The sequence below is a fragment of the Streptomyces sp. NBC_00080 genome (assembly GCF_045041255.1).
GTDB classification, from domain to species: Bacteria; Actinomycetota; Actinomycetes; order Streptomycetales; family Streptomycetaceae; genus Streptomyces; species Streptomyces coriariae.
The window spans coordinates 5,138,924-5,194,547 of the sequence record NZ_CP108235.1 but is presented as its reverse complement, the minus strand read 5'-3'; the positions used below and the strand labels follow the sequence as shown (position 1 = coordinate 5,194,547).

Here is a 55,624-nt window from a genome sequence, read left to right as displayed (position 1 = left end):
CGGTCTGCTGCTCAACACCGGGTGGCTGCCCGGTCTCAGCCCCGCCCTGGCCGCCGTCGCCTCCGGCTTCATGGCGCTGATCGCCGTCTTCGTCGGCCACAACACGGCGAAGGAGTTCGGCGGCACCCCGATCCTGGGCGGTGCGGTCGCGGCGATCGTCGTCCACCCGGGGGTCGCGAAGGTGACGGCGTTCGGGGTGACCCTGGCCCCCGGACAGGGCGGGGTCCTCGGCGCGCTGGCGGCCGCGCTCCTCGCGACGCGCGTCGAGAAGTGGTGCCGTGGCCGGGTCCCGGAGGCGCTGGACGTGCTGCTCACCCCGACCCTGACGGTCCTGGTCGCCGGGCTCGGCACGCTGTACGGACTGATGTACGCGGCCGGAGTGGTGTCCTCGGCCATCGGCACCGGGGCGAACTGGCTGCTGGCGACGACGGGCGCCTTCGCGGGGCTGGTGCTCGGCGGCCTCTTCCTGCCGCTGGTGATGCTCGGCCTGCACCAGGCCCTCATCCCCATCCACACCACCCTCATCGACCAGCAGGGCTACACGGTTCTGCTGCCCGTCCTGGCGATGGCGGGCGCGGGCCAGGTCGGCGCGGCGATGGCGGTGTACGTACGGCTGCGCCACGACACCTCCCTCCGGACGACGATCAGGTCGGCGCTGCCGGCCGGGCTGCTGGGCGTCGGGGAGCCCCTGATCTACGGGGTGTCGCTGCCGCTGGGCCGTCCTTTCCTCACCGCCTGCGCGGGCGGGGCGGCCGGCGGCGCCTTCGTCGGCTTCTTCGCGATGCTCGGCGACAAGGTGGGGGCGACGGCGATCGGCCCGTCCGGCTGGGCCCTGTTCCCGCTGCTGGCGGGCAACCGGGGACTGGGCCTGACGGCGGCGGTCTACGCCGGCGGGCTGCTGACGGGGTACGCGGTCGGCTTCGCGGCGACCTACGCCTTCGGCGTCACCGACCGCGTGATGGCCGGCGCTACTTCCCGCGGGAGCCGGAGCGGGAGCGGAAGCCCTGGTGGCCCGACACCTCGCCGATCCAGCTGACGAAGTCGCCGGGATCCAGGTCGGCGCCGTGGCCGGCGTCCCAGTAGTAGGCCGTGTCGACATCGTCGCCGAGCGCGGTCAGGCGCGTCGCGAGATTGGCGGCCACCGACAGCGAGGTGTCGCTGTCCTTCGTGCCGAGCCGTATCCACCAGTGCTTCGCGCGGTGCGGGTTGACCTTGTCGACGAGGTGGTACATCGGGTTCATCAGGTGCAGCTTGGCGGGGAGGTCGGCGTCCAGGCGGGCGCTGTCGCCGGCCTCGTGGCGGAGGCTGTAGAGCGTGAAGTGGCGGGCCTTGGTGGTGCCGGTGCCGAAGAGGTTGCATTCGGGCGTGGACAGGTCGAAGCCGTCGAAGGAGGGGGCGTTCTTCTTGCGGGCTCCGACGTGGGTGAGGAAGTCCGCCCAGGTGAAGGTGGCCTTGCCCACGGACCAGGTGATGAAGGGGTTCGCGGCGAGGTAGGTGTCGCGAGCGGTGTCCGTCAGGGCCGCCAGGTACTTCGTGGCCGAGGGCTGGATGAAGGTCTCCAGCAGATAGGTGTCCAGGTTGCGGGCGGTGAGGGTGCCGTAGCCCTTGGCGCGCAGTTTCAGGGCCGCCAGGTAGGCCGTGAACTGTGCCTTCAGGTCGGCCGAGATCGGCGCGTCGACCGTGGCGCCGGAGGCGAGCGGGTTGGCTCCCCAGCACCACTCGTAGGCGGCGTCGGCGTGCTCCAGGTCGGTGATGGGGCACCAGTCGCCGCTGGCGAAGATGGCGTCGGAGGTGTCCGCCGCCCCGATCTCCGCGAGGTAGGGGTCGTACAGCGGGCTGTCGCCGGAGGCACCGAGCAGCGCGGAGAGGGCACCACCGGCACTGACGCCGCTGGAGACGATCCGCTCGACGTCGCCGGGGACACGGCCCTTGTTGAACTTCAGGTACCGCACCGCCGCCTTGAGATCGACGATCGCGGCGGGAGCCGTGCCGTAGTACGTGCCGTTCGCGTCGACGAGGCTACGGCCGCGGGCGCCGGGCTCCACGACGACGTACCCGGCGGCCAGCGCCAGCCCCTGCCGGCTGGTGCCGCCGCCCATCCCGGACGCGCTGATCCCGGTGGCGTTCGCGACGGAGGACGGCATGTAGCCGCCGACGGCGTTGGCGAACAGGATGGGCGCGTCGGAGGCGTCGACCGCGGTGCCGTCGATGGACACGGGGACGCTGACGTTCAAGGACTGGTAGGCCGCGTTCACCGGCGCGGCCACGTAACTGGCGACCTTGAAGAAGCGGTAGGTCACGCTGTGCGCGGTGCCGGTGGTGTCCTTGATGCTGATGGTCTGCTCGGTATAGGCGGTGGGGTCGAAGACCAGGGAGGCGTCGGCCGCCGCCCCGGAGCCGACGGTAGCCCCGCCCTTCCCGACCGTCCCGCCGTTCCCGACCGTCCCGTCCTTCCCGGCCGCGGCGGCCTCCGGGGCGAACCCGAGGGCGGGCACGGCTCCTGCCGCGGTGAGCCCCATGACCACAGTCCTGCGCTTCACTCGCTTCACATCCGTCTCTTGAGTAGGCAGCTCTTGCCGTCGCCCCCTTGCTACCACCCGCCCGCACTAATCGTCACCGAAATTGTCAACAATCACAGCTGCGTCGCGCAGATTGGCCGAGAGCCGTCACCCGCCGCGCCCGCCCTACCCTGGAGCCATGAACCACGCCCAGCTCACCGCGCTCGGCCGTGCCCTCCGACTCCTCGGCGAGCACGGCGAAGCGCTCAACGCCGACACCCCGGACACCCGGCTGCACGAGGTCAAGGCCGATCTGCGGCGTGCCCTGGACCTGCTGGACGACAGCGTCGTCGGCGCCACCCCCACCACCCGCTGCGCCGAGCACCCGCACGGCCCGGTCGACGAGGCGGCCCCCGACCTGTGCCTGCTCTGCGAGACCCGCCGCCGGGCGGCCCGCCGCGCCGAGTTCAACGGCCCCGCCCCGCAGGCCCCCTACAGCGCCCCCACCCCCTCCACCTCCCGTTACGGCACCCGCGCCGACCGCCCGCAGCCCCAGCAGCGCTGGCTGGCGGAGCTGTGGACCGGCCAGGAGTGGCAGCTCTGCGGGACACCGCGCAGGGACCGCCGCGAGGCCGAGCTCTACATCGCCGCCCTGCGCCGCGGATCCCGGCCCGCGATGGCCTACCGTCTGGTGCACGAGTTCACCGACTACGAAGTACTGCGCATCTGGGGCACCCCGGTGAAGGTCGACATCGAGCCCCTCGGCAACCTCTAGGCCCTCCACCGCCGTACAGCTCTCAGGCCCCGTCGCGTACACCCCCGGCCGGCAGCGGCAGCGGCGGGAAGCCGTGGCCCTCCCACAGCCGCCGGGACGTCTCCTCCGGGTACGGGCGCACCTCCGGCTCCGCGTCCAGCACCTGTACCAGCCGCCGCTCCGGGTCGTAGGCCGGCCAGCCCGGGTCTCCCGTCCGCGCGAAGGACGTCCACGACCGCTGGAACTGCGCCGTCAGGGCCCGGGCCTCGTCCGTCACCTCCGCCCCCGCGAACAGCAGGTTGCCGAGGTCCGCCGCGTAGGTGCCGAACAGCAGCGGGATGTCCAGGCCGTGGCACGCGCCCAGGGTGCCGCCGGCTCCCGGGGCCGGCCAGGTCAACTCGTAGACATGAGCCCGGCCACCGCCCGCCACCTGCGCCTCGGCCAGCCGCAGGGAGGGTATGTGGAACAGCCAGTCCGACTGCACCCTCTCGTACAGCTCGCCCGCGTCCGCGTCGGGGAAGGCCGACCGGTAGGCCTGTTCGCCTTCCGCTCCCCCGCCCGGGGCGAACAGCCGCAGCACGGCCGTCGCCTGTTCCTCGGTCACCTTGCCCAGCAGGCCGCCCAGGACGAGGAACAGCCGGAACTCCTGCGCGTTGTGACCGACGATCAGCTCGACGTCCCGAGCGGCGCCCGCCGCCAGCGCCTGCCAGGGGGTCGTCGGCAGGATCTCGCCGTCGACCACGGGAGAGAACGGGGTGACCGTGGGCGCTACCCGCCCCCACCGGTCCACCCGCTGTGCCATCTTCGCGCCCAGCGCCGCACCGGCCTCGGTCAGCGTGCGCGGGTCCACCGCGCCCAGGTCGGCGGCGGTCGGACGCAGGCCGGCCTCCGCGGCGATCGCGCTCGCGAGGTCGCGGGCCAGTTCGTCGGAGAAGTACGTGCCGGGCACGCTCTGCGCGATGGCCCGCCCGAACAGGCCCCGGGCGCTCGGCATGGCCAGCAGCGAGGCCACCGAACCGGCGCCCGCCGACTCGCCGAAGACGGTCACCCGGCCCGGGTCGCCCCCGAACGCCGTGATGTTGTCCCGCACCCACTCCAGCGCGGCGACCTGATCCAGCAGCCCCCGGTTGGCGGGCGCGCCCTCGATCCGCGCGAACCCCTCTATGCCGACCCGGTAGTTGAAGGTGACGACGACCAGATCACCGGCGCGAGCGAGGTGCTGCGCGTCGTAGCCGGGGCTGCCGGAGTGACCGAGCTTGTAGGCGCCGCCGTAGATCCACACCATCACCGGCCGGGCGGCCGACGGGTCCGGCTCCGAGTCCGGGGTCCAGACGTTGACCGTCAGCCAGTCGTCGCCGGTCGGGGCGTCCGGGATCCCCGCCCGGCCCTGGATGCCGGCCTCCTGCGGGGGCGGCGGGCCGAAGGCGTACGCCTCCCGTATCCCGTCCCACGGACGGGGCGGGCGCGGGGCCTGGAAGCGGGCCTCGCCGACCGGCGGCGCGGCGAAGGGGATACCGCGGAAGACCGTCAGGTCCTCCTCGCGGCGACCTCGTACGGCGCCGACGGTGGTGCGGGCGACGAGCCGGTCGGTGGTGTCGGTGGCGTCGGGTGTCGTCATTGATCACTCCTGAAATGGCGGCTGATCGTGGAACGGACGGTGATCGGCGAAAGTGCCGAAGGCGGCTGTCACCCCTCGTGTGGGTGACAGCCGCCTCCGGCACGTCAGTTGGCGCTCACGCCTTGACCGGGGCGGCCTCCTCGGCGCCCTCCGTGCCTGCCGCGTCTTCCACCACCGGGAGCCCGGCCGCGGCCCTGCGCTTCGGGATGAAGAGGGCGAGGAGGAAGGCGGCCAGGGCCGCGCCGGCTCCGATGGCCATGACGACCTTGAAGCCGTTCTCCGAGGGAAGGGCGTAGCCGCCGAAGTCGGTGGTCATCTGAGCGAGGATCACACCGGCGATGGCACTGGCGAAGCTGGTGCCCAGGGACCGCATCAGGGTGTTGAGGCTGTTGGCCGCACCCGTCTGGGAGGGATCCACGGCGCCCATGATCAGCGCCGGGAGCGCGCCGTAGGTGAAGCCGATACCGGCGCCGATGATGCAGGACACCAGGATCAGGTGCCAGACCTCGGACATGAGCAGGATGTTCAGGCCGTAGCCGGAGGCGACGATCAGCGCGCCGATCATCAGGGTGACCTTGGGGCCCTCGGCCTTGGTGATCTTGGCGGACACGGCGGACATGACCATCATGACCAGGCCCTGCGGGGCCAGCACCAGACCGACGGTCAGCATCGACCTGCCCAGGCCGTAGCCGGTCTGCTCGGGCAGCTGGAGCAGCTGGGGCAGGACCAGGGACATCGCGAACATCGAGAAGCCGAGGGCGATCGAGGCGAGGTTGGTGAAGAGCACCTGCGGCTTGGCAGTGGTGCGCAGGTCGACCAGCGGCTGCTTCGCCTTGAGCTCCCACCGGCCCCAGGCGGCCAGGATCAGGACGGCGGCGGCACCCAGGCCCAGTGTCGTACCGGAGGTCCAGCCCCAGTCGGCGCCCTTGGACACGGCCAGCAGCAGCGAGACCAGACCGGCGGACAGACCGAGCGAGCCGACGAGGTCGAAGCGGCCGCCGACCCGGTTCTGCGAGGCAGGGACGAACAGCAGCACGAGCAGGAAGGAGACGACGCCGAGGGCGGCTGAGGTCCAGAAGAGGATGTGCCAGTCCCAGTTGTCCGCGATGAACGCGGCGGTGGGCAGACCGAGCGCGCCGCCGACGCCCAGGGAGGCGCTCATCACCGCGGTCGAACCGGCGAGCTTCTCGGCGGACACCGTGTCCCGCAGGATGCTGATGCCCAGCGGCACCACGGCGGCCGACAGACCTTGGAGCGCACGGCCGACGATCATCGGGACGAGCGAGTCGGCGAGGGCGCAGACCACCGAGCCGGACACCAGCAGCACGATGCTGGTGAGCAGCATCCGTCGCTTGCCGACCATGTCCCCGAGCCGCCCCACGACCGGGGTGGCGACGGCGGCGGCGAGCAGCGTGGCGGTGACCGCCCAGGCGGTGTCGGAGGCGGGCGCGTCCAGCAGCTTGGGCAGCTCGGGAACGATCGGGATGACCAGCGTCTGCATCAGCGAGACGACGATCCCGGCCAGGGCCAGCACCGCCACCACGGCGTTCGACCTCGATGGGGCGGATGTTCCCGCCGCAGCGGGTCGGGCAAGGGCGTCGGACATGACAGGGCCTCCGTCGGATGCACGAGGGGTGAACTGCTTGACTCAAGCAAGCTTATGTAGATTGATTGAGTTAAGCAAGCTAAATCTCCCGTGCCCGCGCCCCCCGAGGAGAAACGGGAGGCCAGACGGAGGGCAGACGGAGGGTAGACGGAGGGCAGTCGAGGTCAAGCGGAGGGCGGACGATGGGCGGACGAAGGCCGGCCGGAGGCCCCCGGGCTCGGCCGTGGGAAGCCCCGGGCCTCAGCCGTGGCGCGCGATGATCTCCCGGGTCCGCTCCTCGTCCAGCTCGTACACCGTCTCGTGGGCACGCGGATCCCGTGCGTGCAGGGTGTGGAACATCGGCCCCGTCGCCCCGCCCGGCTCCACCAGGGATGCGGACGCCCCACGCACCGCCCGTTCGGTGCCGGGCGCGGTGGTCAGGTCGATGCGGTTGACGACCCCGGGCGTCACCCACACCGGCACGCCGGCCAGCAGCCCGAAGAGCTGGAGATGGAAGTGCCCGGTGAGCAGCACGCGGACGTCACTCCCCCGGATCACCTCCGCCAGCCCCTCGGGGTCGCGCAGCCCGAAGACCTGCTGGGTCGCCGAGATGTCGAGACTGATCGGCGGATGATGGAAGGCGACGACGGTGCCCTGCCCGGCCGGCGTGCTCAACACGTCCCGCAGCCAGTCCAGTTGGCCTGCGCCCAGTCGGCCGTACACCTCCCCCGGAACCAGCGAGTCGAGGGTGATGAGCCGCCAACCGCCCACCGTGCTGACGGCGGCCCGCTCGGCGCCGGGGAAGTCGAGGACGGCATCCGGGTGGCCACTGCCCAGCACCTTCGTGAAGGCGGACCGCTCGTCGTGGTTGCCGGTGGTGTAGAAGACGGGCGCGCCGAGAGAGCGCGCGAAGCCGCCGATCAGCTCTCGCACGGTCGTGTAAGCCGCCACCGAGTCGTCGGCGAGGTCGCCGGTGACGACGACCGCGTCCACGTCCCGCAGGTGGCAAAGTTCGCCCAGCAGGAGCCGCAGGGAGTCGGCGGCGTCGACACGACGGCCGTCGGGCCCGTCGACGCGGCCGATATGGGTGTCCGAGAGATGCAGGATTCTCATCTCCCGGACCATACCCGCGAGTTGACGCTCAGCGAGGAGTCGCTCAGCTGAGGGTGCGCAGCGCGGCGGCGTCGTACGGCTTCAGCTCGTCGAGACGGCCGTCGAGCACCTTGGCCGCCCACTGCGGGTCCTGGAGCAGCGCACGCCCGACGGCCACCATGTCGAACTCGTCGCGCTCCAGCCGGTCGAGGAGGTCGTCGATGCCCTTGACCGGGGAGCCCTGGCCCGCGAAGGCCTTGAGGAAGTCGCCGTCGAGCCCGACCGAGCCGACCGTGATGGTGGGCTTGCCGGTCAGCTTCTTCGTCCAGCCCGCGAGGTTGAGGTCCGAGCCCTCGAACTCCGGGAGCCAGTAGCGGCGGGTGGAGGCGTGGAAGGAGTCGACACCGGCGGCGGCGAGCGGGGCGAGGATGGCCTCCAGCTCCTCCGGCGTCTCGGCGAGTCGCGCGTCGTACGCCTCCTGCTTCCACTGCGAGTAGCGGAAGATGATCGGGAACTCGGCCGAGACGGTCTCGCGCACGGCGGCCACGAGCTCGGCGGCGAACCTGGCACGGGCCACGGCGTCGCCGCCGTAGGCGTCGGTACGGCGGTTGGTGCCGGCCCACAGGAACTGGTCCACGAGGTATCCGTGGGCGCCGTGGATCTCCACGCCGTCGAAGCCGATGCGCTCGGCGGCGGCCGCGGCCTCGGCGAACGCGCCGATGACGTCGTCCAGGTCGCGCTGGGTCATCGCCTTGCCGGTGCCCTCGGTGCCGTCGACCCGGATGCCGGAGGGGCCGACGGCGGGCGCGTCCGCGAACGGCGGCTCGCCCTGATTGCGCACCATCCCGAGGTGCCACAGCTGCGGCACGATCGTCCCGCCGCCCGCGTGCACGGCCTCCGCGACCTTCGCCCAGCCCGCGAGCTGCTCCGCGCCGTGGAAGCGCGGCACCCGGTCGCTCTGTCCCGCCGACTCGTGCCCTACGTACGTCCCCTCGGTGACGATGAGGCCCACACCGGCGGCGGCCCGACGGCCGTAGTACGACACGACGTCCTCACCGGGAACGCCACCCGGGGAGAACATGCGCGTCATCGGCGCCATGGCGATGCGGTTCGGGACGGTGAGTCCGTTGATGGACACCGGGCGGGCGAGAATCTCGGCGGCGCGCGTGGCGGCGGGCGGGGTGATGCTCACGTGGGGGGCTCCTCGGGGCGATGGACCGTTGGGTATGTGCACATGCATTTAGTGCCTCTCCCACTGAAACCCCCCGGCCCCCCGCGCCATTCCGGACCCCTGGAGAGAGCCCCTGTGATCCCGGCCACGCACCCGGGCCGCACCTCTCTGCCACCCATCCCGGCCGCGAGAATGACGCCATGCCGAAGCCCCCGCCGCTCAGCTCCCTGCTCTCCTCCCCCGAGCTGGAACGGTCCTCCGTGGTCGCCAACAACAGCATGAACCGCGAGCGCGGCCTCACCGGCGTGAACAGCTACGCCCGTGAACTGGGCGTCGACCTCCTGGCCCACCTGGCGCACCGCCCCGCGCCCTCCTGGCTGGACCTGTGCAGCGGCGAGGGCCGCGCCCTGCGCGAGGCGGCGTCCGCCCTGCAGGCCGAGGCGGTCCTCACCGCCGTCGACCTGGTGGGCCCGCTCGTCCCGCGGCCCGCCCCGCCCGCCCTGGAGGAGATAGTCGCCTCCGTCTCCTCCTGGACCCCGGCCCGGACCTACGACCTGATCACCTGCGTCCACGGCCTGCACTACGTCGGCGACCAGCTCGGTCTGCTCACCCGCGCCGCGTCCTGGCTGAGCGAGGACGGCCTGCTGGTCGCCCACTTCGACCCGGAGTCGGTGCGTCACGCCGACGGTTCGACCGCCGCGAGAGGCGTGGTCTCGGCTCTGCGCGCGGCGGGCTACGACTACAGCCCCCGCCACCACCGCCTCACCCTCCGGGGCGCCCGAGCCGTCCGCCTTCCGTTCCGCTACCTGGGCGCCGACCCGGCCGCCGGCCCCAACTACACGGGCCAGCCCGCCATCGCCTCCCACTACGCCGCCGCCTGAACCGACGAAACCCCCTCCCGGGAGCAGGCGTCACGGTTCGGCCTCCCGGCACCACGTCCTCATCAGCACCCCGAAAACGCCCGAGGGCGGCACCCCCCGCTTCCGGGAAGTGCCGCCCTCGGTCCGAAGGACGGGCGATCGACCAGAGGTCGATCAGAAGTCCATGTCACCGCCCGGCATGCCGCCGCCGGCGGGCGCGGCGGCCTTCTCCGGCTTGTCGGCGATGACGGCCTCGGTGGTGAGGAACAGCGCGGCGATGGAGGCGGCGTTCTGCAGGGCAGAGCGCGTGACCTTCGCCGGGTCGATGATGCCTTCGGCGATCATGTCGACGTAGTCACCGGTCGCGGCGTTCAGGCCGTGGCCGATGGGCAGGTTGCGGACCTTCTCGACGACGACGCCACCCTCGAGACCACCGTTGACGGCGATCTGCTTCAGCGGGGCCTCGAGCGCGATGCGCACGGCGTTGGCGCCGGTCGCCTCGTCACCCTCGAGGTCCAGCTTCTCGAAGACGGAGGACGCCTGGATGAGGGCCACGCCACCACCGGCGACGATGCCCTCCTCGACGGCGGCCTTCGCGTTGCGGACGGCGTCCTCGATGCGGTGCTTGCGCTCCTTGAGCTCCACCTCGGTGGCGGCACCGGCCTTGATGACCGCGACACCGCCGGCGAGCTTCGCCAGGCGCTCCTGCAGCTTCTCGCGGTCGTAGTCCGAGTCGCTGTTCTCGATCTCGGCGCGGATCTGGTTGACCCGACCGGCGACCTGGTCCGAGGAGCCGGCACCGTCGACGATGGTGGTCTCGTCCTTGGTGATGACGACCTTGCGGGCCTTGCCGAGCAGGTCGATGGTCGTGTTCTCGAGCTTGAGACCGACCTCCTCGGAGATGACCTCGCCACCGGTGAGGATGGCGATGTCGTTCAGCATCGCCTTGCGGCGGTCGCCGAAGCCCGGCGCCTTGACCGCGACGGACTTGAAGGTGCCGCGGATCTTGTTGACGACCAGCGTCGACAGGGCCTCGCCCTCGACGTCCTCGGCGATGATCAGCAGCGGCTTGCCGCCCTGCATGACCTTCTCGAGGAGCGGGAGCAGGTCCTTGACGTTCGCGATCTTGGAGTTCGCGATCAGGATGTACGGGTCGTCGAGGACGGCCTCCATACGCTCCATGTCGGTGGCGAAGTACGCCGAGATGTAGCCCTTGTCGAAGCGCATACCCTCGGTGAGTTCCAGCTCCAGACCGAAGGTCTGGGACTCCTCGACGGTGATGACGCCTTCCTTGCCGACCTTGTCCATCGCCTCGGCGATGAGCTCGCCGATCTGGGTGTCGGCGGCGGAGATGGAGGCCGTGGAAGCGATCTGCTCCTTGGTCTCGACATCCTTGGCCTGCTCGAGCAGGGCACCGGAGACGGCCTCGACGGCCTTCTCGATACCGCGCTTGAGGGCCATCGGGTTGGCGCCGGCGGCTACGTTGCGCAGGCCTTCCTTGACCAGGGCCTGGGCGAGGACGGTCGCGGTGGTCGTACCGTCACCGGCGACGTCGTCCGTCTTCTTGGCGACTTCCTTGACCAGCTCGGCGCCGATCTTCTCGTACGGGTCCTCGAGCTCGATCTCCTTGGCGATGGAAACACCATCGTTGGTGATCGTGGGTGCGCCCCACTTCTTCTCGAGGACGACGTTGCGGCCCTTGGGGCCGAGCGTCACCTTCACGGCGTCCGCGAGCTGGTTCATGCCGCGCTCGAGGCCGCGCCGTGCCTCCTCGTCGAACGCGATGATCTTGGCCATGTGAAGTGGTCCTCCCGGACTGGGGTGGATTGCTCCGGACCGCGCTGGCGCCCGCGACGGACGGCTCGCCGGCCTCGTGGTTCCTTGCCCCACCTGGCCTGCGGGCCTCACCGACCCGGTCCTCGTTGTCACTCTCACCTTCAGAGTGCTAACGCCAATGATTAGCACTCGACCCATGAGAGTGCAAGCGCCTCCGCCGGACCCGTGCCCTTCCGGACACCCCTCGCGGACGTCTCACCGACGCCTCGCGCACGCCCCCGGACAGACCGAAGGGCTCGCACCCCCATGGGGGTGCGAGCCCTTCGTCAGTTGTACAGAAGAACGACGCTTTCAGTCGGCGCGTGCTTCAGCCGGTCGCGAGCCGGACCATGTCCGCCTGCGGCCCCTTCTGACCCTGCGAGATCTCGAAATCGACCCGCTGACCCTCTTCCAGGGTGCGGTAGCCGTCCATCTGAATCGCGCTGTAGTGGACGAAAACATCCGCACCACCGTCGACCGCGATGAAGCCGTACCCCTTCTCCGCGTTGAACCATTTGACGGTGCCCTGAGCCATGCCTAACTCCCCTATTACTGGCCCTTGCACGGATCCACACTTCGCGGATCCGGGTCAGACCTCACCCCCCGGTTGGCTTGGGGGCGTGCGCCGGAACGCGTCGACCGCGGCTGAATGTATCTGTCCAACTGCCGTCTGCAACAGGTCAGTCGGACGAGAATTCCGGACGCATGGGATCCGGAATGTGGCGAGAATTCGCCCGAATTAAGGGCAAGTCGGGCCCTGTATAAGCCACAAATGCCACGAAAGAGGCGCACACATTGGCTGCTTCTTGTCGGGCGCGGGGCAGAAATCAAAGGCTCCGGATCCGGTGATCGGGACCGGGTTCCCCAACTGTACCGCGCTCAACCACACTGAATTGCCCCCTCCGCTTCTATCGCGGAGAGGGCAATTCGATGAACGCTCGGTAATCGCTGTTACCGACGGTTACTACCGATGGGTACTGAACTACGGTCAGCCACCTGCGACGGCCGGGATGATCGAGACGCCGGCGCCGTCCGGGGTCGCCGTCTGCAGGCCCTGCTCGAAGCGGACGTCGTCGTCGTTCACGTACACGTTGACGAACCGGCGCAGCTTGCCCTGGTCGTCCAGGACCCGGGCGGCGATGCCGGTGTGGTTCTTCTCCAGGTCGGCGATGACCTCACCCAGGGTCGCGCCCTCGGCCTTCACCTCGGCCTGGCCGCCGGTGTAGGTGCGCAGGATGGTGGGGATGCGGACGTTGACGCTCATGCTCTTTCGACCTCCGGTCAGGCGGAGCGCCCCGAAGGGCGCGGGGCTGTCTGGATCGTGCGGCTGCCGCCGCGTGGGCGCGACCAGCCCCACGGCCCGCAGACGAACAACAAATCTCTCAGCCGAGACCAGCGTCCCGGAACGACTCCAGGGTCGGGCGGATGGTCGCGGTCAGGCCGCTGCCGGCCACCGCGTCCAGCGTCTTCAGACCGTCACCCGTGTTCAGCACCACGGTGGTGAGCGTCGGGTCGAGAAGACCGTTCTCGATCAGCTTGCGCGTCACGCCCACCGTCACACCACCGGCGGTCTCCGCGAAGATGCCCTCGGTGCGCGCCAGCAGCTTGATCGCGTCGACCACCTGCTCGTCGTTCACGTCCTCCACCGCGCCGCCGGTGCGCCGCGCGATGTCGAGGACGTACGGACCGTCCGCCGGGTTGCCGATGGCCAGCGACTTGGCGATGGTGTTCGGCTTCTGGGGGCGGACCACGTCGTGCCCGGCCTTGTAGGCCACGGACACCGGGGAGCAGCCCTCGGCCTGCGCGCCGAAGATCTTGTACGGCTTGTCCTCGACCAGCCCGAGCTTGATCAGCTCCTGAAGGCCCTTGTCGATCTTCGTGAGCTGGGAGCCGGAGGCGATCGGCACGACCAGCTGGTCCGGCAGCCGCCAGCCGAGCTGCTCGCAGATCTCGTACGCCAGCGTCTTGGAGCCCTCGGCGTAGTAGGGCCGCAGGTTGACGTTGACGAAGCCCCAGCCCTCGCCCGCCGAGTCGCCGATGAGCTCGGAACAGAAGCGGTTGACGTCGTCGTAGTTGCCCTCGATGCCGACGAGCTCGCCGCCGTAGATGGCGGCCATGACGACCTTGCCCTGCTCCAGGTCGTGCGGGATGAACACGCAGGACCGGAAGCCCGCCCGGGCGGCGGCGGCGCCGACGGCACCGGCCAGGTTGCCCGTGGAGGAGCAGGAGAGAGTGGTGAAGCCGAACGCGCGGGCGGCCTCGATGGCCTGGGCGACGACCCGGTCCTTGAAGGAGTGGGTCGGGTTGCCGGAGTCGTCCTTGACGAAGAGCTTGCCGGCGTCGACGCCCAGTTCACGGGCGAGGTTGTCGGCCTGGACGAGCTTGGTCCAGCCGGGGTTGATGTTGGGCTTGTCGGCCACGTCCGCGGGGACGGGCAGCAGCGGCGCGTAGCGCCAGATGTTCGCGGGCCCCGACTCGATGCGCTTGCGGAGCTCCTCCGTGTCGTAGGAGGAGAAGTCGTAGGCGATCTCGAGCGGCCCGAAACACTCCTCGCAGGCGAAGACCGGGCCGAGGGGCACGCGGTGGCCGCACTCGCGGCAGGTCAACGCCGCGGCCGGACCGAGGTCGACAGCAGAGGACGTCGTAGAGTCGGTGGTGCTTGCAACAGTCTGCGCAGCCATGTGAGGCGAGGCCCTTTCTCCTCATCTTCCTCACGACGCATCTCGCCGTGAGACGGATTTGGCACCTTCCCGAGCCGGGAGCCTCGCGAAGCGATCACCACGTGGATCAGTGATCGTTACGAGACCGGCTGGAGGGTTGCCGGGGCTTCATCGGGCCGTATCCCTCTGCCCCTCTGGATGAGCGGTATGAAGTTGTGAACGGGGGGCGACCTCGGACATGCGATGGTCATCCGCGTTGTTCAAGACTGTAACCGAAGGCCAGGACAGTTGAGAGAGTCGTCCGAACCGCGAGATGGATCACACGGTCACCTCCCGTGCACCCGGTGTGATCACGACAGTGAGGAGCCGCAGACTGTGCTTCGAGAAACTGAGCGCTGGCTGGCCACCCGCTCCTGGTCCGCGACCGATCGTCCGCTCCACCGGATCCTGGCCGCGAAGCGCGCCACGAACCAGTCGGTGTCCGTCGTCCTGCCCGCGCTGAACGAGGAGGAGACGGTCGGTGACATCGTCGCGGTCATCCGTCACGACCTCATGCACCAGGTCCCGCTCGTCGACGAGATCGTCGTCGTCGACTCGGGCTCGACCGACCGTACGTCCGAGGTGGCCGCGGCGGCCGGCGCGCGGGTCGTCCACCGGGACGACATCCTGCCGCGGATACCGGCCGTGCCCGGCAAGGGCGAGGTCCTGTGGCGCTCCCTGCTGGTCACCACCGGGGACATCGTCTGTTTCATCGACGCCGATCTGAGGGAGTTCTCCTCGGACTTCGTCTCGGGGATCGTCGGCCCGCTGCTCACCGACCCCGGGGTGGATCTGGTCAAGGGCATGTACGACCGTCCGCTGGGCGGCGCGGCCGGCCAGGGCGGCAGGGTCACCGAGCTGATGGCCCGCCCGCTGCTCAACATGCACTGGCCGCAGCTGGCCGGGTTCGTGCAGCCGCTCGGCGGCGAGTACGCGGCCCGCCGCAGCCTGCTGGAGCAGCTGCCCTTCCCCGTCGGCTACGGCGTGGAGCTGGGCATGCTGGTGGACGCCCTGCACCTGGTGGGCCTGGACGCCCTCGCCCAGGTCGACATCGGCGTGCGCAAGCACCGTCACCAGGACGGGCAGGCGCTGGGCCGGATGGCGGCGGCCATCTACCGCACCGCCCAGCTCCGGCTGGCCCGCGGGCACCTGATCCGCCCGTCCCTCACCCAGTTCGAACGGAGCGCGGACGGCTTCGAGCCGCGGACGTACTCCGTGGACACCGAGGAACGGCCGCCGATGGCGGAGATCGCGGAGTACGCGACCCGCAAGGTCGCGTGAGTGCCGGACGGGCCGTATACGGCATGGCGCCGACCGCGGCGACACGGCCGGATACGGCCCGTCCACGCAGCGCGACCGTACGTTTGAGCGTTTCCCGACCGGGCTAGGTTGGGCGTATGGCTTCCACGCACGACACTGCCGCCCGGGCCGCCGAGGTGCTGGTCGCGTCCAACCGCGGTCCGGTCTCCTACGAGGTACGCGAGGACGGCTCGCTGCACGCGAAACGCGGGGGCGGCGGGCTGGTCTCCGGCCTGTCGGCCATCGGGCCCGAGGCGGGCGCCCTCTGGGTGTGCTCCGCGCTCTCCGACGGCGACCGGGAGGCGGTCCGGCGCGGCGTCGGCGAGGAGGGCGTGCGCATGCTGGCCGTTCCGGCCGATGTGCACGAGGACGCCTACAACGGCATCGCCAACTCCGTGCTGTGGTTCGTCCACCACCTGCTCTACCAGACACCGCTGGAGCCCGCCTTCGACGCGGAGTTCCGCCGCCAGTGGGCGTCGTACGAGGCCTACAACCGGGCGTTCGCGGAGGCGCTGGCCGAGGATGCGGCGGACGGCGCGGCGGTCCTCGTCCAGGACTACCACCTCTGTCTGGTGCCGGGGATGCTGCGCGAACTCCGCCCTGACCTGCGGATCGGCCACTTCTCCCACACCCCGTGGGCACCGGTGGACTACTTCGCGCTGCTGCCGGGGGACATCCGCGAGCAGCTGCTGCACGGCATGCTCGGCGCGGACCGCCTGGGCTTCCTCACCCGGCGCTGGGCGGACGCGTTCACCGCGTGCTGTACGGAGTTCGCCGGCGGCCCCGGCAGGACGAGGATCGGCGTGCACGGTCTCGGCGCCGACGCCGACTTCCTGCGCGAGCGCTCGCACCGGCCGGACGTCGACGAGCGCATGGCGGCGCTGCGCGCGGAGATCGGCGAGGGCCGCAAGGCGATCGTCCGCGTCGACCGCACCGAGCTGTCCAAGAACATCGTGCGCGGGCTCCTGGCCTACCGGCAGCTGCTCGACGACCACCCGGAGTGGCGCGAACGGGTCGTCCACGTGGCCTTCGCCTACCCCTCCCGCCAGGACCTCGCCGTCTACCGCGACTACATGGCCGAGGTGCAGCGGCTGTCCGAGGAGATCAACGACGCCTACGGCACGCCCGGCTGGACCCCGGTCCTGCTGAACCTCAAGGACGACTTCGCCCGCTCCCTCGCCGCCTACCGGCTGGCCGACGTGGCCCTGGTGAACCCGATCCGCGACGGCATGAACCTGGTCGCCAAGGAGGTCCCGGTCGTCTCCGACGAGGGCTGCGCGCTGGTCCTGTCCCGGGAGGCGGGGGCCTACTGGGAACTGCGCGAGGACGCGATCACGGTGAACCCGTACGACGTCCTGGAGACCGCCCGCGCCCTGCACGAGGGGCTGACCATGAAGCCGGAGGAGCGGGCCGAGCGCACGAAGCGGCTGTCCGCGGCGGCGACCGCGCTTCCCCCGGCCCAGTGGTTCCTGGACCAGCTGAACGCGCTGCGGGAGATTCAGCCGAGCTGAGCGGCCAGTTCCCGCAGCAGCCGTACGACGCCTGCGGGCCCGTCGACGACGAGGTCCGCGCGTTCCGCGAGTTCGCCGACCTCGGTGCTGCCGCTGCACACCAGCAGCCCGGGTACGCCGTCCGCGCGGAGCTTCTCCACGGCGGCGAAGGCGGGCAGGTCGCCGAGGTCGTCACCGGCGTAGAGGACGGACCGCGCGCCGGTCTCGCGGACGTGTTCCAGCAAGGCGACACCCTTGTCCATGCCCGGCGGGCGCAGCTCCAGGACCATCCGGCCGGGTTCGACGATCAGGCCGTGCCGGGCGGCGAGGTCGGTGAGCGGGGCCCGCAGCGCTTCGAAGGCGGCCCGGGGGTCGTCGGCGCGGCGGGTGTGGACGGCGACGGCCCGGCCGCCCTTCTCCTCGACCGAGACACCCGGCAGGTCCCCGGCGGCGGCCAGGACCCGCGGGAGTTCGGCGCGGACGGCGGCCACTCCCGGGTGCGGGGCCGGGGCGCTCAGGGTGCCGGTGCGGGCGTCCCAGCGTTCGGCGCCGTAGTGGCCGAGGACGGCGAGGTGCTCCAGTCCTGCGGCCCCGGCGAATCCGCCGTGCCGGACGGCGACCTCGGCGGGCCGCCCGGTGATGACGGCGACGGCGGCGATCTTCGGCGCGAGGGCGGTGAGCGCGGGGACGGCGCCGGGGTGCGCCCGGGCGTCCTCCGGGTTCTCGACGATCGGGGCGAGGGTGCCGTCGAAGTCGAGCGCGACGAGCGTGGTGGCGGGCCGGCCGACGATCGCGTCGAGCGCGGCGCGGCCCGCCGGGGTGACCGGAACGGGGAGGGAGAGGGGTTCGGGTTCCGAGGAGTGCGTCTCGTGGGTGCCCATACGCCGACGATAGCCAACGCACGCCAGCGGCTAGCGCTCCCCCCGCCTCGCCGCCCGCACCCTGCGCAGTCTGTTCACCGTGACCGGGTCGTGGGCCAGGGCGCGGGGGTCGTCCAGGAGGGCGTTGAGGAGTTGGTAGTAGCGGACCGGGGACAGGTCCAGTTCCTCGCGTATCGCCCGTTCCTTCGCGCCGGGGCCGGAGAACCCGCGCCGCTCCAGGGCGAGGATGCCCCGCTCCCCCGCCCCCAGCCCGTCCGCTTCCGCTCGCCGCTCCATGTCCGCACGGTAACGCCCGGCACCGACAGCGGCCCAGCGCCGGCCGGCTCGTCAGCCGGTGCCGGCGTCCAGCGTCGTGGCCGTGGTCTGGAGTTCGCCCAGTACGCCGGCCGGGTCGCCGTTCGCGGTCACGGCCTGGCCGATCCGCTGCTTGATCTCCGCGCTGACCTTCGCCCAGGAGGTCCGTCCGACGGGGTAGGTCTCGGAGAGCGGGAGCTCGTCGAGGAACGGCTTGAGGTCGGCGTCCTCCTTGGCCGCGCCCATGACCTGGGAGGCCGAGGTGGTGACCGGCAGCAGGTCGTACTCGCGGGAGAAGTCCAGCACGTTCTTCTCGCTGTAGACGTAGTCGAGGAAGTCGCCGACCTGCTCGGCGTGTCCGTTCTGCTTGAAGGCGGTCATCCAGTCGGCGACGCCCATGGAGACCTTGGTCGGGCCGGCGACGCCGGGCATCGGCACCATGCCGAACTTCACGCCCTTGCTCGCGGCCGCCTTCATCAGCGAGGGGTGCCCGTTGAGCATGCCCACGTCGCCGGCGGCGAAGGCGGCGAACGCGGCGGCCCGGTTCAGCTTGTCCGGCGCGACCGGCCCGGTGAGGCCCTTGCCGACCAGGTCGTCCTTCAGCCAGTCGAAGGTCTCGACGTTCTCGGTGGAGTCGATGCTGTAGGCGCTGACGGTCTGGGTGTAGCCGCCCCCGCCGCTGAGCAGCCACTGGAGGGTCTCGGCCTGCGCCTCCTCGGATCCGAGGGGCAGTGCGTACGGGTACTTCACGCCCTCGTCCTTGAGCGCCTTCGCGTCCTCGGCGAGCTCGGCCCAGGTGGTCGGCGGGGTCAGGCCGGCCTTGGCGAAGAGGGTCTTGTTGTAGAACAGCAGCCGCGTGGAGGAGGCGAACGGCATGCCGTACCGCACCCCGTGCACCTCGCCCGCGTTGGCGAGCTGGGACACGAAGTCGGCCTCGACGGGGATGGAGAGCACATCGCTCACCTTGTAGAGCAGGTCGGCGGCCGCGTAGTCGGCGTACGCGCCGATCTGGGCCATGTCGGGGGCCTTGCCCGCGTCGACCATCGCCTTGACCTTGGCGTCCACGTCGTTCCAGGAGTAGACGCTCACGTCGACGGTGACGCCGGGGTGGTCCTTCTCGTAACCCTCGACGAGCTTGTCCCAGTACTTCTTCGAACTGTTGGCGCTGCTGTCGCCGTAGTCGGCGGCGACGAGTCTCAGCGTGACGTCGTCGGAGTCTCCGGAGAGTCCGCAGCCGGTGAGGACCGCGGCCATACCGAGGGCCGACACCCCCGCGACCGCACCCGTGATCGTTCCTGACTTCCGTGCCCGCCGCTGCACCGTGACGCTCCCGACTGATTGATCATACCAATGGACCGCTATGCGGATTAAGGTCTACACCACCCATGTGGACTAGACCTCTTTCGGCCTCCGGGGCGGCACGGTACCCCCACAACCCGCGAGTGGACTAGACCTCTCGCGGGTCCTCGGTCCACACTGTCCCCGTGAGACATGTCATCGCCCTGGACGTGGGCGGCACCGGGATGAAGGCCGCCCTGGTCGGCGCGGACGGCGCACTGCTGCACCGGGCCCGCCGGCCCACCGGCCGTGAGCGCGGACCCGACGCGGTCGTCGCCGGCATCCTCGACTTCGCCGCCGAGCTGCGCGAACACGGCGCCCGGCAGTTCGGCGAGCCCGCGGCCGCGGCGGGCGTGGCCGTGCCCGGCATCGTCGACGAGGCGAACGGCGTCGCCGCCTACGCGGCCAACCTGGGCTGGCGGGACGTACCCCTGCGCGCACTCCTCGCGGACCGCCTCGGCGCTCCCGTCGCCCTCGGGCACGACGTGCGCACCGGCGGCCTCGCCGAGGGCCGGATCGGGGCGGGCCGGGGCGCGGACCGGTTCCTGTTCGTGGCGCTGGGCACCGGCATCGCGGGGGCGATCGGCGTCGACGGCCGGGTGGAGGCGGGCGCCCACGGCTTCGCGGGCGAGATCGGCCACATCGTCGTACGCCCCGGCGGAACCCCGTGTCCGTGCGGCCAGCACGGCTGTCTGGAGCGCTTCGCGTCGGCCGCGGCGGTCAGCGAGGCATGGGCGGCGGCCTGCGGGGATCCGAAGGCGGACGCCGCGGACTGCGCGAAGGCCGTCACGTCCGGCGACCCGAACGCCGTCCGGGTCTGGCAGACGGCCGTGGACGCGCTCGCCGACGGCCTGGTCACCGCCCTCACCCTGCTGGACCCCCGCACGCTCGTCATCGGTGGCGGCCTCGCCGAGGCGGGGGAAACCTTGTTCACGCCCCTACGGGACGCGGTCCGCCGACGGGTGACCTTCCAGAAGCTGCCGGAGATCGTGCCGGCGGCCCTGGGCGACACCGCCGGCTGCCTGGGCGCGGGCCTCCTGGCCTGGGATCTCCTCAACACAACCGACGGTATGGAGGTAACACCCTGATGGCCACCCCCCTAGGGGCGCGGGGAACTGCGCAACGACCCACGACGCGCCCGCAGGTACTCATCGGCGCCAGGGTGGTACTGCCGACGGGCACGGTTCCCGACGGCCGCGTCACGATCGACGGCACGAAGATCGCGGCCGAAGCCCCGCACGGGGACGTCCTCGACGTGACGGGCCACTGGCTGGTCCCCGGCTTCGTCGACCTGCACAACCACGGCGGCGGCGGAGCCTCCTTCTCCGGCACGGCCGAGGACGTCCTGAAGGCCATCCACACCCACCGGCTGCACGGCACCACCACCCTCGTCGCCTCGACCGTCACCGACGAGATGGACTTCCTCGTCCGTCAGGCCGGCCTGCTGAGCGAACTGGCCGAGCAGGGCGACCTGGCCGGCATCCACTTCGAGGGCCCCTTCATCTCGCCGTGCCGCAAGGGCGCGCACTCCGAGGCACTGCTGCGCGACCCCGACCCGGCTCAGGTGCGCAAGCTGATCGACGCGGCGCGCGGCCGGGCGAGCATGGTCACCCTCGCCACGGAACTCCCGGGCGGCCTGGACTCCGTACGACTGCTCGCCGAGCACGGCGTGATCGCCGCCGTCGGGCACACGGACGCGACGTACGAGCAGACGGTTCAGGCCATCGAGGCCGGGGCCACCGTCGCCACCCACCTCTTCAACGCGATGCCGCCGCTCGGCCACCGCAGCCCCGGCCCGATCGCCGCGCTCCTGGAGGACGAGCGGGTGACGGTCGAGCTCATCAACGACGGCACGCATCTGCACCCGGCCGCCCTGGAGCTGGCGTTCCGTCACGCGGGCCCGGGTCGGGTGGCGTTCATCACGGACGCGATGGACGCGGCGGGCATCGGCGACGGCCGCTATCTGCTCGGTCCGCTGGAGGTCGAGGTCAGCAAGGGCGTGGCCCGGCTGGTGGAGGGCGGCTCGATCGCGGGCTCCACGCTCACCCAGGACCGCGCCTTCCAGCGGGCGGTGACGATCGACCGGCTGCCGGTCGAGGACGTCGTCGCCGCGCTGTCCGCCAATCCGGCACGGCTGCTGGGCCTCGACGACAGGGTGGGCTCGCTGGAACCCGGCAAGGACGCCGACCTGGTCCTGCTGGACGAGAACTTCGAGCTCAAGGGCGTGATGCGCAAGGGGGATTGGGTGGTGGATCCCCAACTGGCCTGAAACGTCCCCCCGCACAGGAACGGTGGCCGACCCGCGCACTGGGCCGGTCGCCGTCTCTTTGGCATGATCAGGCCTCCGGAAGCCGGAGAGTTCCGGAACCGTTCATGTACGCACGCCAGCCGGGGGAGGCCGCCAGGTGATCCTCACCGTCACCCTGAACACCGCTCTCGACCTCACCTATCGCGTGCCCGCGCTGCGGCCGCACGCCTCGCACCGGGTGACCGACGTGCGGGAACGGCCCGGCGGCAAGGGGCTGAACGTCGCCCGGGTGCTGGCCGCCCTCGGCCACGAGGTGACGGCGACCGGCTTCGCGGGCGGCCCCACCGGCCGGGTCGTACAGGAAAAACTCACCGCCGTGACCGGGATCGTGGACGCCCTCGTCCCGGTCGCCGGGGCCACCCGCCGCACGGTCGCGGTCGTCGACGCCCGCACCGGCGACACGACCCAGCTGAACGAACCCGGCCCGGTGATCGCGCCGGCCGAGTGGTCCGCCTTCCAGGAGGCGTACGAGGGGCTGCTCGCCGGCGCCGACGCGGTGGCCCTGTGCGGCAGCCTGCCGCCGGGGGTGCCGGTGGGCGCGTACGCGGTCCTGGTGCGGCGGGCACGGGCCGCGGGTGTCCCCGTACTGCTGGACACGAGCGGAGAGCCGTTGCGCCGCGGGGTCGCCGCCCGCCCGGACATCGTCAAACCGAACGCCACCGAACTGGCCGAACTCACCGGTTCGCACGAGCCGTTGCAGGCGACCCGGGACGCGCGAAGGCGCGGCGCGCACGCCGTCGTGGCCTCGCTGGGCGCCGAAGGTTTCCTCGCGGTCACCCAGGAGGGCCGCTGGCGCGCCGCCCCGCCACGCCGCGTCCACGGCAATCCGGTCGGCGCGGGCGACTCGGCGGTCGCGGGCCTGCTGTCCGGCCTGGTGGAACGCCTCCCCTGGCCGGACCGCCTGTCCCGCGCGGTGGCCCTGTCGGCGGCGACCGTGGCGGCCCCGGCGGCGGGCGAGTTCGACCGCGCCGCCTACGAGGAGCTGCTCGGCCGGATCACGGTGGCCGCGGAGATGACCGCGGCCTGAACCCGGGGGCTCACCTCTTGACCTGGCCCGCCTTCACCCACAACTGGTCCAGCAGGACGTTGCACTTGTCGCCGTCCTGGCAGGAGAGGGTGAGCGTGTTGGTGCCCTTGGTGAGCGTGGGATACGTGTAGCTCGTCGTCCAGCCCTTGACGAAGTCTCCGGCGGGCCCCTTCGCGTAGTTCTTGAGGGGGAACTTGCTGCCGAAGGTCTTGCCGTTGACCGTGAGCGTCATCGCCTGGTCTTCACCCGGCACGCTGTAGTGCGCGAACAGCGTGTACGTGCCGTCCGACGGGATGCCGTTGACCGTCCAGGTGACCGAGTTGCCGACCTGGTTGAGGTTGCCGACATAGACCCCGCCGGCCGCCTGCGCGCCCTCGACGTCCGAGGCCAGGGCGGCGCTGCCGCCGAGGTTCAGCGCCTTCGCGTCCACCGGCGGGATCTCCGCCTTGTTCTCGTCGTCGCCGGCCGACTCGCTGGGCGAGGGGCTCGCGGAGGCGGAGGCCGAAGTGGCGGGCTGGTCGCTCGCCTTGTTGTCGTCGGAGCCGTCGTCACCGTTCGCCATGGCCACCGCGATGCCGATCACGACCGCGGCGACCACCGCGACCGCGCCGATCAGCAGACCCTTGGTGTTGGGGCCGCGGCCGCGGCCGCCGCCGCTCTGCGCGGGCTGACGACCGGTCGAGGGGCCGCCGCCGAAGTTCTCGGGCGCGGCGTAGTGCGCGTTCGGCTGGCCGTACGTGCCCTGCTGCTGAGGCATCGTCGGCGGCTGCCCGTACTGCGCGGTCTGCTGCTGTCCGTACTGGCGCTCGCCGACCGCGCGCACTCTGCTGACCGAGTTGGGGTAGCCGTAGCCACCACCGGACGGCGGCTGCGCGCCGTTGGCCTGGCCGTCGGCGTAGAGGTAGCCGAACGGGTCGTCGTCCTCGGGCGTACTCGCGCCGTTGTTGCCGGACGTCATCCCTTGGTACTCCTCAGCAAGTGCGGGGTCGGATGCGATGGTGCGGTCAGACTGGCGAGCCTACCCGCTCCGGATGGCCCAAACAGGTGACTCTGATCGCATCAGCTCGCTGACCTGGTGATCATCCCGCACGCCGGTGCTGTTTGGGACGAGATCGTTTCTCGACGTACATGCGTTCGTCGGCGGACTTCAGCACTTCGTCCGCGGTCATCCCGCAATGTGCCCAGCCGATACCGAAGCTCGCGCCCACCCGAACGGCCCGGCCCTCGGCGCGGATCGGCTGGATGATCTCGTTGCGCAGCCGTACGGCCAGGTCGGCCGCGTCGGCGCGGCCGAGGCCGTCGGCGAGGATCACGAACTCGTCGCCGCCGAGCCGGGCTACCGTGTCGCCGTCGCGGACCTGGCGGGAGAGCCGGCGGGCGACCTCGATGAGGACCGCGTCGCCGGCGTTGTGGCCGAACCGGTCGTTGATCGACTTGAAGCCGTCGAGGTCGCAGAAGAGGACCGCGAGCCCCTTGGTGCCGTCGTCGTGCCCCTCCTCGGGGGCGGCGGTGTGCACATGGTGGTCGTAGCCGTCGAAGGACTCGGTACCGCCGGGCCGGTAGTCGAAGCCGTGCCCGTTGGCGTCGAAGGCCGCGTGGCCGTACGCCGTGTCCATGGCGTCGACGGCTGCGGGGTGGGTGGACTGGGGGCGCTGACAGAGCCGGGCGGAGAGCCGCGAGCGCAGTTCGGCGGAGTTCGGCAGTCCGGTGAGGGAGTCGTGCGAGGCGCGGTGGGCGAGCTGGAGCTCGCGGCGCTTGCGGTCCTCTATGTCCTCGACGTGGGTGAGGAGGAAGCGGGGCCCGTCGGCGGCGTCGGCGACGACGGAGTTGCGGAGGCTGACCCAGACGTAGGTGCCGTCCCGGCGGCCGAGGCGGAGTTCGGCGCGCCCGCCCTCGGCGGAGGTGCGGAGCAGGGTGCCTATGTCCTCGGGGTGGACGAGGTCGGAGAAGGAGTAGCGGCGCATCGCGGAGGCGGGGCGGCCCAGCAGGCGGCACAGGGCGTCGTTGGTCCGGAGTATCCGACCGTGCTGGTCGCCGCCCATCTCGGCTATCGCCATGCCGGAGGGGGCGTACTCGAAGGCCTGCCGGAAGCTTTCCTCACTGGCGCGCAGGGCCTGCTGCTCGCGTTCGAGCCGTACCAGTGCCCGCTGCATATTCGCACGTAGACGCGCGTTGCTAATGGCGATGGCGGCCTGGAAGGCGTACATCTGGAGGGCTTCGCGCCCCCACGCGCCGGGCCGGCGGCCGTTGCGCGGCCGGTCCACGGACAGGACGCCTATCAGCTCACCGCAGGCGTCTCCGCTGCCGGGGGCGGCGGGCATGTACATGGGGGCGAAGAGGCGGTCCGAGGGGTGCCACTCGTCCTCGAAGCGGGGCGCGGGCCCGTCGGTGTACCACTGGGGCACGTCGTCGTCGTCGAGGACCCAGCCCTCGGTGTGGGGTATGAAGATCAGGTCGCCCCAGGTCTCCCCCATGGCGAGGCGCCGGTCCCAGGATTCGCGCGAGCCGACCCGGCCGGTGATCAGGGCCTCGGCGGCCGGGTTGCCGGCGAAGGCGGCGACCACGAGATCGCCGTCGGGACGCACGAGGTTGACGCACGCCAGCTCGTACCCGAGTGCCGTGACCACGCCGTCGGCGACGGTCTGCAAGGTGTCGGCCAGGCTGCGGGCCGTGTTCATGTCGGCCATGACCTGGTGCAGCTGTCGCAGGGACGCAAGGCGGACGTAAGGCTCCGACTCGGTCTCCATGTGTTTCGCCCTCCCCCCGAGACTTCGCAGCGAATCAAGGGTTGTTCTCGGCGTAACGTCGTTTCTGGTGCTGTGCTGTCGGTGTGTGTCTCCTTGTGACGCCTCCGCCACTGAATCACAGCGCGCTGCCCACTCGGTACACAGGGTCAACAATTAATGCTTCTTGTGACTCAAGTCACAGGTGAAGATGAACATTTGAGTGGAGTTTCCGCGTTTTCCTGTGTGTTTCCTGAACACGGACAGGCACGAACATGCCCGGACGGACACCGGAATCGGGCGCCGGGGGAATAGGTCCACGGTCCTACGACCCTACTCGGGCGGAGGTCCGATGCGCCGCGCACCGGACGGACACTAGCGTTTCGGACATGCCCCCAGACGTACTCGAGCCGGCTGTGCTCAAGACCGTGTCCGAGACCCGCTCCAGGCATGCTGAGGGAGTGAGCAACGACGAGTTCCGCGCCGCCATGTCCCGGCTCGCCGACGGCGTGGTCCTGGTGACCGCCCGGGAGCCGTCCCTCGACCCGGACGACCCCGGGGCGCCGGACGGCGAGGACGTCGGCATGACCGCGACGGCGTTCATGTCGGTCTCCCTGGACCCGCCGCTGGTCCTGGTCAGTCTGCGCACCGGCTCCCGGATGGACGACCTGCTCGACGAGCAGCCCCTGTGGGCGGTCTCGGTGCTCTCCGAGAGCCAGCGGCACATCGCCGGCCGCTTCGCCATGAAGGGCCGCATCAGCGACCGGCTGCTCTTCGAGGACATCCCGTACACCCGCGGCGAGGTGGCCGGCGCGCCCCTGGTCGGCGGCGCCCTGGCGACCCTGGAGTGCCGCACCGAGCAGCAGGTCACGGCCGGCGACCACACGCTGGTGATCGGCCGTGTGCTCACCGCGTCGGTGCCGAGCGCGGACGGCGGTCCGCTGGTGCATTTCCGGGGCCGTTACCGGCAGTTGAGGTGACCCCGGAAAATGCCGTGGCCGCCGGCCGAGCGGCCCGCCTAGGGTGCCCGCATGACGACTTCAGGGCCCCGACTCGAGATCATCACTCCCGCGAATTTCGAGGCCGCGACCGGCATTCGGGTCCGGCCCGACCAGGAGTTCGCCGTCTCTCCTGTGATGCAGTCGCTCGCGGAGGCCCACGTCCATCGCGCGGGGGTCGCCTGGCCACGCCTGATCATGGACGGCGACCGGGCCGTCGGCTTTCTGATGGCCTTTCTCGACATCGACTGGAACGGGCGCGGCGACGGCGGCCCGATCCGCTCCGGACTGTGGCGGCTGAACATCGCCGCCGGTGAACAGGGCCGCGGTTACGGCCGGTTCGCCGTGGAGTCCGTGGCCGCGGAACTGCGCCGCCGGGGCACCGAGGAGATGTACGTGACCTGGCACGAGGGCGAGAACGGTCCCGCGGACTTCTATCTCGGGCTGGGCTTCCGGAAGAACGGCGAGACCAGCGAGGGAGAGACGGTCGGCGTCCTCGCCCTGGACTAGCCGCCCCGGCCCCGGAGCCCGCCTTCCCGCCCCGGGGCCCGCCTTCGGAACTAGAGCAGCTTCACTTCCAGTTCGGAGATGCGGTCGAGGTCGGCCACGACGTCGATCACGGCGATCCGGCCACCGCGCACGAACGTGAAGCCGAGTATCCGCTCCACCCGGCCCTCGAACAGCACCGCCAGTCCGGTCGCGCCGTCGATGAGGGCGGGCCTGACGACGGCCCCGACGAAGGCGAAGCTGGACGCGACCGCCGTGACCGCCGCCGCGCCCGCGACCACGCCGGCCTCCGAGCGGGCGACGACGTCCGGGTCCAGCACGGCGAGCAGCTTGACGAAGTCCCCGTCCCGGGCGGCGGACAGGAAGGCGTCGACGACCTTGCGCTGCCGGGCGAGATCGACGTCCGGCTCCTGTGCGCCCCGCACCCGGCGCCGGGCCCGGCCGGCGAGCTGCCGGGCGGCTTCCGGGGTCCGGTCGACGATGCTCGCGACCTGCTCGTAGCGCACGCCGAACAGGTCGTGCAGCACGAAAGCCAGCCGCTCGCCGGGGGTGAGGGTGTCCAGGACGACGAGCAGCGCGACGCCCACGGAGTCGGCGAGCAGCGCGTCCCGCGCCGGGTCGGGGTCCTCGCACGACGGGGCCGGCGTCCAGTCGTCCAGCGGCTCCTCGGCGTATGAACGGCGCGAGCGCAGCATGTCCAGGCAGACCCGGCCGACGACGGTCGTCAGCCAGCCCGCCATGTTGTCGATCTCCCTGCCCGCGCTCTCGCCCTCGCTCCGGCTGAGCCGCACCCACGCCTCCTGCACGGCGTCGTCGGCCTCGGTGGCGGACCCGAGCATGCGGTGCGCGACAGCACGCAGGCGGCTGCGGTGCGCTTCGAAGCGCTCGGCGAGGAAGTCGGCGTCGCCTGTTGCCATCGTTCGTCACATCCCTGGTCGCGATTGACTGTCATGTAACTGACGGATGTCGCGCCCGAGATGTGACACGCGCACGCAAGGTGCCGGGAAATTCGATCAGTACCAGTCAGGAACGATCCCGTCCGGTCAGCCCCAGTCTCGTCCGTTCCGGCCCCGCTTCGTCTGCGAGCGCTGCTTCTTCTCCCGCAGCCGGCGCTCGTTGATCCCGCGCGGGATCCGGGTCGGCCGGCGCGGCTTGGGCGGCGGGGCGGTGGCCTCGGCGAGGAGCGCCGCGAGGCGTACGGCGGCGGTCTCGCGGTTGCGCCACTGGGAGCGGTGCTCGGAGGCGCGGACGGTGACGACGCCGTCGACGAGCCGACCGGCCAGCCGCTCGAGCGCCCGCGCCTTCCACACCTCGGGCAGCGCCTCGGTGCCCGCTAGGTCGAAGCGGAGCTCCACCTGCGAGTCACTGGTGTTGACGTGCTGCCCGCCCGGCCCCGAAGACCGCGAGAAACGCCACATGAGCTCGGCCTCGGGAAGCGAGACGGAGCCGCGGACGACATAGGGACCAGACATGCCCACCATGTTCCCGCTCGCGCCGCCCCCACGTCACGCGAATATCCCCGGAACCAGCCGCACGGTCATCTTGGTAAAGAAAGTAAAGAAACGCGGAGTGGCGGGGAACCTTGAGCACCCTTCGCTGCGTTCATAGGGATAGCTGTAGCTTCGTGCCCGTACGAAGCCCCGTACGAAGCCGTACGCAACGAGGGAAGGACTCCCAACCATGGCTGTAAGCCTGTCCAAGGGTGGCAACGTCTCGCTCACCAAGGAGGCTCCGGGCCTGACCGCCGTCACCGTGGGCCTCGGCTGGGACGTCCGCACCACCACCGGCACGGACTTCGACCTCGACGCCTCGGCGATCGCGGTCAACCCCCAGGGCAAGGTCTACTCCGACGGTCACTTCGTCTTCTTCAACAACAAGCAGACGCCGGACCAGACCATCGTCCACACCGGCGACAACCGCACCGGCGAGGGCGCGGGCGACGACGAGGCGATCAACGTCAACCTGGCCGGTCTCCCGGCCGACATCGACAAGATCGTCTTCCCGGTCTCGATCTACGACGCGGAGAACCGCTCGCAGAACTTCGGCCAGGTCCGCAACGCCTACATCCGTATCGTCAACCAGGCCGGCGGCGCCGAGATCGCCCGCTACGACCTCTCGGAGGACGCGGCCACCGAGACGGCCATGGTCTTCGGGGAGCTCTACCGCAACGGCGCGGAGTGGAAGTTCCGCGCGGTCGGCCAGGGCTACGCCTCGGGCCTCGTGGGCATCGCCCAGGACTTCGGCGTCAGCGTCTGACGTCCTGCGCCCACGCGCACGCCTCCTCGGAGCCCTCGGCCACCAGGCCGGGGGCTCCGCGGCCTACCTGGCGAGTTCGGCCGGTTCGTCCAGCCACCGGGGACTGCCCGGGGCCCGCGGCCAGCGGAATGTCGCACGCGTCCGAGTAGCCCTGCGAGGTGATCCCCTGCGCCGCGTTGGTCCTGGCCGACAGGTTGGCGAAGCCGATGAGCACGGTGAGTTCGACCAGCGCCGCCGGGCCGAGCCGGTCGAGCAGACGCGCGGACAGCTCGTCGGTGACGGTCGGCGGCGTGTTCGTCATCGCCTCGGCGTACTCCAGCACGTCCCGCTCCAGCGGCGTGAACACGTCCGCCTCCCGCCAGCGCGGCACCTGGCTCGCCTTGACCAGGTCCAGGTTCCGGTTCAGCGCCGCGAAGTAGTTGACGTCGAGGCACCAGCTACAGCCGACCTGCGCCGCGACGGCCATGTGCGCGAAGGTCTTGAGGCTCTCGTCGGCCGTGTCCCACTCAGCCGCCTTCGCCCCGAACTCCAGAGCGGCCATGGCGACCGCGGGGTTGTTGAACCCCACCTCCACGGGCTCGGGCAGTGCGCCGAACTGCTTGATCAGGTTCTCCTTCAACTGGGTGGGAAGCTCCGCCTTCGGCATACGCGGTGTCACGGTGTTCTTGCTGTCTCGGTGGCCGCCCGGCCCGCCCGGCTTACGACGTGATCGGCATGAAGACACCGCCGGGCCCGGGGATGTGACAAGTCGGCGGAAGACCTGTCGGACCGGCTTCGCCGACTAGCGTGCTTCCCATGCTCCTCGACCCCCTCCCCCTCACCCCCGACCACGACATCCCCGCGCCCCTGCTCACCGAACTCACGGCGCTCTACGCCTCCCAGCACGCGTTCCACGCCCTCGGCGGTGACTTCCCGGATCCGGACGACATCCGGCCGGAGCAGGTGGCGGCCGCGCTCGCGCGGGAGTTGGCGCACGAGGGTGTGGAGGTGCTGCTCGCCCGCAGTCAGGGGCGGCTGGTCGGGGTCGTGGTCACCCTCGACCGGCATCCCGACCCGGCCGATCCCGATCCGTGGGTCGGGTTGCTGATGGTGGACGCGGCCGTGCAGGGGCAGGGCCACGGCGGGCGGATCGTCCGGCAGGTCGAGGACCGCTTCCGGGCGGCCGGCCGCGATGCCCTGCGGCTCGCCGTGCTCGACGCCCACCCCGAGGGGCTCGCCTTCTGGACCGCCCTCGGGTACCAGGTCATCGGGCACCGGCCCGACCTGCGACTCGGCCGTCCGTGCGCCGTGTTGCGCAAGCCGCTGCGCAGGTCCCGCCGTGCGGGCCGGGTCGCCGTCGTCGATCCGCAGGGCGCCGTCCTCCTCTTCCGGTACCACAACGCCGACGTCGGCGGACACTGGGCGCTGCCCGGCGGCGGCCTGGAGGAGGGCGAGTCGCCGCGCGAGGGGGCGCTGCGCGAACTGCGCGAGGAGACCGGGTGGGCGGACCTGGAACCGGGCCCCCTGCTGTGCACCTGGGAACACGACTTCACCCGCATGGGCATCCTCGTGACCCAGCACGAGCACATCTACGTCTCCCCCGGCCCGCGTCGCGAACCCGGCGGGCCCGGCCTCGCGGCCTCCCACGCCACGGACGGCATCCTCGGCTGGCGCTGGTGGACGCGCGAGGAGCTCGCGCGGGAGGCGGAGCCGGTGTGGCCACCCGGGCTCGCCCCGCTGCTCGACGCGTGGGAGGCGGAGAGCGGCCACCGTCGTCCGGGACGGGCGTGACCGCTCACGGGCGGGCGGGCTTGCCCTCCCCGTACAGCCAGTCCGCCCAGATCTCGTCGAAGTCCTCGTCCGGCGCCTGCTTCTCCACGAACGCCGTGAAGTCGTCGGTGTCGGCGCTGCCGTGGCGGTGGGCGGCGGCCCAGCCCTGGACGATGTCGTAGAAGGTGTCGTCGCCGACGGCCTGCCGGATGCGGTGGATCACCATCGCGCCGCGCTGGTAGACGGGGGTGTCGGAGACGTGTGCCGCGCTCGTCGGCTTCGCGGGCGGGAACGCCCACAGGTCCTCGTACTCGTCCTCGCCGTGGTCGTACAGCTCCGTGAACGTCTCCTCCGCCGTGGCGCCGCCCTCGTCCTCCGTCCACAGCCACTCGGCGTAGGTCGCCAGGCTCTCGTTGAGCCACATGTCCTGCCAGCTCTTCGGTGTGACGGAGTCGCCGAACCACTGGTGGGCGGTCTCGTGGACGAGGGTCGCGGTGTCCGGGGCGCCGGGGTAGACGGGACGGTTCTGGGTCTCCAGGGCGTATTCGACGTCCTCGGGGCGGTCGACGATCGCGCCGGTGGAGGAGAACGGGTAGGGGCCGAAGTTGTACTCCGCCCATTCCATGACCTCGGGGAGCCGGGCGAGCACCTTGCGGCTCGCGGTCACCTGGGACGGATCCACGGCGACGTACACCGGCAGCCCGCCCTGCGTCGCGGAGCGGGTGACGGTGTAGCGGCCGATCGCGAGGGTCGCCACGTAGCTCGCCATCGGTTCGGCCGTGTGCCAGGTGAAGGTCGTGCGGCCGTCGTCCGCCGTCCTCGCACTGCGCAACTCGCCGTTGGAGACGGCCGTCAGGCCCTTCGGGACGGTGACGGCGATGTCGTACGACGCCTTGTCGGAGGGGTGGTGGTTGCCGGGGAACCAGGCCATGGAACCGGTCGGCTCACCGAGGGCGAGCGCTCCGTCCGCGGTGCGCAGCCAGCCCTCCTTCGAGCCGTCCGGGTCGGTGATCGTCCGCGGGCTGCCGGAGTAGCGGACCCGGACCTCGAAGGTCTCCCCGTCGGACAGGGCGCCGGGCGGCCGGACGATCAGCTCCTGGCCGTCCCGGCGGAACTCGGCCGTGTCGCCCCCGACGGTCACCTCCTCGACCTTCATGCCCGCGAGATCCAGGTCGAAGGCGGCGAGGTCCTCGGTCGCACGGGCGGTGACGACGGCGGTGCCGGTGAGCCGGTTGCCGTCGGGGGTGTAGGCGAGGGTGAGGCCGTAGTGGGAGACGTCGTAGCCGCCGTTGCCCGCCTTCGGGAAGTACGGATCGCCGACGCCCGGGGCACCCGAGGCGTCCCGGGCCTGGGCGCCCGAGGTGTCCGGCGCCCCCTCGTCGTCGCAGGCGGTCAGGGCGAGCACGAGCGCCGCGGCGGCCATCGCCGGAACAAGGCGTACGGATCGGGACATGTCAGTGATCTTATGGGGACGGCCGGCCCCGGCGCGGGGGCGTGACACCATCGCCTACGTGCTCGACATCGGCTACGCCCTCTCCAACCGCTTCCCGGACCCGCCGCAGAAGGACTACCGGCGCGCGGACGTCCACAGCCTCCGCCACGACCTGTTCTGCGGCGATGTCTACCTCGCCGACACCAAGGCGGACCGTGAGGTGTCCACAGCCTGGGGATGGGTGCCGGTACTGGACTTCGCGTGGGCGCTGTGCGACATCGTGGAGCTGATCGACCAGGACCCGGCGGGCTCCCGCGCCTCCCGCCCGCAGCACGCGGAACTGGACTTCACCGAGTCCACCGACTGCATGCTGTTCGAGCGCCGCTTCGGCTGGGTGGACATCACGGCCGACTGGATGCCGACGGAGGAGCCCCCGCTCACCTTCTCCCACGCCGAACTGCGCCGCGAGGCACGCGACTTCCTGCACGACCTCCTCGCCGACCTGAGCGACCTGCACGAGGACCTGGCCGAGAACCCGGCGATCTGGACGTTGCAGGCCCGCTTCCCCCGGGTGCGCTAGGTCGGACACGCCCTAGCCCTCCACCCTGAGCCCCAGCTCGGCAGCCAGCACGGGTGCCAGATCCAGCAGTTGGGCCGCGCTGATCACCGCGCCGGACAGCCGGTCCACGCCGCCCGCGAGGCCCAGTTCCACCGCTCCGCGCAGGTCCACGTCGGCCAGGGTCGCCGCGGTGAAGTCGGCGGACTTCAGGGCACAGTCGACGAACTCGACCCGCTCCAGGCGGGCGCCGCCGAAGTCCGGCTCCACCAGGACGCACGACTCGAAGACCACGTCCCGCAGCCGCGCCTGCCGCAGGTTCAGGTAGTCGATCTTGCCGCCGCGGATCACGACCCGTTCCAGGACGGCGCCGTGCAACTGGGTGCCGCCCAGGCGGGCGTCGAGCAGCTCCACATCGCGCAAGGTCGCCTCCGCCAGGTCGGTGCCGACGCCCCGGATGCCGGTGAGGACCGAGTCGAGGAAGCGGGCGTGGCGCAGCCGTGTCCCGTCCAGCGCGCAGCCCGTCAGGGCGCAGTCCATGAAGCGGGCGCCCCCGCCGTCCTGCCCGGCGAGGTCCAGCTCGCGGAACCCCACGCCGTCGTAGTCGCCGTCGGGCTCCAGCCCCCCGCCCCCGTACGGCTCGAGGGGCGGCAGCCGCACCTCCGGACGCCGCGCACCCTTCACCGCCGCAGCGGCCCTGCCGGTTCTCCCGGTCCCAGTCCTCGCCATGCCCCCATGCTGCACCCCACCACTGACAACCCCCTGGCCCGTCCCCTCCCCTCCCCTCCCCGGCAGCCGGAAAGCCCTTTACCTCAAGCAAGGTTCAGGTTGAAGGCTGGGAGCCGTCGGCCTACAGCCCGTCCCCGACCCGCCGCCCCTCACCCGTCACCCGTCACCCGTCACCCACCACCCACGGGGGATCACCATGCATGCCATCCGCCTCCACGCCTTCGGTCCCGCCGAGAACCTCCGCCACGAGGAGGTCGCCGACCCGGAGCCCGGTCCCGGCCAGGTCCGTGTCGCCGTCGAGGCCGCGGGCGTCCACCTCCTGGACACCGCCCTGCGTGAGGGCTTCCGGGGCCCCGCCCCCACGCCGACGGACCTCCCCACGATCCCCGGCCGGGAGATCGCCGGCGTGGTCGAGGCGGTCGGCGAGGGCACCCCCGACAGCTGGCTCGGCAGGCGCGTCGTCGCCCATCTCGGCTTCGCGCCCGGCGGGTACGCCGAACGTGCCGTCACCGACGTCGACCGTGTGCACGAGATCCCGCCGAACCTGGACCCCGCCCAGGCCGTCGCCATGATCGGCACCGGCCGTACGGCGCTGGGGATCCTCCAGTTCGCCGAGCTCGGGCCCGCGTCCGTCGCCGTCGTCACCGCGGCCGCGGGCGGCATCGGCACGCTCCTGGTGCAGTACGCCAAGAACGCGGGCGCGACCGTCGTCGGGCTGGCCGGCGGGCCGGAGAAGGTGGCCCGGGTCGCGGCGAACGGCGCCGATCCCGCCGTCGACTACACGGACACCGCCTGGCCCGCCAAGGTCCGCGCCCAGCTGGGCGGCCGGACCGCCGACGTCGTCTTCGACGGGGTGGGCGGTGACGTCGCCCGTGCGGCCGTCGCCCTGCTCGGCCCCGCGGGCAGGCACCTCGTCTTCGGCTGGTCCGCCGAGGGCGTCCGCGACGGGAAGGGCTACTTCGTCGAGGGGATCTCCCGATCGGTCCTGGGGCCCGTGATGATCGAGAAGGCGGGCGGCCTGCGGGCCCTGGAGCTCCGCGCCCTCGCCGAGGCGGCCGCCGGCCGGCTGACCCCGGCGGTGCAGACCTTCCCGCTCGCCGAGGCCGCCGCCGCGCACCGGGCACTGGAGACCCGCGGCACGGCGGGAAAGGTCGTCCTGGTCCCATGACCCACCAGGGACAGCAGGCCCAGGGATGCGACAAGCACTGATTCATGGTGTTCTGTCGGAATGAGTGTCACCCGGACAGGTGAATCCTCCGCCGACACCGAACCCGACCCCCGCCGCTGGTGGGGCCTGGTGATCATCGCCCTCGCCCAGCTCATGGTCGTCCTGGACGCGACGATCGTGAACATCGCACTGCCCTCCGCGCAGGAGGACCTGGGCATCTCCGACGGCGACCGCCAGTGGGTGATCACCGCCTACACCCTGGCCTTCGGCGGCCTGCTGCTGCTCGGCGGCCGGATCGCCGACCTGGTGGGCCGCAAACGCACGTTCGTCATCGGGCTCATCGGCTTCGCCGTCGCCTCCGCGCTCGGCGGGGCGGCCACCGGCTCGGGCATGCTGTTCGGCGCCCGCGCCCTCCAGGGCGCCTTCGCGGCCGTACTCGCCCCGTCCGCGCTCAGCCTCCTGACGACGACGTTCACCGACCCCAAGGAACGCGGCAAGGCCTTCGGCATCTACGGCGCCCTCGCCGGCAGCGGCGCCGCGATCGGCTTCATCGTCGGCGGCCTGCTCACCGAGTACCTCGACTGGCGCTGGTGCCTGTACGTCAACGTGCCCATCGCCGTCGTCGCCGTGCTCGGCGCCCTCGCGCTCCTCCACGACCGCCCCGGCCACGCGGACGTCCGTCTCGACGTGCCCGGCGCGGTGCTGGGCTGCGGCGGCCTGGTCGCGATCGTCTACGGCTTCAGCGAGGCCGAGCCGCGCGGCTGGACCGACCCCCTGGTGCTGGGGCTCTTCGCGGGCGGGATCGTCCTGCTCACGGTGTTCGTGTGGTGGCAGACGAAGGCGCGGGTGCCGTTGCTGCCCCTGCACATCATCAAGGAACGCAACCGCGCGGGCTGCTTCCTGACCATGGGCCTGGCCATCATCGGGATGTTCGGCCTGTTCCTGTTCATGACCTACTACCTCCAGGTCATCCTCGGCTACTCCCCCCTGAGGACGGGCCTCGCCTTCCTCCCGCTCACCCTGGCGATCATCATCGGTTCCACCCAGATCTCCGCCCGGCTGATGAGCCGGGTGCCGCCGCGCATGCTGATGGTCCCCGGCATGCTCCTCGCCGCGGGCGGCATGGTGATCCTGACCCAGATGACGGTGGACTCCTCCTACGCCGACGAGATCCTGCCCGCCCTGCTCCTGATGGGCCTCGGCATGGGCCTGACCTTCATGCCGGTCTTCTCCACGGCCACCGCCGGGGTCGCCCCGCAGGACGCCGGTGTCACGTCCGCCACCGTCAACACCTCACAGCAGGTGGGTGGCTCCATCGGCACCGCGCTGCTCAACACGATCGCCACCACCAGCAGCACCGCCTACCTCTCGGCCCATCTGACCGGCCCCGCGCGCCGGTCCCAGGTCGCCGCCGAGGCCACCGTGCACGGCTACACGGTGGCCATCTGGTGGGCCGCCGGAATCATGCTGCTGGCCGGCCTGGTGGCGGGCCTGATGGTCACCACCGGCCCCCCGAGGCACGCCCCGGCGGAGGCCGTAACGGAATCGGTGGGCTGACCGCCCAGCCCCACGGGCCAAAGGCGGTAAGGCGTCCGGGGTCGAGGCAGGGGCCTGTGTCAGTGGCGTCCCGCCACCCGGTCCGCGACCCGCGCCAGCCGTGAGGACCCCGGCGCGTGGCGCTCCGTCTCCCGCCGGTCCGCCGCCCGGTAGGTCGCGTACATGCCCCGCACCCCCAGCCAGCGCAGCGGCTCCGGCTCCCACCTGCGCACCTTGTGGCCGACCCAGGGGAGGTCGGTGAGGTCGGTGCGGCCCTCCTGGTCCGAGTCGAGCCGCACCAGGTCCCGCAGGGTCCGCGCGGCCAGGTTCGCGGTGGCGACGCCGGAGCCGACGTAACCGCCCGCCCAGCCGAGGCCCGTGGCCCGGTCCAGCGTGACCGTCGCGCACCAGTCGCGCGGCACGCCCAGCACCCCGGACCAGGCGTGCTCGACCCGCACCCCGGCCAGCGCCGGGAAGAACCCGACCAGGATCTCGCGCAGCGCCCGGGCGGTCTCCAGCTGCGTGCGTCCGTCGTCGTCCGTCCGCGAGCCGAAGCGGTAGGGCACCCCGCGCCCGCCGAGCGCGATCCGGCCGTCCGCCGTGCGCTGGGCGTACATGTAGGCGTGTGCCATGTCGCCGAGCGCCTCCCGCCCCGACCAGCCGACCGCCGCCCACTGCTCGTCGGTGAGCGGCTCGGTGGCGATCATCGAGGAGTTCATGGGCAGCCAGGTCCGCCGCTCACCCTTCAACGCGGCCGTGAACCCCTCCGTGCAGCGCAGCACGTACGGCGCCCGCACGGTCCCGTACGGCGTCACCGCCCGGCCCGGGAGGATCTCCGTCACCGGAGTCGACTCACGGACCTCCACCCCCAGCGCCTCCACGGCCGCCGCGAGCCCCTTGACCAGCTTCACCGGGTGCACCCGCGCCCCGTGCGGCGTCCAGCTCGACCCCACGGCGCCCGCCACCCGCACCCGCTCGGCCGTCTCCCGGGCGCCGTACAGCTCGCGGTCCCGCTCCCCGTACGCCAGCTCGTGCGCGTGGAAGTCCTTCAGCCGCGCCAGTTGCGCGGGGGTCCGGGCCACCTCCAGCACGCCGCCCCGGTGGACACCGGCGTCGAAGCCCTCCTCCGCCACCGCCCGGACGACCTCGTCGACGGTGTCGTTCATCGCCCGCTGGAGCCGTACGGCGGCGTCGTGGCCGTGCAGCTTCGCGTATCGGTCCCGGCCCGCGACGCCGTTGTACAGCCACCCGCCGTTGCGCCCCGAGGCGCCGTATCCGCAGAACCTCTGCTCCAGGACGGTGATCCGCAGGAAGGGCGCCGCCTTCTTCAGGTAGTACGCCGTCCACAGCCCCGTGTACCCGCCGCCGACGATCACGACATCGGCGGAGGCGTCACCGGCGAGCGGCTCCCGCACCGCCGGAAGGCCGTCGTCCGCGTACCAGAAGGAGATGCCGCCATTGACGACGCCGTCCACGACACCGCTTGCCGAGCTGCTCATGGCCGGACGTTAACCCGGTGGCACGGGCGCTGTCTCCTTCGGATTCCGTACTCTTTCGCGCGCTCTGACCAGCGGATAACACGCCAGCCCCACGAGGACGGAGACGAAGTGGCCGAAGTCCGTGAAGGTCGGTCCGGCGGTCAGCGGGAAGCCGTAGAAGACGAGCACGGCCGCGAGATACCCGTACCGCCAGGGCGGACCGATGCGGTAGGCGAGCACCGCCACCACCCCCGACAGCGCGTAGCTCACCCCGACGTCAAGGGCGTTGACCGCGGACTGCGGGGCGAGCCCGTCCCGGATCGCCTTCGCCAAGGCCCCCTCGCTGATCAGCGTCGCCAGCACATGCGCGGCCGCGCACACCGCCAGCCACCGCGCCGTGCCCAGCCACCGCTCGGCCCGGGCGTGGAAGACGGAATACAGCACCGCGTACGGCAGCCAGTACCCGCCGTCGATCCACATCGCGCTCGCCACCAGCACCCGCACCGGGTGCCGGGACAGCTCATGGATGTTGGTGGACCGCTGCCGCAGGAACTCCTGCTCGAACTCCGGCGACATGTGGTGCAGAGCCACCGTGGTGACGAACAGGACCGCCAGCCACACATAGGTGCCGGGCGCGCTGCGGACGTACGCCCACACCGCCCGCCGGACGCCGGAAAGCCCGCAGAGCCGTCTCACCCGGCCCAGTATCGGCGAATCACCGGTCGCGGGCATGCGAAAGCCCAGGTCGCACAAGAGCTGACCTGGGCTTTTCGGAGAGCCCCCTGTCGGATTCGAACCGACGACCTGCTCATTACAAGTGAGCTGCTCTGGCCAGCTGAGCTAAGGAGGCATCGCGCGCCACCACACGCACGCGAGGGCGGGACCACTGTACACAGCCGCGCTTTCCCCGGGCCACGGACTTCCGCGGTCCGCGCGGCTCTGACCAGCGGGCGGTTCCGCCCCACTCGAAAGTTTCCGCGAAGTTCACATGCCTCCGGGTACTGACAGACCGGGAAACGCCAGGTACCGTCCTGACCCAGTTCGCTCATGTGGACTACACCAACCACCTTCCTACAACGGATCGTCCGGCACGTTCCTGCCGGTAGAAGGGGGCCCTTCACCATGGCCACTGTCACGTTCGACAAGGCGACCCGGATCTACCCGGGTTCCACCAAGCCCGCCGTCGACGCTCTCGAGATCGACATCGCGGACGGCGAGTTCCTCGTCCTGGTCGGCCCGTCCGGCTGCGGCAAGTCCACCTCGCTCCGCATGCTCGCGGGGCTCGAGGACGTCAACGGCGGTGCGATCCGCATCGGCGACCGCGACGTCACGCACCTGCCGCCCAAGGACCGGGACATCGCCATGGTGTTCCAGAACTACGCCCTCTACCCGCACATGTCGGTCGCCGACAACATGGGCTTCGCGCTCAAGATCGCCGGCGTCAACAAGGCGGAGATCCGGCAGAAGGTCGAAGAGGCCGCGAAGATCCTCGACCTCACCGAGTACCTGGACCGCAAGCCGAAGGCCCTCTCGGGTGGTCAGCGCCAGCGTGTCGCGATGGGCCGCGCCATCGTGCGTGAGCCGCAGGTCTTCCTCATGGACGAGCCGCTGTCCAACCTGGACGCCAAGCTCCGCGTCTCGACGCGTACGCAGATCGCCTCGCTGCAGCGCCGCCTCGGCATCACCACCGTCTACGTCACCCACGACCAGGTCGAGGCCCTCACCATGGGCGACCGCGTGGCGGTCCTCAAGGACGGTCTGCTCCAGCAGGTCGACACCCCGCGCAACATGTACGACCGCCCCGCGAACCTCTTCGTGGCCGGCTTCATCGGCTCCCCGGCGATGAACCTCGTCGAGGTGCCGATCGCCGACGGCGGCGTGAAGTTCGGCAACTCGGTGGTCCCGGTCCAGCGTGACGCGCTCGCCGCCGCCACCGACAAGACGGTCACCGTCGGTGTCCGCCCCGAGCACTTCGACGTGGCCGGCGCCGACGCCGACACGGGCCTCGCGGTCGTCGTGAACGTGGTCGAGGAGCTCGGCTCCGACGCCTTCGTCTACGGCACCGCCAAGGTCGGCGGCGAGTCGAAGGACCTCGTGGTCCGCGTCGGCGGCCGTGACGTCCCGGAGAAGGGCAGCACGCTGCACGTCGTCCCGCGCGCGGGCGAGACCCACGTCTTCTCGACGTCGACGGGTGCGCGTCTCTCCGACTGACCCGGTTTGAACCCGGGTGCTTCACCCAGGTTGACGAAAAGGGCCCCGCAGCCTGCTGCGGGGCCCTTTTCCCTGCCCGCGAAAATCCCCGGCACAGCGGACATTTCAACCGAGGTCCGTCAACCCCTTACCCAAAAGGGAGCACGGCTTCATCCCCCGTCCGGGTGACTAAATGTCGCCAAATCATTACTGCACGCTACCCTCTCACGCGTGAAGCACTCCGCGAACCACTCCACCACCCAGCGCACGCGCCGCGGCCAGGGCGGCCCAGCCCGCCGGATCGGCCGCTCGCTCGCCCTCGTCCTGCCCGTCGTCATGGTGCTCTCCGGGACCCTCGCGGTCACCCGGGTCAACTGGTCGGGGAACCCCTCGGATTCGGTGCTCACCGCCTCCGACGTCTCCGCCGCACAGCAGTCCTCGCACCAGGCCGCCAAGGCCCCGCAGGACGTGCTGCGCGACCAGTTGCTGACCGAGCTCCAGGAGAAGGATCCGGGCGTCGCCCTGACCCACCTCCAGGCCGCCGTGAACGGCAAGCCGTCGCTGGCGAAGCACTGCTCCTCCATCGCCCGCGCCCTGGGCCGGGCGGCCGTCCGCGTGTACGGCCCCTCGCGCGCCCAGTCGTACTCCCGCCCGGTGTGCGACACGGCCTTCGCCTCGGGCGTCCTGGCGGCCCGGGGCTGAGCCACCGGGCCGCCGGGCCGGCCCGTAGCGACCGGGGCGTGCGGTTCCCTCCCGTCGGGGGAGCCGCACGCCCCGGAACAAGCGGCACGTACAGTGCGGGCATGACCGATCCGCACGCCGCGTCCCGCCCCACGCAAGCCGTCATCCTGGCCGGTGGCCAGGGGTCCCGGCTGCGTCCGTACACCGACGACCGGCCCAAGCCGATGGTCGAGATCCCCGGCACGGGGACGCCGATCATCGGCCATCAGCTCGTCTGGCTCGCCGAGGAGGGCGTCACCGACGTCGTCGTGTCCTGCGGCCACCTCGCCGAGGTCCTCCAGGACTGGCTGAAGTCGGCCGACCTGCCCGTCAAGGTCACCACCGTCGTCGAGACCGAGCCCCTGGGCCGCGGCGGCGGGCTGAAGTACGCGGCCGCCCACCTGCCCCACCCCGACCGGCCCTGGTACGCCACCAACGGCGACATCTGGACCCGCTTCTCGCTGCGCGAGATGGCCGACTTCCACACCGAGCGCGACGCCATAGCGACCCTCGCGCTGGCACGTCCGCGCATTCCGTGGGGCGCGGTGCAGACGGACGGGTTCGGCCACATCACGGACTTCATCGAGGCGCCGCCCACCACGTACGAGATCAACGCGGGCGTCTACGTCTTCTCCCCCGCGTTCGCCGGCCTGCTCCCCGAGCGCGGGGACCACGAGCGGACGACGTTCCCGCATCTCGCCCGCGAACGGCGGCTGGCCGGGTTCCCGCTCCCGCAGGGGGCGTACTGGCGGGCCATCGACACCGCGAAGGACCTCACGGAGGCGGCGAAGGAACTGGCGGCGCTGAGCCGCTGAGCCGCTCCGCGGGTGCAGCGGAGCGGTTCGTTGTCGGCCAACGGCCCGGCGGGGGCTGGTCGCGCAGTTCCCCGCGCCCTCGAAGAAGCAGAAAGGCCAGGGTGCCGTGCGCTTGTCAGCGCACGGCACCCTGGCCTTTCTTCAGTTCCGCGCTACCCGAGCAAGCCGCCCACCAGGCCCGGCTGACCGGAGGAGGACGAGCCGCCGTCCGAGCCGCCACCGCCGCCGCTCGTCGAACCGCCCGAGGTGGCGGAGCCACCGGAGGACGGGCCCGAGCTGGTGGCCGGCGCCTGCTCCACGGGAGTGGACTGCTCCGGAGGGGCCTCGCCCCCGGTGCCCTGCGTCTGGCTGGGCGCGCCGGCGTCTCCGCTGCCGGTGGTGCCGGAGTCCTGCGCCTTCGAGGGCTCGCTGTCGGCACCCGCCGTCGGGGCCGCCGAGGTGGCGCCCTGAGTGGGCGAGCTGGACGCGGCCGGCTGCCGGGACGCCTTGTGCGTGCCGGACTTCTCCGGCAACGGGGAGCCGGGCAGCTCGTTGCGCGGGGGCTCGCCCGGGCCGGGGACGACCACCCGGTCGGCGTCGCGGACGGCGCCGCCGAGCAGCGAGCCGACGAGCAGGGTGAGCCCGACGGCGATCGCGGTCACCAGGGCGCCACGCCGCAGCACGTAACGGCGCAGCTCCCACAGGTCGGAGCGCGGACCGAGCCGACGCCACGCACCGGCGGCGAGCCGGCCGTCCACCGAGTAGACGGGGGCGCCGGCGATGACCAGCGGCGACCAGGCGGCGAGGTAGATGATGTCGGGGGTGTCGTAGACCGGGACGGTCTTCCAGCTGACGGTGACGATGAGCGCCGCCGAGAGCCCGGCGCCGACGACCGCGGCGACCCGCTGCCAGCAGCCCAGGACCGTCAGGACGCCCACGACGACCTGGAGGAAGGCGATGACGAGGCCGGAGCCAACGGGGTGGTGCAGGGCGAACTGACGCAGCGGCTCGGCGACTTCCCACGGGTGCAGGGTGTTGAGCCACTTCACCATGGAGCCGCGCTTGCCGCCGTCGAAGTAGACGGGGTCGCACAGCTTGCCCATGCCGGCGTAGATGGAGATGAAGCCGAGGAAGACGCGCAGCGGGAGCAGGACCACGCCGAGGTTCATCCGGCGACCCGGATAGTAGGCGTGCCGGGCGGGGTCGTCGCCCTGCCGCCGGCTCCGCGGCGCCGGGTCCGGATCGACGTCGGCTTCCCCGAAGTCCTCGAACTGGCCGTCGTCGTAGGCGGGTTCGTCGTAGGCGCTGCCGACGCCGCGCATGTTCGGCAGGATCCGCTGCTCGCCGTCGACGGGCGTCCGCTGGGCGCCGACGATCGGGGTCTCGAGGGTCTGCGCGGCGAGGTCGCCGTCGTACCCCCGGTCGCCCATGCCGACGCGGGGGATGACCTGGGTGGCTCCGGCGTCGGCACCGGGCGGTTCGCCGTGGCCGACGCTGCCTGCCCGCACGGCCTGCAGCAGTCGGTGGGCGCCGGTGTCGTCCGGGGCGGACTTGCCGCTCCAGACGACGGCCCGCCGACGGCCACCGGAAGCGGCGCCCGCTCTGCCGACCGCCCCGACGGCGGCCATGCGCGCGGTGTCATCGATGGCGCTCACATGCCGGGCGATCCGCGGGGATTGGTTACGCCGCGCCGACGCGCCCAGCTGCACGCGGAAGCTCGCGTGGCTGACGATGATCTGCGCCGGATCGCTCGGCACCTTCACCATGCTCAGCGCGGGAGCGTCGTCGAATCCCGACGAGCGGTCCCCCGTGGGTGTGCGGGGTGTTCTGGTGTCCACACTCATCTAACCGAGTGACGTGTGTTTAGGACACTGCTTTGACCCGCCGGATCTGTCCGGACTCCGTCAAGGTTGCACTACTCGCCGGGATTAACCCGTCCGAGTGAACCGTGCGTGCGGCTGCGAAGGGCTGCGCCGGCCTCCGACCGGCGCAGTCCGGACTGCCTCAGCCCCGGCGCCGAGCCGCCTCGTACAGCACGATCCCGGCCGCCACACCCGCGTTGAGGGATTCCGCGCCACCCGGCATCGGGATCCGCACCCGGAAGTCGCAGGTCTCGCCGACCAGGCGGGAGAGGCCCTTGCCCTCGCTGCCGACGACGATGACGACCGGGCCGTCCAGGGCCTTCAGCGTGCCGACCTCGTGCTCGCCGTCGGCGGCCAGGCCGACGATCGCGATACCGGCCTTCTTGTAGGCCTCCAGGGCGCGGGTGAGGTTGGTGGCGCGGGCGACCGGGGTACGGGCGGCCGCACCGGCGGACGTCTTCCAGGCGCCGGCCGTCATACCGGCCGCGCGGCGCTCGGGGACGACGACGCCGTGACCGCCGAAGGCGGAGACGGAGCGGACGACGGCACCCAGGTTGCGCGGGTCGGTCACACCGTCGAGGGCGACGATCAGCGGGTCCTCGCCGTGGTCGTAGGCGGTCGACGCCAGGTCCTCGGGGTGCGCGTACTCGTACGGCGGGACCTGGAGGACCAGGCCCTGGTGGTTGAGGCCGTTGGTCATGCGGTCCAGCTCGGGACGCGGGGCCTCCATGAGGTGGATGCCACCGCGCTCGGCGGCGAGCTGGAGCGCCTCGCGCACCCGCTCGTCGTTGTCGATGAACTGCTGCACGTAGAGCATCGTCGCGGGCACGCCCTCGCGCAGCGCCTCGACGACGGAGTTGCGGCCGACGACCATCTCGGACGTGCCCTTGCCGCCACGGCCGCGCTGCGCGGGCCGGCGCACGGCCTGCTTCGCCTTGGCGGTCGCGATGCGGTTCGCCTTGTGCTTCTTGCGCATCTCGGCGGGCGGGGTGGGACCCTTGCCCTCCAGGCCCCGGCGCCGCTGGCCGCCACTGCCGACCTGCGCGCCCTTCTTGCCGGACATGCGGCGGTTGTTGGCTGCCATGAGTCTCTCGTCTCCGTGAGCTTTTCGTACGTACGTCTTATGCAGTGTGCCGCCCGGAAGGCCGGGCGGCACACTCGATCAAGGACAGCCGCGGGGCCGCCCTACCGCGGGCCCAGGCTCCAGCGCGGCCCCTGCGGGCCGTCCTCGATGGCCAGGCCCGACTGGGCGAGCTGGTCGCGAATGGCGTCCGCGGTCGCCCAGTCCTTGCGCGCGCGGGCCGACTCGCGCTGGTCGAGGACGAGTCGTACGAGGCTGTCGACCACGCCGTGCAGGTCCTCACCCCGGCTCTCCTCGCCGGCCCAGTGGGCGGCGAGCGGGTCCAGACCGAGGACGCCGAGCATGGCACGGACCTCGGCGAGGCGGGCCACGGCGGCTTCCTTGTCGTCGGCGGCGAGGGCCGAGTTCCCCTGCCGGACCGTCGTGTGCACGATGGCGAGCGCCTGCGGGACACCCAGGTCGTCGTCCATCGCCTCGGCGAAGGCGGGCGGGACCTCGGCCGCCGGCTCGACGACTCCCCCGGCCTTCTCGACGACGCGCTGCACGAAGCCCTCGATCCGCGCGAACGCCGACTCGGCCTCGCGCAGCGACTCCTCGCTGTACTCGATCATCGAACGGTAGTGGGGCGTACCGAGGTAGTAGCGCAGCACGATCGGGCGCCACTGCTTCACCATCTCGGAGACGAGGACGCTGTTGCCCAGCGACTTCGACATCTTCTCGCCGGCCATGGTGACCCAGGCGTTGTGCACCCAGTACCGGGCGAACTCGTCGCCGTAGGCCTTGGCCTGGGCGATCTCGTTCTCGTGGTGCGGGAAGATCAGGTCGAGCCCGCCGCCGTGGATGTCGAAGACGGGGCCCAGGTACTTGTGCGCCATCGCCGAGCACTCGAGATGCCAGCCGGGACGCCCGCGGCCCCAGGGGGTCTCCCAGCTCGGCTCGCCCGGCTTGACGGACTTCCACAGCGCGAAGTCGCGCTGGTCGCGCTTGCCGGTCTCACCCTCGCCCGAGGGCTGACGCAGGTCGTCCAGGTCCTGGTTGGACAGCTCCAGGTAGCCCGGGAACGAACGCACGTCGAAGTAGACGTTGCCCTCGGACTCGTAGGCGTGACCGCGCTCGATCAGCCCGCGCATCATCTCGATCATCTCGGGGACGTGCCCGGTGGCGCGGGGTTCGTAGGTCGGCGGCAGGCAACCCAGCGCCTGGTAGCCGTCGTTGAACGCCCGCTCGTTCTCGTACCCGATAGACCACCAGGGGCGGCCCTGGTCGTGCGACTTGGCGATGATCTTGTCGTCGATGTCGGTGACGTTGCGGATGAACGTGACGTCGTAGCCGCGGTGGGCGAACCACCGGCGCATGATGTCGAAGTTCAGCCCCGAACGGATGTGCCCGATGTGCGGAGCCGCCTGCACGGTGGCACCACAGAGGTAGATCGAGACACAACCCGGCTGGAGCGGGGCGAAGTCACGGATCTGCCGGGCACTGGTGTCGTACAGGCGAATGGTCACCTCTCCAGGGTAGTGGGCGTGGAGCGATGCCCCGAGCCCCTTCCACCCAAGGGCCACACATTCGTGACATGCCATGGCATATGTCGGCCGGTGCCGACGGCGCCGTTCAGCCGGTACGCGCCACCAGCGCCGTCGCGATCGCCATCAGACCCTCGTCGCGTCCCGGGAACCCGAGCCCGTCCGTCGTCGCACCCGACACCGACACCGGCGCGCCCGCCGCCTCGGAGAGGATCTTCTGTGCCTCGTCCCGCCGCTTGCCGATCTTGGGGCGGGGCCCGACGACCTGTACGGCGATGTTGCCGATGACGAAGCCGGCCGCGCGGACGATCCGGGCCGCCTCCGTGAGCAGGGTGACGCCCGAGGCGCCGGACCACTCGGGGCGCCCGGTGCCGAAGTGCTGCCCCAGGTCACCGAGGCCGGCCGCGGAGAAGAGCGCGTTGCAGGCGGCGTGCGCGACCACGTCCGCGTCGGAGTGCCCGGCCAGTCCGGGGCCCTCCCCCTCCCACTTCAGGCCCGCGCACCACAGCTCGCGGCCCTCCTCGAAGGCGTGGATGTCGGTGCCGATGCCGACCTGGGGAAGCACGGGCCGCGTCTCAGTACCCATCGTTGAGCCTCCTGCGGGCCAGGACCGCCTCCGCGAGGACCAGGTCGAGGGGCCGGGTGACCTTGAAGGCCTCCTCGTGACCGGGGACGACCACGACGGTCAGCCCCAGCTGCTCGACCATGCTCGCGTCGTCGGTGACGTTCTCCGTGACCGACTCGTGGGCGCGGACCAGGGTGGCCCGGTCGAAGCCCTGCGGGGTCTGCACGGCACGGAGGCGGGCGCGCTCGGGCGTCGCGACGACCGGCTCCGGGTCGCCGGTGGTCACGGCCGGTTCGACCTCCTTGACGGTGTCCGCGAGCGGCAGCGCCGGCACGACGGCGGGGGCGCCGTCACGTACGGCCTCGATCACGGCGTCCACCGTGTCGACGGGGACGAGGGGCCGGGCGGCGTCGTGCACCAGGACGATGTCGTGGCCGGGCGGCAGCGCGTCCAGGCCGAGCTTCACGGACTCCTGGCGGGAGTCACCGCCGGGCACGACCAGGAAGTCGGTGCGGTCGGGCAGCGCGTGCGCGTCGAGCAGCGACTTCACCTCGGCGGTGCCGTCCGGCGGGGCCACCACGACGACCAGGGAGACGGCGCGCGAGGCGGCGAGGGCGCGCACCGCGTGGATCAGCATGGGCGTGCCGCCCAGCGTGCGGAGCGCCTTGGGGGCGCCCGGACCGAGGCGGACACCCCGCCCGGCGGCCGGAATCACCGCGGCCGTGCGGGTGAGCGTGGGGAGAGGACGCGAATCGTCAGACATCGGTTCCTGTCAGGTTTGTGTTCCGGCCTGGCGTGGGTATGGCCCTGGAAGTGCCGGGCGCGACGCCTTGACCGGACCCTTCCGTGACGTGCCGGTCGAGGCAGCAGCCCGGGCCCGGCACACCAAGTATCGAAGCATCGGTCGCATTATCGGGGGCGGTTCGGGGGCAGTATCGACCTACCACCCCTGTGGGGGTAGGGCGTACGGCCGTTGTCCTGGCGCGAACATGCCGCAGCGCCCGGCGACGGGAAATTCGTCATCGGGCACCGCGGCATTTCAGTGTTCTTCAGTGTGCGTGTTCTTCAGGGTGCGGAGACCGGTCTCGGGCCGGCTTCAGCACTCGAAAAACGCGTCGAGCTCAGGACGCGAGCACCTCGTCGAGCAGGGCTTCGGCCTTGTCCTCGTTGGTGTTCTCCGCGAGAGCGAGCTCGCTCACCAGGATCTGGCGGGCCTTGGCGAGCATGCGCTTCTCACCGGCGGAGAGTCCGCGCTCGCGCTCACGACGCCACAGGTCACGCACGACTTCCGCGACCTTGATGACATCGCCGGAGGCGAGCTTCTCCAGATTTGCCTTGTAACGACGCGACCAGTTCGTGGGCTCCTCGGCGTACGGCGCGCGCAGCACCTCGAAGACCCGGTCCAGCCCGTCCTGACCGACCACATCACGTACGCCGACGAACTCCGCATTGTCCGCTGGCACACGTACCGTCAGGTCACCCTGGGCGACCTTCAGCACCAAGTAGGTCTTGTCCACGCCTTTGATCTGGCGAGTTTCGATGGCCTCGATCAGCGCGGCCCCGTGATGGGGATAGACCACGGTGTCGCCAACCTTGAACGTCATGTGACAGGTACCCCTTCCGTGGCTATCCAGGGTAACACGGAAACTGCGGGTTCTGAATGGCGTTTTCGCAGGTCAGGGCATATCTCGGGGCTTGACAACAGTAACAGGAACGTGCTGCGGAGGGGCGGCGGAAGCAGGTATTCGCAGGTCGGAGGCGCTCTCCGCAGGGGGAGAAACGCGCACGTTACACACATCCGGAGCCCCGCCCGAACGGCCGAACGTCCACATATGTCCGCTTCCAGGAGTGCGACTTCCGCTACTCCGTTCGGTTCACGTGGCCGGATACGAGCCGTTTCCGGAATTGATCATCGACCCCTCGCCCCGGCCCGTGATCAATTCCGGGGACGACCTCGCATTCCTTCACCGAAAATCCGCGATCGGCCGTCCGGCGCGGTTATGCGAATGGACCGGCGAGCCGGAAGAGGACAGGGAGAGGCGGGAAGAGAAGTGAGAAGACGAGCGGGAAGAGGAGCGGGAAGAGGAGCCTGAAGACGAGGGGGAAGACGAGGGAGAAGACGAGAGAGAAGACGACGGGTGAAGCCAAAGTGACTCATGGGTCACTTGTGGCGGTCGTGACAGGTGGTGCAGGAGGCCGTTCAGCGCGTCCGTCGAGGCACGGGATCGCTCTAGAGGCGGGTCGGGTGCGGTGGCGCGAGAACGGCTCGGTAACCTAAGGCCGCTGACAGACCCTTAGGACGGCTTTATCCAAAGGAAGGCCGTCCGTGTGTACAAGGAGTTGCCGCCGCCGTGAGCAGCAGCCTTCGACGCGGCGCCCTCGCCGCTTCCGCCATCGCGTTCTCGATCGCCTCGCTCGCCGCCTGTGGGGCCGGCAACGACTCCCAGACCCTGGAGATCAAGCCGGACAACGCCGCCACCAGCGTCGGCGACATCAAGCTGCAGAACGTCATCGTCATCACCCAGCCCGACCTGGAGTCGACCGGACCCGCCGTGATCTCGGCGACCGTCTTCAACAGCGGCAGCAAGGCGCAGACGCTGGAGTCCATCACCCTCGACGGCGGCAAGTCCGCCGCGCTCTCGCCCGCCAAGGGCAAGGGCCCGCTGACCGTCCCGGCCGGCGGCTCGGTCGTCATCGGCGGCGCGAACAACGCCTCCGCCGTCCTGTCGAGCAGCCGTGAGGCCGTCAAGGACGGCGACGCCCAGAAGGTGACCTTCACCTTCAGCGAGACCGGCGCGATCAGCCTGCGCGCCTTCGTCGTCCCCGCCGAGAGCTACTTCACCAAGTGGGGTCCGAGCGACATCCCGAGCGCCGCGGAGTCCCCCTCCGAGAGCGCGTCGGCCTCCCCGTCCGAGTCGGCTTCGGGCGCGGCCGCCGAGGGCGGCTCCGCGGAGTCCGGCTCGGCCTCCCCGTCGGACTCGGCCTCCCCGTCGGACTCGGCGTCGGAGTCGGCGGCCGCCGGTCACTGACCTCGTACGCGCACGCACAAGGAGGGCGGCACCCCACACGGGGCGCCGCCCTCCTTGCTTGCCCGTCCATCCCCGCCGCACCCCTCGCCGTCGGCGGGAGCGGCCGCGGCCACACCGGTCCGGTCCGGTTCACGGCTCGAACTTGTAACCCAGGCCGCGGACCGTCACCAGGTAACGCGGAGCACCGGGGTCGGGCTCGAGCACCATCCCCACGCACCCCTCGCACCGCTACGCGGGCTTCACAGTGCTGCGCCGGACTCCGTCCGTCGGCAGGAGCGGCCGTGGCCGGTCCGGCCTACGGCTCGAACTTGTAACCCAGGCCGCGGACCGTCACCAGGTAACGCGGAGCACCGGGGTCGGGCTCGATCTTGGCGCGCAGGCGCTTGACGTGGACGTCGAGGGTCTTGGTGTCGCCCACGTAGTCGGCGCCCCAGACCCGGTCGATGAGCTGCATACGGGTCAGGACGCGGCCGGCGTTGCGCAGCAGCATCTCCAGGAGGTCGAACTCCTTCAGGGGCAGGTCGACCTTGGAGCCGGAGACCGTCACGACGTGGCGGTCGACGTCCATACGGACCGGGCCGGCCTCCAGGGCCGCCGGGGTCACCTCCTCCGGCTCGCCCCGGCGGCGCAGTACGGCCCGGATACGGGCGACCAGCTCGCGTGACGAGAAGGGCTTGGTGACGTAGTCGTCGGCTCCTATCTCCAGGCCGACGACCTTGTCGATCTCGCTGTCCTTCGCGGTCACCATGATCACGGGGACGTTGGAGCGGCCGCGCAGCTGACGGCACACCTCCGTACCGGGCAGGCCCGGCAGCATCAGGTCGAGCAGTACGAGGTCGGCGCCGTTGCGCTCGAACTCGTCGAGTCCGTCGGGCCCGGTGGCCGCGATGGCGACCTCGAAGCCTTCCTTGCGGAGCATGTAGGACAGGGCGTCGGAAAAGGACTCCTCGTCCTCGACGACGAGCACTCGGGTCACGGAAGGACCTCCGGGGCGGAAAGCGTCCGGTACGCGGACGAATCGGGGGATGAGGCGCGGGGTGGTGTCTGGGTGGAGCGGTGAGGTGAGGAGTGGCCGACCTCGTCGAGGCCGTCGACGTCACCGAGGTCGTCGACGTCGTCGACCTCGTCCGGGTCGGGATGCTGCTGTGCGCGGTCGCGGGCCACGCCCGCCTCCGGCAGCCGCAGGGTGAACGTGGAGCCCTGGTTCTCGGCGCTCCACACCGTGACCTCCCCGCCGTGCGAGGCGGCCACGTGCTTGACGATCGCCAGCCCGAGCCCCGTGCCGCCCGTCTGGCGGGAGCGGGCCGGGTCGACGCGGTAGAAGCGCTCGAAGATGCGCTCCTTGTCCTTGTCGGAGATGCCGATGCCCTGGTCGGTCACGGCGATCTCGATCAGGTCCCCGCCCGGCGCGCCCACCCGGCGGGCGGCTATGCCGACGCGGGTCCGGGCGGGCGAGTAGTTGACGGCGTTCTCGACCAGGTTGCCGAGTGCGGCGGCCAGCTGGCCCCGGTTCCCGAAGACGCGCAGGTCGGCGGTGCCGCCGGCGGCCATGGTGATCTGCTTGGTCCCGGCCTGGTGACGGCAGCGGTCGACGGCCTCGGCGACCAGCTCGTCGATGCCGACCGGTTCGGCGTCCTCGAGAGGATCGTCGTTCTGGACCCTGGAGAGGTCGATGAGCTCCTGGACCAGACTGGTCAGCCGGGTCGCCTCGATCTGCATCCGGCCGGCGAACCGCTCCACCGCCTCCGGATCCTCCGAGGCGTCCATGACGGCCTCGGAGAGAAGGGAGAGCGCGCCGACCGGGGTCTTCAGCTCATGGCTGACGTTCGCCACGAAGTCCCGCCGGACCGCCTCGATACGACGGGCCTCGGTGAGGTCCTCCACCAGAAGGAGGACCAGCCGTGAGCCCAGCGGGGCCACTCTGGCGGACACGGCGAGAGCCTCGCCGCGCCCGGTCCCGCGCCGGGGAAGGTCCAGCTCGACCTGGCGTATCTCTCCGTCGCGTCTGGTGTCCCGGGCCATCTTGAGCATCGGCTCGACGCTGAGCCGGCCGCCGCGCACCAGCCCGAGGGCGTAGGCGGCGGAGCTGGCCTTCACGACGGCGTCGGCCTCGTCGAGCACGACGGCGGAGGAGCGAAGCACGGAGAGGACGGTGTCCACACCCGGCGGAAGCACCGGGTCCGTGTGCAGCGAGGTGCGCGTGGGGCGCTTCTGCTCCCGCTCGCTCCAGCGGAACGCCAGCATGGCGATGACACCGGTGAGCACCCCGGCGATCGCTGCCGCTGCGGCGACCGCCGCGTTCACGTCCATGCCACCAGGTTAGGCACGCGATCGGTCCTGGCCACAGCTATCGAGGTGCGACCTCGAACACTCGTCGCCCAGAGTTCACCTTGGAGCCAGTGGTGGTTCATTTGGGGTGCCGGAAATCGACGCGTACGGGGCGGAGCGTGGCACCGTGGGGTTCGCAGCACCGGTTCCAGGGCCGGTCGGCGCCGGTGCAGCAGCCGGTGACGACCCGGTTCGCGGCCGGTTCTGGCCCCCGGAACCGAACCCGAACCCCAAGCACGACGTACGAGAGGGAACCCTGATGCGGGACGCGTACCACGAGGAACTGGACTCGATCGGCGACAGCCTGGTGGAGATGGCCCGGCTGGTCGGGTCGGCGATCGGACGCGCCACGACCGCCATTCTCGACGCCGACCTGAAGCTCGCCGAGAGCGTCATCGAGGCCGACAAGAAGGTCGACGAGCTCCAGCACGACCTGGAGGCACGGGCGATAGCACTGCTGGCCCGGCAGCAGCCGGTGGCGACGGACCTGCGGATCGTCGTCACGTCGCTGCGGATGTCGGCCGATCTGGAGCGCTCCGGCGACCTCGCCCAGCACGTGGCGAAGCTGGCGCGGCTGCGCTTCCCGAACCGCGCGGTCCCGCAGGACCTGCACGCCACCATCCTGGAGATGGGCCAGCTCGCGCAGCGTCTGATGGCGAAGGCGGCGGAGGTCGTCGTCACCAAGGACGTCGACCTCGCCCTCCAGCTGGAGTCGGACGACGACGCGATGGACCTCCTGCACCGCACCCTCTTCCAGCACCTGCTGGACGACCGCTGGAAGCACGGCATCGAGACCGCCGTCGACGTCACGCTGCTGGGCCGCTACTACGAGCGCTTCGCCGACCACGCGGTGGCCGTCGCCAAGCGCGTGGTGTTCCTGGTGACGGGCGAGCACGCGGACGAGCTCCAGCCGGAGATCCAGCCGGACATCCAGCCGACGACCGGAGCGGGGACGGGCACGGGGACGGCGGCCGAGGGGGTCTGAGCCGGACGGTGAGCGGGTGACCGGGAGGCTGCGGCGGTGAGCGGGTGACCGCGGGGGCCGTCCGGCGGGGGCGTACCGGATCTCCTCAGGGCGCGCGCAAGCCGCTGTGCGCCGTTGAGCCGTTGATGCGCCCAGCGGAACGGGCATGCAATGGGCACAGGTCCTACGCCTCCGGGAGGAACCCATGGCCGAGTCCCCCATCACTCCCACGCCCGACCCCGCACAGGAACGCCCGACCGAGCAGCCCGCCGAGATCAGGAACCTGATGCTCATCGGCGCGTGCGGCTGCGGTTCGGGATGCGGCTGCGGGTGCCAGTCGGGCAACCCCTGCCAGTGCGGCTGAAGCCGTACGACGAACGCGGGCATGACGAGGGGCCCGGCGCCGACACCGGCACCGGGCCCCTCGTCATGCCCGGGCCGTTCCTCGTCCGGTCGCCGCGCGGGGAGCGCGAGCGCAGCATGGAAGTGCGGCCGTGCACGTCGCGGACGCAGGCACAGCACGGGCACACGCACGGCGACTGGAAGGGGGCGGGCAGTCATGACCCGCTTCATGGACGTCCACCACGACATGCACGGCATCACCGCCGACCAGCTCCTCGAGGCCCACCGGGCGGACCTCGCCATCGAGGGCGAAGAGGGCGTGCACTTCGAACGGGCCTGGGCGGACCCGGAGTCCGGAACCGTCTACTGCCTCTCCGAAGGGCCCTCGGCGGAGGCCGTCCTGCGCGTCCACGAGCGCACCGGGCACATGGCGGACGAGATCCACCCGGTGCCGCTGACGGTGTGAGATCGCTCGGAGCGTCCGCCGAGGGGCGCTGACCGGATCAGGTGGGCTTGACCGCGGATACGGCGGTGACGGTCACCTTGTTGTCGCACTGCGCGAACTGGCCGTCGTCCAGGGCGACCTGGTGCTTCCCCGCGCCCGGCAGACCGATGACGAGCGTGGGGTACACCACGGGCTCCGCACCGGATTCGCAGAACCCGTCGGCCTCCCCCTGCACCTGTACGAAGGTCAGCTTCACCCATGCCTTGCCCTTGGGGGCCAGCGTCACCGGCGAGGCGGATCCGGTGGTCGTGACGGAGAGCGGGGCGTTCTTCTCCGGAGAGCCGTTGCCGGCGCCCGCGACGGTCGGATGACCCTTGAGGACGCAGGCCTTGGCCGAGCTGTTGGTGAACTCGACGATCGCCGCCCCGGTCCCCGTACCCGACGGCCGATCGGCGGCCTGCCGGGCGGCGACCTTCAGGCTCCCCACGGAACAGACCGGCGCGGCGGCAGCGGCACCCCGGGAACTGTCCACGGCAGGCGTCACGGCGGCGGCACTCGCGGAGGCGGAGGCCACGGAAGGGGAGGCCATGGAAGGGGAGGCCACGTGGGTGGGGGTCGCGGAGGCGGGGCTGACGGAGGCGGGGCTCCCGGAGGCCGGACTCGCGGAGGCGCTGGGCGACTCCCCCGAACCGCACCCCGTCACCACCAGAGCGGCCGAGGCCACGGCGGCCGCCATCACGGAACCCCGAATTCCGAACCTGTTCCAGCGCATGTTCCCGTTCCCGTTCCTGTTCGCGTTCTTACTGGCGTTCTTGTCGGCGCCCTTGTCGGCGCCCTTGTCGGCGCCCTTGTCGGCGCCCATGTAGGCGCCCTTGTCGGCACTCTCGTTCGTGTTGGCGTTCTCGTTCGTCTTCGCGTACCGCATGCTGCCCCCGGATCCGAATGGCCGAGGGCATCGGCCCTCGGCACCCACCAAGCCACCGACCCACCTGCGTGTCGTCCGTCAACGCAGACAGAGCGGGCAGGCGAACGGGTTCTCCCGAGGACCGACCTGTGACGCATCGGTGACGATATCCGGCCACATCGACTGAACCCCGTAAATCGGAATATCCGGTCGCCCGTGGCGGCGGGCTGCCCCGGTCGCCGTCCGGCCGACGCCGGGTGACCATGGGTGACGGGACCGGTCCAGGGGACGTTCCAGGGGTCGAGCACCACACCGGGAGGCGCCCGTGACACGCACCCCAACGACCGACGTACTGATCGCGGGCGCCGGCCCGGTCGGCCTGAGCGCCGCGGCGGAGTTGCGCCGGCAGGGGGTGCGCTGCCGGCTCGTGGACCGGCTGCCCGCCCGCCTCCCGTACGCGAAGGCCGTCGGCATCCAGCCGCGCACCCTGGAGATCTGGGACCGGATGGGCCTGGCCCGCACGGTCCTGGAGGCCGCAACGGTGCTGCGCGGTCAGCTGATCCACGTCAACGGCCGGGAGCGGGCGCGCATCGAGCTCACGCTGCCGCCCGAAGTGCCCTACGCATTCGCCGCGCTACCGCAGTACGAGACGGAGCGCCTCCTGGAGGAGTACGTCGCCGACCTCGGTACGTCCATCGAACGCGGCACCGAGCTGCTGTCGTTCACCCAGGACCAGGACGGGGTCACCGCCCGCCTGCGCACCGCCTCCGGCACGGAGGAGGAGCTGCGGACCGGCTATCTGATCGGCTGCGACGGAGCCCACAGCACCGTGCGCAAGGGGCTCGGCCTCGGCTACGAGGGGGCGGCCTTCGACGAGGAGTACATGCTGGGCGACGTCGAGGCGGACTGGGACATCCCCCACGGCTACGGCATCCGCTCCAGCCACCTCGCCGCCGACGGCTCCACCGACGACCTGCTGGTCTGCATCCCGCTCCCCGGTCCCGGCCGCTACCGCA

General features: G+C 71.3%; 52 protein-coding genes, 1 tRNA gene, 1 pseudogene and 1 riboswitch (2 of these 55 cut by a window edge). Of the genes and pseudogenes, 23 read left to right on the top strand and 31 right to left on the bottom strand.

What is annotated here, in order from left to right; all coding sequences use genetic code 11:
- A protein-coding gene (locus OHU34_RS23350) for a PTS transporter subunit EIIC (RefSeq protein WP_405768133.1) crosses the window boundary here: on the top strand, positions 1-1,036 show its 3' portion. 416 nt of this gene lie to the left of the window's left edge; the window shows 1,036 of its 1,452 coding nt (coding positions 417-1,452); its start codon lies off the left edge, out of view; the stop codon is at positions 1,034-1,036.
- Here the strand turns inward: OHU34_RS23350 and OHU34_RS23345 are convergent.
- Complete coding sequence (locus OHU34_RS23345; RefSeq protein WP_142264916.1) at positions 969-2,519, bottom strand: subtype B tannase; 1,551 nt, start codon at positions 2,517-2,519, stop codon at positions 969-971. The two genes, OHU34_RS23350 and OHU34_RS23345, sit on opposite strands and share 68 nt — an antisense overlap.
- Positions 2,520-2,697: 178 nt before the next feature.
- On the opposite strand from OHU34_RS23345, the gene OHU34_RS23340 reads away from it, so the two are divergent.
- On the top strand, positions 2,698-3,273 hold the full coding sequence (locus OHU34_RS23340; RefSeq protein WP_054243911.1) for a hypothetical protein: 576 nt from the start codon (positions 2,698-2,700) through the stop codon (positions 3,271-3,273).
- 22 nt (positions 3,274-3,295) lie between these two features.
- Here OHU34_RS23340 and OHU34_RS23335 read toward each other — a convergent pair whose 3' ends face one another.
- The 4 genes from OHU34_RS23335 to OHU34_RS23320 all read right to left on the bottom strand — a co-directional run bounded on the left by OHU34_RS23335 (position 3,296) and on the right by OHU34_RS23320 (position 8,739).
- A complete protein-coding gene (locus tag OHU34_RS23335) occupies positions 3,296-4,870 on the bottom strand; it encodes a carboxylesterase/lipase family protein (RefSeq protein WP_405768130.1) in 1,575 nt (524 codons plus the stop codon).
- A gap of 115 nt (positions 4,871-4,985) precedes the next feature.
- Positions 4,986-6,476 carry an MFS transporter gene (locus OHU34_RS23330; RefSeq protein WP_142264918.1) on the bottom strand — a complete coding sequence of 497 codons (1,491 nt, stop codon included), beginning with the start codon at positions 6,474-6,476 and terminating at the stop codon, positions 4,986-4,988.
- 240 nt (positions 6,477-6,716) lie between these two features.
- Complete coding sequence (locus OHU34_RS23325; RefSeq protein WP_405768128.1) at positions 6,717-7,568, bottom strand: metallophosphoesterase; 852 nt, start codon at positions 7,566-7,568, stop codon at positions 6,717-6,719.
- 43 nt (positions 7,569-7,611) lie between these two features.
- Positions 7,612-8,739 (bottom strand): NADH:flavin oxidoreductase, encoded by a 1,128-nt coding sequence (locus tag OHU34_RS23320; protein ID WP_142264920.1) that lies wholly within the window; start codon positions 8,737-8,739, stop codon positions 7,612-7,614.
- A 179-nt stretch (positions 8,740-8,918) separates the two neighbouring features.
- Between OHU34_RS23320 and OHU34_RS23315 the strand changes: the two genes are divergently transcribed.
- Positions 8,919-9,599 (top strand): class I SAM-dependent methyltransferase, encoded by a 681-nt coding sequence (locus tag OHU34_RS23315; RefSeq protein WP_405768125.1) that lies wholly within the window; start codon positions 8,919-8,921, stop codon positions 9,597-9,599.
- Positions 9,600-9,752: 153 nt separating this feature from the next.
- Here OHU34_RS23315 and groL read toward each other — a convergent pair whose 3' ends face one another.
- The 4 genes from groL to thrC all read right to left on the bottom strand — a co-directional run bounded on the left by groL (position 9,753) and on the right by thrC (position 14,074).
- A complete protein-coding gene (groL, locus tag OHU34_RS23310; RefSeq protein WP_020130284.1) occupies positions 9,753-11,375 on the bottom strand; it encodes a chaperonin GroEL in 1,623 nt (540 codons plus the stop codon).
- Between the two features lie 346 nt (positions 11,376-11,721).
- Positions 11,722-11,928: a cold-shock protein gene (locus OHU34_RS23305; protein ID WP_007493268.1), complete on the bottom strand. Its 207-nt coding sequence runs from the start codon at positions 11,926-11,928 to the stop codon at positions 11,722-11,724.
- A 453-nt stretch (positions 11,929-12,381) separates the two neighbouring features.
- Positions 12,382-12,657: a MoaD/ThiS family protein gene (locus OHU34_RS23300; protein ID WP_020130285.1), complete on the bottom strand. Its 276-nt coding sequence runs from the start codon at positions 12,655-12,657 to the stop codon at positions 12,382-12,384.
- Positions 12,658-12,775: 118 nt separating this feature from the next.
- Positions 12,776-14,074, bottom strand: coding sequence for a threonine synthase (thrC, locus tag OHU34_RS23295; protein WP_028806924.1), 1,299 nt, complete (start codon positions 14,072-14,074; stop codon positions 12,776-12,778).
- 18 nt (positions 14,075-14,092) lie between these two features.
- A riboswitch (SAM riboswitch) is annotated at positions 14,093-14,258 on the bottom strand.
- A 170-nt stretch (positions 14,259-14,428) separates the two neighbouring features.
- Between thrC and OHU34_RS23290 the strand changes: the two genes are divergently transcribed.
- Both OHU34_RS23290 and OHU34_RS23285 read left to right on the top strand, forming a co-directional pair.
- Positions 14,429-15,373, top strand: a complete 945-nt coding sequence (locus OHU34_RS23290; RefSeq protein WP_142264923.1) for a glucosyl-3-phosphoglycerate synthase — start codon at positions 14,429-14,431, stop codon at positions 15,371-15,373.
- Positions 15,374-15,489: 116 nt separating this feature from the next.
- Positions 15,490-16,902, top strand: a complete 1,413-nt coding sequence (locus tag OHU34_RS23285) for a trehalose-6-phosphate synthase (RefSeq protein ID WP_200839714.1) — start codon at positions 15,490-15,492, stop codon at positions 16,900-16,902.
- On the opposite strand, the gene otsB is transcribed toward OHU34_RS23285, so the two are convergent.
- From otsB to OHU34_RS23270, 3 genes are read right to left on the bottom strand one after another with little or no spacing between them, the layout of a single operon-like run.
- Positions 16,890-17,762 (bottom strand): trehalose-phosphatase, encoded by an 873-nt coding sequence (otsB, locus tag OHU34_RS23280; RefSeq protein ID WP_405768122.1) that lies wholly within the window; start codon positions 17,760-17,762, stop codon positions 16,890-16,892. The two genes, OHU34_RS23285 and otsB, sit on opposite strands and share 13 nt — an antisense overlap.
- A gap of 30 nt (positions 17,763-17,792) precedes the next feature.
- Positions 17,793-18,038, bottom strand: a complete 246-nt coding sequence (locus tag OHU34_RS23275) for a DUF3263 domain-containing protein (RefSeq protein WP_405768119.1) — start codon at positions 18,036-18,038, stop codon at positions 17,793-17,795.
- Between the two features lie 51 nt (positions 18,039-18,089).
- Positions 18,090-19,325 (bottom strand): ABC transporter substrate-binding protein, encoded by a 1,236-nt coding sequence (locus OHU34_RS23270; RefSeq protein ID WP_372481732.1) that lies wholly within the window; start codon positions 19,323-19,325, stop codon positions 18,090-18,092.
- Between the two features lie 215 nt (positions 19,326-19,540).
- On the opposite strand from OHU34_RS23270, the gene OHU34_RS23265 reads away from it, so the two are divergent.
- The 3 genes from OHU34_RS23265 to OHU34_RS23255 all read left to right on the top strand — a co-directional run bounded on the left by OHU34_RS23265 (position 19,541) and on the right by OHU34_RS23255 (position 22,729).
- A complete protein-coding gene (locus tag OHU34_RS23265; protein WP_405768117.1) occupies positions 19,541-20,482 on the top strand; it encodes an ROK family protein in 942 nt (313 codons plus the stop codon).
- Entirely contained in the window at positions 20,482-21,663 is a 1,182-nt protein-coding gene (gene nagA / locus OHU34_RS23260) for an N-acetylglucosamine-6-phosphate deacetylase (protein ID WP_405768114.1), read from the top strand. The genes OHU34_RS23265 and nagA overlap by 1 nt, the downstream gene beginning before the upstream one ends.
- Before the next feature lie 136 nt (positions 21,664-21,799).
- Positions 21,800-22,729 carry a 1-phosphofructokinase family hexose kinase gene (locus OHU34_RS23255; protein WP_142264927.1) on the top strand — a complete coding sequence of 310 codons (930 nt, stop codon included), beginning with the start codon at positions 21,800-21,802 and terminating at the stop codon, positions 22,727-22,729.
- A 10-nt stretch (positions 22,730-22,739) separates the two neighbouring features.
- Here OHU34_RS23255 and OHU34_RS23250 read toward each other — a convergent pair whose 3' ends face one another.
- Positions 22,740-23,687, bottom strand: a complete 948-nt coding sequence (locus OHU34_RS23250) for a carbohydrate-binding protein (protein WP_142264928.1) — start codon at positions 23,685-23,687, stop codon at positions 22,740-22,742.
- A gap of 121 nt (positions 23,688-23,808) precedes the next feature.
- Positions 23,809-25,476: a diguanylate cyclase CdgB gene (gene cdgB, locus OHU34_RS23245; RefSeq protein ID WP_142264929.1), complete on the bottom strand. Its 1,668-nt coding sequence runs from the start codon at positions 25,474-25,476 to the stop codon at positions 23,809-23,811.
- A gap of 365 nt (positions 25,477-25,841) precedes the next feature.
- Here cdgB and OHU34_RS23240 point away from each other — a divergent pair, with 365 nt between their 5' ends.
- On the top strand, positions 25,842-26,432 hold the full coding sequence (locus OHU34_RS23240) for a flavin reductase family protein (protein WP_142264930.1): 591 nt from the start codon (positions 25,842-25,844) through the stop codon (positions 26,430-26,432).
- A gap of 51 nt (positions 26,433-26,483) precedes the next feature.
- Complete coding sequence (locus tag OHU34_RS23235) at positions 26,484-26,960, top strand: GNAT family N-acetyltransferase (RefSeq protein WP_028806927.1); 477 nt, start codon at positions 26,484-26,486, stop codon at positions 26,958-26,960.
- A 50-nt stretch (positions 26,961-27,010) separates the two neighbouring features.
- Here the strand turns inward: OHU34_RS23235 and OHU34_RS23230 are convergent, their stop codons facing one another.
- Positions 27,011-27,874 carry a sigma-70 family RNA polymerase sigma factor gene (locus OHU34_RS23230; protein ID WP_405768110.1) on the bottom strand — a complete coding sequence of 288 codons (864 nt, stop codon included), beginning with the start codon at positions 27,872-27,874 and terminating at the stop codon, positions 27,011-27,013.
- 126 nt (positions 27,875-28,000) lie between these two features.
- Positions 28,001-28,438 (bottom strand): alternative ribosome rescue aminoacyl-tRNA hydrolase ArfB, encoded by a 438-nt coding sequence (arfB, locus tag OHU34_RS23225; protein ID WP_142264932.1) that lies wholly within the window; start codon positions 28,436-28,438, stop codon positions 28,001-28,003.
- A gap of 199 nt (positions 28,439-28,637) precedes the next feature.
- Between arfB and OHU34_RS23220 the strand changes: the two genes are divergently transcribed.
- A complete protein-coding gene (locus OHU34_RS23220) occupies positions 28,638-29,213 on the top strand; it encodes a TerD family protein (RefSeq protein WP_020130301.1) in 576 nt (191 codons plus the stop codon).
- 91 nt (positions 29,214-29,304) lie between these two features.
- On the opposite strand, the pseudogene OHU34_RS23215 reads toward OHU34_RS23220, so the two are convergent.
- Positions 29,305-29,871: pseudogene (locus OHU34_RS23215) on the bottom strand (carboxymuconolactone decarboxylase family protein); the annotation flags it as partial.
- Between the two features lie 137 nt (positions 29,872-30,008).
- On the opposite strand from OHU34_RS23215, the gene OHU34_RS23210 reads away from it, so the two are divergent.
- Positions 30,009-30,983 (top strand): GNAT family N-acetyltransferase, encoded by a 975-nt coding sequence (locus tag OHU34_RS23210; RefSeq protein ID WP_142264933.1) that lies wholly within the window; start codon positions 30,009-30,011, stop codon positions 30,981-30,983.
- A 4-nt stretch (positions 30,984-30,987) separates the two neighbouring features.
- Here the strand turns inward: OHU34_RS23210 and OHU34_RS23205 are convergent, their stop codons facing one another.
- Entirely contained in the window at positions 30,988-32,415 is a 1,428-nt protein-coding gene (locus OHU34_RS23205; protein ID WP_230195374.1) for a M1 family metallopeptidase, read from the bottom strand.
- A gap of 58 nt (positions 32,416-32,473) precedes the next feature.
- Here OHU34_RS23205 and OHU34_RS23200 point away from each other — a divergent pair, with 58 nt between their 5' ends.
- Positions 32,474-32,974 carry a hypothetical protein gene (locus tag OHU34_RS23200; protein WP_142267914.1) on the top strand — a complete coding sequence of 167 codons (501 nt, stop codon included), beginning with the start codon at positions 32,474-32,476 and terminating at the stop codon, positions 32,972-32,974.
- Between the two features lie 12 nt (positions 32,975-32,986).
- On the opposite strand, the gene OHU34_RS23195 is transcribed toward OHU34_RS23200, so the two are convergent.
- Positions 32,987-33,679 carry a pentapeptide repeat-containing protein gene (locus tag OHU34_RS23195; protein WP_405768107.1) on the bottom strand — a complete coding sequence of 231 codons (693 nt, stop codon included), beginning with the start codon at positions 33,677-33,679 and terminating at the stop codon, positions 32,987-32,989.
- Between the two features lie 196 nt (positions 33,680-33,875).
- On the opposite strand from OHU34_RS23195, the gene OHU34_RS23190 reads away from it, so the two are divergent.
- Positions 33,876-34,847: a zinc-binding dehydrogenase gene (locus OHU34_RS23190; RefSeq protein WP_405768105.1), complete on the top strand. Its 972-nt coding sequence runs from the start codon at positions 33,876-33,878 to the stop codon at positions 34,845-34,847.
- Between the two features lie 60 nt (positions 34,848-34,907).
- On the top strand, positions 34,908-36,404 hold the full coding sequence (locus OHU34_RS23185; RefSeq protein ID WP_142264936.1) for an MFS transporter: 1,497 nt from the start codon (positions 34,908-34,910) through the stop codon (positions 36,402-36,404).
- A gap of 59 nt (positions 36,405-36,463) precedes the next feature.
- Here OHU34_RS23185 and OHU34_RS23180 read toward each other — a convergent pair whose 3' ends face one another.
- From OHU34_RS23180 to OHU34_RS23170, 3 genes are all read right to left on the bottom strand, one after another.
- Entirely contained in the window at positions 36,464-37,882 is a 1,419-nt protein-coding gene (locus OHU34_RS23180) for an NAD(P)/FAD-dependent oxidoreductase (RefSeq protein WP_405768102.1), read from the bottom strand.
- Positions 37,883-37,891: 9 nt separating this feature from the next.
- Complete coding sequence (locus OHU34_RS23175; RefSeq protein ID WP_372481734.1) at positions 37,892-38,518, bottom strand: rhomboid-like protein; 627 nt, start codon at positions 38,516-38,518, stop codon at positions 37,892-37,894.
- A 119-nt stretch (positions 38,519-38,637) separates the two neighbouring features.
- Positions 38,638-38,711: transfer RNA gene (locus tag OHU34_RS23170), tRNA-Thr, on the bottom strand.
- A gap of 272 nt (positions 38,712-38,983) precedes the next feature.
- Here OHU34_RS23170 and OHU34_RS23165 point away from each other — a divergent pair.
- The 3 genes from OHU34_RS23165 to OHU34_RS23155 all read left to right on the top strand — a co-directional run bounded on the left by OHU34_RS23165 (position 38,984) and on the right by OHU34_RS23155 (position 41,586).
- Complete coding sequence (locus OHU34_RS23165; protein WP_054243882.1) at positions 38,984-40,072, top strand: ABC transporter ATP-binding protein; 1,089 nt, start codon at positions 38,984-38,986, stop codon at positions 40,070-40,072.
- Positions 40,073-40,282: 210 nt separating this feature from the next.
- On the top strand, positions 40,283-40,753 hold the full coding sequence (locus OHU34_RS23160) for a hypothetical protein (protein WP_020130313.1): 471 nt from the start codon (positions 40,283-40,285) through the stop codon (positions 40,751-40,753).
- A 101-nt stretch (positions 40,754-40,854) separates the two neighbouring features.
- Positions 40,855-41,586, top strand: coding sequence for a nucleotidyltransferase family protein (locus OHU34_RS23155; protein ID WP_057600837.1), 732 nt, complete (start codon positions 40,855-40,857; stop codon positions 41,584-41,586).
- A 152-nt stretch (positions 41,587-41,738) separates the two neighbouring features.
- On the opposite strand, the gene OHU34_RS23150 is transcribed toward OHU34_RS23155, so the two are convergent.
- The 6 genes from OHU34_RS23150 to OHU34_RS23125 form a co-directional block, all read right to left on the bottom strand.
- The gene (locus OHU34_RS23150; protein ID WP_200839715.1) at positions 41,739-43,409 is read right to left on the bottom strand and encodes a DoxX family membrane protein; all 1,671 of its coding nucleotides are present in this window, start codon (positions 43,407-43,409) and stop codon (positions 41,739-41,741) included.
- A gap of 160 nt (positions 43,410-43,569) precedes the next feature.
- The gene (rlmB, locus tag OHU34_RS23145; RefSeq protein ID WP_020130316.1) at positions 43,570-44,511 is read right to left on the bottom strand and encodes a 23S rRNA (guanosine(2251)-2'-O)-methyltransferase RlmB; all 942 of its coding nucleotides are present in this window, start codon (positions 44,509-44,511) and stop codon (positions 43,570-43,572) included.
- Positions 44,512-44,612: 101 nt separating this feature from the next.
- The gene (cysS, locus tag OHU34_RS23140; RefSeq protein WP_142264938.1) at positions 44,613-46,013 is read right to left on the bottom strand and encodes a cysteine--tRNA ligase; all 1,401 of its coding nucleotides are present in this window, start codon (positions 46,011-46,013) and stop codon (positions 44,613-44,615) included.
- Between the two features lie 106 nt (positions 46,014-46,119).
- On the bottom strand, positions 46,120-46,617 hold the full coding sequence (gene ispF, locus OHU34_RS23135) for a 2-C-methyl-D-erythritol 2,4-cyclodiphosphate synthase (RefSeq protein ID WP_142264939.1): 498 nt from the start codon (positions 46,615-46,617) through the stop codon (positions 46,120-46,122).
- Positions 46,607-47,359, bottom strand: a complete 753-nt coding sequence (gene ispD / locus OHU34_RS23130; protein WP_405768099.1) for a 2-C-methyl-D-erythritol 4-phosphate cytidylyltransferase — start codon at positions 47,357-47,359, stop codon at positions 46,607-46,609. The genes ispF and ispD overlap by 11 nt, the downstream gene beginning before the upstream one ends.
- A gap of 358 nt (positions 47,360-47,717) precedes the next feature.
- Entirely contained in the window at positions 47,718-48,200 is a 483-nt protein-coding gene (locus OHU34_RS23125) for a CarD family transcriptional regulator (RefSeq protein ID WP_003953493.1), read from the bottom strand.
- 747 nt (positions 48,201-48,947) lie between these two features.
- Between OHU34_RS23125 and OHU34_RS23120 the strand changes: the two genes are divergently transcribed.
- Entirely contained in the window at positions 48,948-49,625 is a 678-nt protein-coding gene (locus tag OHU34_RS23120) for a DUF461 domain-containing protein (RefSeq protein WP_405768097.1), read from the top strand.
- 295 nt (positions 49,626-49,920) lie between these two features.
- Here the strand turns inward: OHU34_RS23120 and OHU34_RS23115 are convergent, their stop codons facing one another.
- Complete coding sequence (locus OHU34_RS23115; protein ID WP_007382946.1) at positions 49,921-50,601, bottom strand: response regulator transcription factor; 681 nt, start codon at positions 50,599-50,601, stop codon at positions 49,921-49,923.
- Positions 50,598-51,935, bottom strand: coding sequence for a cell wall metabolism sensor histidine kinase WalK (locus OHU34_RS23110; protein WP_142264943.1), 1,338 nt, complete (start codon positions 51,933-51,935; stop codon positions 50,598-50,600). Before OHU34_RS23110 ends, OHU34_RS23115 begins: the two co-directional genes overlap by 4 nt.
- 277 nt (positions 51,936-52,212) lie before the next feature.
- On the opposite strand from OHU34_RS23110, the gene phoU reads away from it, so the two are divergent.
- From phoU to OHU34_RS23095, 3 genes are all read left to right on the top strand, one after another.
- Positions 52,213-52,938, top strand: a complete 726-nt coding sequence (phoU, locus tag OHU34_RS23105; protein ID WP_389511267.1) for a phosphate signaling complex protein PhoU — start codon at positions 52,213-52,215, stop codon at positions 52,936-52,938.
- 184 nt (positions 52,939-53,122) lie between these two features.
- Positions 53,123-53,281, top strand: coding sequence for a hypothetical protein (locus OHU34_RS23100; protein WP_171398028.1), 159 nt, complete (start codon positions 53,123-53,125; stop codon positions 53,279-53,281).
- A 195-nt stretch (positions 53,282-53,476) separates the two neighbouring features.
- Positions 53,477-53,725: an SCO4226 family nickel-binding protein gene (locus tag OHU34_RS23095; protein ID WP_142264944.1), complete on the top strand. Its 249-nt coding sequence runs from the start codon at positions 53,477-53,479 to the stop codon at positions 53,723-53,725.
- A 37-nt stretch (positions 53,726-53,762) separates the two neighbouring features.
- On the opposite strand, the gene OHU34_RS23090 is transcribed toward OHU34_RS23095, so the two are convergent.
- Positions 53,763-54,440, bottom strand: coding sequence for a DUF4232 domain-containing protein (locus tag OHU34_RS23090; RefSeq protein ID WP_405772337.1), 678 nt, complete (start codon positions 54,438-54,440; stop codon positions 53,763-53,765).
- Between the two features lie 493 nt (positions 54,441-54,933).
- Between OHU34_RS23090 and OHU34_RS23085 the strand changes: the two genes are divergently transcribed.
- Positions 54,934-55,624, top strand: partial view of an FAD-dependent monooxygenase gene (locus tag OHU34_RS23085; RefSeq protein ID WP_405768093.1) — the 5' end (the start) only. The gene runs 1,127 nt beyond the window's last position; the window shows 691 of its 1,818 coding nt (coding positions 1-691); it begins with the start codon at positions 54,934-54,936; its stop codon lies beyond the right edge, outside the window.

Bases quoted from the DNA above. Each gene is read 5' to 3' on its own strand.
- OHU34_RS23345 (WP_142264916.1), bottom strand. From the start codon at position 2,519: ATGGGGCTCACCGCGGCAGGAGCCGTGCCCGCCCTCGGGTTCGCCCCG.
- OHU34_RS23340 (WP_054243911.1), top strand. From the start codon at position 2,698: ATGAACCACGCCCAGCTCACCGCGCTCGGCCGTGCCCTCCGACTCCTC.
- OHU34_RS23335 (WP_405768130.1), bottom strand. From the start codon at position 4,870: ATGACGACACCCGACGCCACCGACACCACCGACCGGCTCGTCGCCCGC.
- OHU34_RS23330 (WP_142264918.1), bottom strand. From the start codon at position 6,476: ATGTCCGACGCCCTTGCCCGACCCGCTGCGGCGGGAACATCCGCCCCA.
- OHU34_RS23325 (WP_405768128.1), bottom strand. From the start codon at position 7,568: ATGAGAATCCTGCATCTCTCGGACACCCATATCGGCCGCGTCGACGGG.
- OHU34_RS23315 (WP_405768125.1), top strand. From the start codon at position 8,919: ATGCCGAAGCCCCCGCCGCTCAGCTCCCTGCTCTCCTCCCCCGAGCTG.
- groL (WP_020130284.1), bottom strand. From the start codon at position 11,375: ATGGCCAAGATCATCGCGTTCGACGAGGAGGCACGGCGCGGCCTCGAG.
- OHU34_RS23305 (WP_007493268.1), bottom strand. From the start codon at position 11,928: ATGGCTCAGGGCACCGTCAAATGGTTCAACGCGGAGAAGGGGTACGGC.
- OHU34_RS23300 (WP_020130285.1), bottom strand. From the start codon at position 12,657: ATGAGCGTCAACGTCCGCATCCCCACCATCCTGCGCACCTACACCGGC.
- thrC (WP_028806924.1), bottom strand. From the start codon at position 14,074: ATGGCTGCGCAGACTGTTGCAAGCACCACCGACTCTACGACGTCCTCT.
- OHU34_RS23285 (WP_200839714.1), top strand. From the start codon at position 15,490: ATGGCTTCCACGCACGACACTGCCGCCCGGGCCGCCGAGGTGCTGGTC.
- otsB (WP_405768122.1), bottom strand. From the start codon at position 17,762: ATGGGCACCCACGAGACGCACTCCTCGGAACCCGAACCCCTCTCCCTC.
- OHU34_RS23275 (WP_405768119.1), bottom strand. From the start codon at position 18,038: ATGGAGCGGCGAGCGGAAGCGGACGGGCTGGGGGCGGGGGAGCGGGGC.
- nagA (WP_405768114.1), top strand. From the start codon at position 20,482: ATGGCCACCCCCCTAGGGGCGCGGGGAACTGCGCAACGACCCACGACG.
- OHU34_RS23250 (WP_142264928.1), bottom strand. From the start codon at position 23,687: ATGACGTCCGGCAACAACGGCGCGAGTACGCCCGAGGACGACGACCCG.
- cdgB (WP_142264929.1), bottom strand. From the start codon at position 25,476: ATGGAGACCGAGTCGGAGCCTTACGTCCGCCTTGCGTCCCTGCGACAG.
- OHU34_RS23240 (WP_142264930.1), top strand. From the start codon at position 25,842: ATGCCCCCAGACGTACTCGAGCCGGCTGTGCTCAAGACCGTGTCCGAG.
- OHU34_RS23235 (WP_028806927.1), top strand. From the start codon at position 26,484: ATGACGACTTCAGGGCCCCGACTCGAGATCATCACTCCCGCGAATTTC.
- OHU34_RS23230 (WP_405768110.1), bottom strand. From the start codon at position 27,874: ATGGCAACAGGCGACGCCGACTTCCTCGCCGAGCGCTTCGAAGCGCAC.
- arfB (WP_142264932.1), bottom strand. From the start codon at position 28,438: ATGGTGGGCATGTCTGGTCCCTATGTCGTCCGCGGCTCCGTCTCGCTT.
- OHU34_RS23220 (WP_020130301.1), top strand. From the start codon at position 28,638: ATGGCTGTAAGCCTGTCCAAGGGTGGCAACGTCTCGCTCACCAAGGAG.
- OHU34_RS23210 (WP_142264933.1), top strand. From the start codon at position 30,009: ATGCTCCTCGACCCCCTCCCCCTCACCCCCGACCACGACATCCCCGCG.
- OHU34_RS23205 (WP_230195374.1), bottom strand. From the start codon at position 32,415: ATGTCCCGATCCGTACGCCTTGTTCCGGCGATGGCCGCCGCGGCGCTC.
- OHU34_RS23195 (WP_405768107.1), bottom strand. From the start codon at position 33,679: ATGGCGAGGACTGGGACCGGGAGAACCGGCAGGGCCGCTGCGGCGGTG.
- OHU34_RS23190 (WP_405768105.1), top strand. From the start codon at position 33,876: ATGCATGCCATCCGCCTCCACGCCTTCGGTCCCGCCGAGAACCTCCGC.
- OHU34_RS23185 (WP_142264936.1), top strand. From the start codon at position 34,908: ATGAGTGTCACCCGGACAGGTGAATCCTCCGCCGACACCGAACCCGAC.
- OHU34_RS23180 (WP_405768102.1), bottom strand. From the start codon at position 37,882: ATGAGCAGCTCGGCAAGCGGTGTCGTGGACGGCGTCGTCAATGGCGGC.
- OHU34_RS23165 (WP_054243882.1), top strand. From the start codon at position 38,984: ATGGCCACTGTCACGTTCGACAAGGCGACCCGGATCTACCCGGGTTCC.
- OHU34_RS23155 (WP_057600837.1), top strand. From the start codon at position 40,855: ATGACCGATCCGCACGCCGCGTCCCGCCCCACGCAAGCCGTCATCCTG.
- OHU34_RS23150 (WP_200839715.1), bottom strand. From the start codon at position 43,409: ATGAGTGTGGACACCAGAACACCCCGCACACCCACGGGGGACCGCTCG.
- rlmB (WP_020130316.1), bottom strand. From the start codon at position 44,511: ATGGCAGCCAACAACCGCCGCATGTCCGGCAAGAAGGGCGCGCAGGTC.
- ispF (WP_142264939.1), bottom strand. From the start codon at position 46,617: ATGGGTACTGAGACGCGGCCCGTGCTTCCCCAGGTCGGCATCGGCACC.
- ispD (WP_405768099.1), bottom strand. From the start codon at position 47,359: ATGTCTGACGATTCGCGTCCTCTCCCCACGCTCACCCGCACGGCCGCG.
- OHU34_RS23125 (WP_003953493.1), bottom strand. From the start codon at position 48,200: ATGACGTTCAAGGTTGGCGACACCGTGGTCTATCCCCATCACGGGGCC.
- OHU34_RS23110 (WP_142264943.1), bottom strand. From the start codon at position 51,935: ATGGACGTGAACGCGGCGGTCGCCGCAGCGGCAGCGATCGCCGGGGTG.
- phoU (WP_389511267.1), top strand. From the start codon at position 52,213: ATGCGGGACGCGTACCACGAGGAACTGGACTCGATCGGCGACAGCCTG.
- OHU34_RS23100 (WP_171398028.1), top strand. From the start codon at position 53,123: ATGGCCGAGTCCCCCATCACTCCCACGCCCGACCCCGCACAGGAACGC.
- OHU34_RS23095 (WP_142264944.1), top strand. From the start codon at position 53,477: ATGACCCGCTTCATGGACGTCCACCACGACATGCACGGCATCACCGCC.
- OHU34_RS23090 (WP_405772337.1), bottom strand. From the start codon at position 54,440: ATGGCGGCCGCCGTGGCCTCGGCCGCTCTGGTGGTGACGGGGTGCGGT.